Below are 44027 nucleotides of genomic sequence, written 5' to 3' on the forward strand. Positions count from 1 at the left end.
CAACTCGAACGCTTGCGTGAAGCTGATGCAGCCGTGATGCAAGAGGTGCGGCGTGTTAACGATGATATCCAAGTCGAGAAGCAACAGATGCGGCGAATGGCAGTTGAAGCCCAACAATTGGTTGCCGATCTCCGTCCATCGATCGACGAGCAGAAGTCACGCATCGATCGGCTCGAAGAACTTCGTCAGCAGATCGACCTCTTTGCCGAGGTACTGCCCGCCCAAATTAAAGAAATCGGAGCAAAGCTCCCTGACATTACTGCCGAAATCAAACGGATTGAGCGCATTTCAACCGAACGCTTCTTGATGAACCAAGAACGGTTGGAAGAGTTGCGCCAGATGGCCGATGAGCGGATGAGCGCGTTGCAGGAGACTGATGAGCAGTATCTGCGCCAATTGACGGCATGGCTCGAACGGGTTGATGGTTGGTTGCGCGAGCTTGAGCAGCGCTTCACGCGCACAACTGACCGGATGGAGCTTGAACAAAAGGCGCAACTCTTGCGCATTATGGAATTGGAGCGGCGCGAGTTAGAGACACTTAACGTTCAATTTGCGGCGATACGTCAACGCCTTGAGCAAGTGCGGGCAGCACATCTCGAATTGGGCGGCGGCGATCAGCGATCATAAATACAAGGCGCTGGCGGCAGTCGCCTGCTTCAGCGCCTTGGCGTTACCTTTGCGCTACCCGCCGCAACACGAAAATGCGCGGGTAGAGGCCACCAAGATCAACACGCAGGTGTTGCTCAAGTCGCCATTCCGGCAACTCGGCTAAGGTGCGCTCCATGAGTCGCACTTCGTGGCTGATGATCACTGCGCATCCATCTAGCCGCGTGACGCGGGCCGCCTCACGCAGCAAGGCCGGGTAGAGCGTGACATTGCTGGCATGCGAACCGACCAGATGCCCAAACGGTAAATCGGCCAATACCACATCGATGCTTGCCGGCGGCAATGGCATGTGTTGCGCATCCCAATCGTGCAATGAAACCTTGTGGCTCAAGCCGGCGGCGGCAAGGTTACGATAGGCGCATGCCAACGCTGCAGGGTCAATATCACACCCGATCGCCTGCGCCGCCGGCCCGATCAACAACCGCTCGATCAACAGCGTACCCGAACCGCATCCCACATTTAGCACTCGATCGCTGGCGCGCGGCTTGCTTAGCAGCGCCATTGCGTGCGCTACCGGCCCATTGAGTGCTCCCTCACGATTACACACCCGCCATGAGCGAGTCGCTAATGGCCGCGGCGTCAAGCGTACCAGCACGTCCCAACCAGCCCGCTCGCGGCTGGGGCGCAAGCGCAGCACAAGATCGCCATCGTCTTCACCGATCGAGAGACCGAGCCGCTCGCTCAGCTCGTGCTTGAAACGTCGCAGCACACTACTCTCGGCGCCAGCAGCGCTGAGCAAAAGGGTTTGAAACGTGTTGGCAGGATGCAAACGACGCACCGTGTCGATCATCACCGTGACTTCGCGAAAGTTCTCATCGCCGAGCAAAGCCCGTGGCCGCGGAATGGCAAAGCTGCGCACTAAGAAGACTGAAGTAGCGCAGCGTAAATCGAACAGCGCCGGCAACGGGCCGCGCATCGTTGCCCTGATCACCCCGCTCTCTCCCGGCGGGTCGAGCCGGATACCGGCGATCCGCTGCGCTTCCGCGCGCGCCAATGCTTCGATCCCAGTAGGGACAATGATTTCAATTCGGTGCGACATTGTTATACTATGATAATGAAGAGGCGAGGTTAGCGCTATATCGCCTTGTTAGTATACACGCAAAACGCCTATGGACATCGGAACAACTATTTGGCCGCCTATGCCAGCGCGACCGCAGGCACTGGCCGCAAGCTGGTCGCGCTACGACCACGGCGCGCTGCGTGAATACTTGCAACGCGCGCGTGAGATCGGTTTGCAGCAAGTACGCTTTGATCTGCGCTGGGCAGAGGTGCAGCCAAGCGCACAGCGGATTGCGGTCGCTGCGCTCGATGGCTTCCACCGTGGCCTTGATCTTGCCCAAGCCAACGGTCTGCACGTGGTTGTCTCGCTAATGAGCGCCACCCTTGGCCCGGCGCTCCATCTGCCCGATTGGGCGCTGGGGGTGCCGGCGCAAGCGTTGACCAACCAAGCGGTAAGCGAGATCTTCGCAACACCGGCGTTGACGATTCTTGACAATACCTTCTACCGGCGCGAACCGGTGCGCGATCTCTACGCCGATCCCGACATGCGGGCCGCGCAACGTTACTTGCTCCGCGAAGTGATCGGTAACTTCGCCGCCCATCCAGCTATCCATGGTTGGCTGTTAGCCGCCGGGGTTGAGCGAGTCCTGCCACCAACTGACCATCGCGATGTGGCAGCATGGTGGGCCGATCTCGCCGAGCGTGCTCGCGCCCACGGTGCCAACCGGCTGTTTGGTCAGATTGATGCTGCTGCGCTGAGTGACCCCGCCAGTTTGCGCCCCTATGACATCGCAATGGCCGGTGGCGAAGTCGTGATGAGTGTGGGGCCATGGCCGCCGATCGGCGATGGACCGCCAGCGCGCGGCGAGGCCGTCTGCTTTTTGCACACTGTGGTCGCTGGTTTGCTGGCCGAAGAAGTGAACGATACCGCCGCCACGCAGGTGGTGGTTAGCGATCTCGGCTGGCCCACTGCCCCTCGCCCACAATGGCGCGGCTGGCAGCACGATGAGGTCTTTGCCCGGCCCGCTCAAACGTTTTTGGCTGATGAAGAAGAGGTGGCCACGGCCCTACAAGCAGCACTGCCGACATTGGCCCGCTCTGGGGCCGCCGCGGTCTGGCTGGCCGGGATGGTCGATCCGGCAGAGGAACAGTGGAAGATCCCACCGTTCGACCGCAGTTGGCCGGCGCGCACATGGGGTTTGTGGACGGCAGATGGCCGCCCGAAAGCGAGTTGGGAGGCGCTGCGCGAGACGATTGGCAGTCTGCCAGCGAAGGGTACATTGCCAACCCTGCCGGTTGAACCCGACCGTTTCTGGCGCGATCCGGCCACCGAACTGCGCCGGCTTTGGCGTGAATACCAGACCGAGATAGTATGAACACGGATTGACACGGATTGGCACGGGTCGGGCCATCCGTGTCAATCCGTGTTCTATTCCTCGTCTATGGTTGGCGGTTGCCATCCCCATTCAGCCAACAACGCCAGATCGGCCTTAGTCAACACACCGGCTGCTGCGGCCCGATCCAGCAGATCGGGCCGGCGGGCCAAGGTGCGGCGCAACCGCTCGGCTCGCCGCCAACGGGCAATCTCGCCATGGTTTCCAGAGAGCAATACCGGCGGCACACTCAACCCCTCCCAAACCGCTGGACGGGTGTAGTGCGGGTATTCGAGCAAAAAATCGCTGTGACTCTCTTCGATAATCGATTCACTATCGATCACCCCCGGCACCAACCGCGCCACCGCATCAACCACCACCATCGCCGCCAACTCACCGCCGGTCAACACATAATCGCCGATGCTGATCTCGCGGTCAATCAGTGTCGCGCGCACTCGCTCATCGATCCCCTCATAGTGACCACAGACGAGGATCAGGCGCGGCAAGGCCGCTAATTCATGCGCTATGCTCTGCGTAAACAACTCACCGTCAGGCGTAAGTAGAATGGTTGGCCCGGCTTGCTCATCAGCGGCGCGCACCGCCCGAATCGCCGCCGCCAACGGCTCAGCTTTCATCACCATCCCGGCGCCGCCGCCATAAGGCGTATCATCGGCGGTGCGATGGCGATCAGTCGCCCACTGTCGAATATCGTGCAAGTGAATGGCAATTTTGCCAGCCTGCTGCGCCCGCTTGAGAATACTCTCGGTCAGCGGCCCCTGAAACATAGCTGGAAAGAGGGTGAGGATATCAAACCGCATGCCGGCTATGCCTCAACGCTACGCAGATACTGGTCAAAAAACTCGACAACCCGCCGGCAATACGTCACCCGATCGACAAAATACCCGCCACAATGCTCGGCGCCGGGCACCTCCCACAAGATGCGCGGCTCGCGAGCAGCGTCATACAATTGGCGCGCGTGGCTCACCGGAATCAGCGAGTCATCAATGCCATGAATGATAAAGACCGGGCGTGGCGCAATCTGGCCGATGGCGTCAATCGGGCGGGCTTGGCTAAAGCGGTAGCCGTGGCGACGAGCGACGATCGCGTCGGCCAAGCGTACCAACGGCTTGGGCGGGATGCGCAGCACTTGGGTGATGCTATGGGCCACCACATCATCACCAGCGGTAAACGAGCTATCGGCCACGAGCGCCCGAACCGACTGATCGCGGGCCGTTGCCAAAATCCCCACTGCCGCTCCCATCGAATAGCCAACCACACCAATCGCCGCAGCGGACATCCGCTGGCGCACAAACTCGAGCGCCGCTAGCAAATCGTCAACCTCGCGGCTCACCAGCGTCTGCGGCCATGGATCCGATTCGCCGCGACCACGATAATCAAACAGCAGGACATTATAGCCGGCTCGCCAGCAATAGCTGCCAATGCCAAGCAATTCATCTTTGCTGCCGGCATGGCCATGGCTGCCCACGATCACCGCATTCGTTTCGGGGCGCGGCAACCACCAGCCCACCAGCCGCAGACCATCGCTGCTGCGAAACTCAACCGTCTCAAACGGCACTCCTAACTCCCACGGGGTAAAGGTATAGCTGTCGAGATAGGTACGGCGCGGCGGCGGGCTGACCCGCAAACTGACGTAGTATGCCGTGCCAGTAATCCCACCTAACACACCAATGGCGCCGGTCAGCGCCATCGGTAACAAACTCCAGCCAAATCTTTTTGCCATCATCCTATCCTCGTGCAGTTCCGACAAACTCAAACACCGGCGTGGCCTGCGGCTGCAATAGCAGATGGATTTCATACAACCCATCGGCATGCCGGCCATGGAAGGGCAAGCCCAAGCTGGTCGCCAGCCGGATCATAGCGGTATTATCGGCGTGCGTCAAAAAGATCAGCCGTTCGAGGTTTGCCGCCCGCGCCTCGGCCAGCAGCAATTCCAGCATCTTACGCCCAACCCCCGCCCCGTGATAGTCATCCCGCACCAAAATTGAGGCCTCAGCTACCTTAGGGTCATGTGGCAAGCGGGCAAAACGGGCCACGGCAATGGATTCTTCACGCCCATGCTCGTCAGCCAACGCCACCAACGCCACTTCGCGGCGCGGATTAATCGCCGCCAACCGTTGCGCCGATTTATGCACCAGTTCGGGAGAAGCATGTTCAGCCGCAATGAAAAACCGGCGATAGATCGATTCCGGCGACAAGCGATAGAACATCCGCTCGAGCAGTTCAGCATCCGCAGCGGCAAGACTGCGCACGCGCAATGTGCGTCCATCACGGGTGGTAATGGTGAGCGGCATTGACTGGCTAACACGTTGTTCGTTCATACTAACCTCCGGCATCGCTCGTGCTCTGGCAGCAGAGAAAACAGAGCAGATACGGTAGATTGCACACCTTCGAGCATCTGAGCTGATGCATGCCGCCGCTGCGCTGCACATACGGCGCTAAAGGTATTGTAGCATGAGAGTGGTACACTGCTGCACTTTTATAACGCAATGCGTTATGAAAGGAACGACAACCAACTTTCCTGCGCTCAATCCGGCACGCCGGACGGCCCGCAGGCAGATCATGCCATGTACAGCGAGGATCGTTTGTTTGAATTAATTGCGATTGTTGGCCCCACTGCCGTGGGTAAAACCGAATTAGCGGTCGCATGGGCGCAACAGATCAACGGCGAGATTGTCTCCGCCGATTCGCGCCAGATCTACCGTGGCATGGACATCGGCACTGCCAAGCCAACCCCTGCCGAACGCGCCCAAGCGCCGCACCACCTGATCGACATTCGCGATCCTGATCAACCGTTTTCGTTGGCCGAATTTCACGATCTGGCGCTGGCGGCGATCACCGACATTCAAGCGCGCGGGCGCACACCACTGCTAGTTGGCGGCACCGGCCAATATCTGGCAGCAGTCTTGGAAGGCTGGCAGATTCCGCGCGTCGCCCCCCAGCCAGAGCTTCGCGCCGAACTTGAGCAAGTAGCAGCTCAAGAGGGCGCTGCCGTACTCCATGCCCGCCTCGCGGCGGTTGATCCGGTCGCGGCGGCGCGCATCCCGGCCACCAACGTGCGACGGGTCGTGCGCGCGCTCGAAGTCTATCTGGTCAGCGGCGAACCGATCTCGCGTCTGCAAGAGCGGCAGCCGCCTCCCTTCCGCCCGCGCACGATTTGGTTGCACCGGCCACGCGCCGAACTTTACGCCCGCGCCGATGCCCGCATCGAACGCATGATCGCTGCCGGCTTGGTTGAAGAGGTCGCAAACCTGCTAGCCCGCGGCTACAATTGGTCGTTGCCGGCGATGTCGAGCCTTGGCTACGTCCAATTCCAGCCGTACTTTGCTGGAACTGCTGATCTTGCTGCTTGCATCGAACGGCTGCGCTTCGACACCCATGCCTTCATCCGTCGGCAAGAGATGTGGTTTCGCCGTTTGCCCAACCTTGAAATCTGGACGCCTGATCACCCGGCTTGGCGCGCCATCATCGCTTGAAAAACATCGTATTCGCGCACCACATGCTCAAGAAACCGTTCGGGATGGCCATCAGCCGGGGGCAATCCGAGGCGCTGGCGTATCAAGGCCGCGAGCTGACCGGCCAACGAGAGGCGCGCATCAGCGCTGAGCGCATCGCGACAGCGCAAGAAGTCAAACACGAGCGCCATTTCCGCCGTCGATAAGCGCTCTAAGTTCGGCAACAACGGCGTTGGCGGCGCATCGGTTGCGCGCGGCGGCACCTGTATTCTGACCGGACTTAAGATTTGGTCAAGGGTGATGAGATTACCTTCGCGCACCACCACCGTACCAGCGGTAAGATCACCTAGCCGGCGGTTATGGCGGTCGATAAAGATGGTGAGCAGGCCAATGCCGTAACCAAACGGCAAAAAGTCAATCGCCCGCATCAGATTACGCACCACGACCGCTGCGCCATCAACCGGGCGGCCACCCTCGCGCAACACGCGCAACCGCAACCACCGTTTACCCAGCGTCTGGCCATTCCAGATTAACTCGAAGAAGACGTAATAGCCCCAATTCAACACAAAAGCGAACACCGCGAACAATGCCCACAGCACGTCTTCATTGCCAACGCCAATATCGTTGCTGGCAAGCACAACGGTGGCAGCCATCATCAGGAACGTGACCAGAATCGTATAATCAATCACCGCCGCTAGACCCCGGCTGGCCAGCCCGGCGGTGGTGTAGGTTATCATAACGCCTTCCGGCGTTTCGACGTGATACGTATTGGCAATGCGATTGGCGGTAAGCATGTGGGTATACAGCAATCGATGGATTACGTATGGAGTGCGGTAGTTCGCCTGCCGCACTCGGTTATCACGAGCGGAGCAACATATAAGCTGCCATTATGATGCGCTCAACGTCACCTGCCAATCCAACTCGAGCACGTTACTGGCTCGGCAACTCGGCGTCATCAGGCGGAGCCGAGACCAGTTCTGGTTCAGGCTCCGCTTCCAAATGCTTCATATCATTCACCAATTTGACCCGCCAGTGTTTGTAACCGATTTCAAGAATGGTGATCGACGTGTTACCGATATGCGGATAGCGCCCAAAGTTGGTGTCATGAAAGTTCTCGGCGTGGGATAACAGTGCACGAATACAGCCGCCGTGAGTGACAAACGCCAACGTGTGACCACGATGTTGGGCCGCCATCGCCTCGACGGCTGTCACCACCCGCTGCCGCAGCGCAGCCATCGTCTCGCCACCGCCGCGTGGCAGGTCATAACCTTGCATAATCTGCTTCCATTCATCAGGGAACTGTGTCCGCACCTCATCAGTTGTGAGACCACTCCAGTGGCCGGTATCGATCTCGCGCAACGCCGGCAACAGTTGCACCGGCACTTTCAGTACAGCACCAATCTCCCATGCCGTCTGATACGCGCGCGACAAGTCACTGCTGTAGATGGCAGAAAACCTTACCCCATCACGTACCAACCGGTTGGCCAACAATCGCGCCTGCCGGTAGCCAATCTCGTTGAGCGGAACATCAATATGTCCTTGCCAACGTCCCTGCATATTCCAGTCAGTCTCGCCGTGGCGGATCACGTAGATGGTGGTCATGGCATTCTCCGCGAAGAATCCTTTAGTTCTCTTGCTATGGTAACACAGAGTTATGACCGGAATGTTAAAAGAACGAAACGCACACTGTCATTGCGAGGTGCAGGGGTCGCGCCCTACGCGGCCCCCGCGCCGCAGCAACCTCCCCCATTAGCGAAAGCCATTCCCGTTTGTTCTAATCCCTCGCCCAATTCACGAAAGGGAGCTCGTTTTGTACATGGTGAAGATGCGGTATGATGGGCCAAGGTTCGAAGCAGATTCTCGGATAGATTATGTTCACCCACACAAACGAACATTTCACACCGCAAGAGGTCGCGCTGCTCACGCCATTTGTGACCAATGTTGACCGGCCTGTCTTCTGTTTGCGCAACTTGCCGGAAGTGGTGAAGGGGGCGCTGTTTGCACGTTATAGCCGTAGCACGAAGAGCTTGCGCCGCCTCCTGCTCGACGAGTTCATCACTGAACCAGAGTCAGGGTTCGCCGCGATTGTGTCGGCAGTGGGCGATAGTCCGGCGGCGCAGTTAGTCGCTGCACGCCAAGCCGAAGCCTTCTACGAGCGGGTGCTGATTGGATACGGCGATGACTCGGTGGCTGAATTGGGGGGAGCGCATGTGGCCTGCGAAGGCGTGAGTAACATCGCTGCCAAGCTGCTCGAAGACAGTCGGTTGGGTTTGTCGCCGCTGGAAAAATCGACCCGCTATGTCCGGTTTGATCTGCCGGGGCCAGATGGCTATCGCTACCTGCGCGAACCGGTGTTGATGGCATCGCCGTTTGCGGAACGCTATACGGCGACGATGGACAACCTCTTCGCGACGTATAGCGCATTGCTCGGCCCGGTGCAAGCATGGCTGCAAGCGCAATTCCCCCGCGATGAAGCCACTACCCCACGCGCCTATCGCAATGCGATTCAGGCCAAGGCACTCGATCTGTTGCGCGGGTTGTTGCCGATGGCGACCCAAACCAATGTTGGGTTGTTTGGCAATGGCCGCGCGTTTGAGTATCTGATTATCAAACTCGCCGCTGCACCCTTTGCCGAAGCGCGCGCCTTGAGCGAGGCAATTCAAACTGAGTTAGATTATGTCATTCCGGCCTTTGTCAAGCGGGCACGCAGCGAACGCGGCAAGGCGTATGCCGCATATTTGGCCGCTACCCGCGAACAGGCGGCGCAATGCGCCGCACAGCTCGCCATCGCTCCGACCAACGAGCCAGCGATTGCGGTGCGTTTGGTTGATTATGATCCGCAAGCGGAAGAAAAGATGGTCGCCGCCATCCTCTACCCGCATCTCGATCTGCCGCTGGATTCGATCCTCGCTTCCATCAGCGCAATGCCGGCGCAGGAACGGCAGGCAATCATCGCGGCAGCCGTTGGCGAACGGGGCAGTCGCTTCCACCGGCCCGGTCGCGCCTTCGAGGAGCCGTATTACACCTTCGATATCTTGGCCGACATCGGCGCGTACCGCGATCTCCAGCGCCACCGTGTGCTCACCCAAGAACGGCAGCGCTTCACCGTCAGCCACGGCTACGTCACCCCTCCTGAACTCGAACGGATCGGCGTCGCGCCTCAGTATCGCGCTGCGCTTGAGCAGGCTGCCGAATTGGTGACCGACCTGCAACGCGACTTTCCCAATGAAGCGCAGTACGCAGTGCCCTTCGCCTTCCGTGTGCGCTGGCGGATGAAACTCAATCTGCGCGAAGCCTATCATTTGATCGAACTGCGCAGCGCGCGCCAAGGCCATCCCGCCTACCGCCAGATTGCCCAGATGATGTTTCAGGCTATTAGTGCGGTGCATCCAACGCTCACCGCTGGCATGCGGTTTGTTGACCACCACGACTACGATCTCGAACGGCTGGCTGCCGAGCAGCGGATCGATCAGAAGCGGCAGGGGACGTAACGCCGCGCGCTACGAGGTGGCACGCGGGTTGCTGGCCCACCAGAGGAAGCGCTCTCGATGCGTTGTTGCTGGCTCCATTGAGACGCAAAGCGAACAAAGACGCGAAGGATGGAATACAAAGACGCAGAGGACGCAGTGAATTGTTGATCACCCTCACCCCATCCCCTCTCCCACTCGCGCGGGAGAGGGGTGTTGCGGCGTTCCGCGCTCCGACGCCTGTCCCGAAATCCGCACGGCCCTGCCCCCGTCAAGGGGGAGAGGGTGCCGGAGGGGTGAGAGCCATGATCCCGCACAGTGGGCTTCGTAAGCATAACCCGACCCATTGGGGCCGGGTTCCCTGCACAGCAGTTGCGGCTGTTCTAGATTAGATGTTCTGGCTACGCTCAACAGGTTGATCGCGTTAACTCGGGAAATGGTGCCGGAGACGGGACTCGAACCCGTAAGGGGTTTCCCCCAGCGGTTTTTAAGACCGCAGCGTTTGCCATTTCGCCACTCCGGCATAACGCTTGCCGACCTTCATTATAGCAAATTTACGAAAACCGGTGGCGCCGCACGATGCGCACCAGCAACGAACGATAAAATGATCGCGTACTCATTGCGGCTGCAAAAAGTCTCCGGCGCACCAACCTTCGATCCCGGCGCTACGCACCTGCCACCACACCCAGCCATCACGCTCCACCGGGCCGCCGATAATCTCGACCTGCGTACCCGGAGCTAACACCAGCAACACCGGAATATCAGCGCCAAGCCCGGGTTGCACACGCAAATTCAGCGCCGGAATGCCTTCACTTACCACTGCCGTGCGCCCTATCGCTAAGCCATCGGGCAACGGCGATGGCGAAGGCGCAACGGTTGCCGGCGGATTAGCGCTCACGGTTGCGAGCGGCTCTCCGCCCGGCGCTGCTGTGGTCTGCGCTATAGCTGGCAATTCGGTTGGAGCCGGCGACAGATTGACAATCGGGGCAGTGGGAAGTGTCACTGACGCCGGACTTTGCAAGCTGAGCGCAATTGCTAGCCCGATGACAAAGATACTGACAATGATCAACGTTGGCGCAACCCAACCCGGCACTAACGGCCCGCGCGGCGTCTCTTCATCAAGCGCGCGATGGCCCAGAGCACGAATGCGACGCTCTTCATCATAGGCGGTATGGCGGTCGCGCAACCGCACCCGCACCGGCTCGTCATCGGGCAAGGCGGTTTGCGCACGCATCGGTTGGGTTGCGCGCTGGCGAGGTCGTTCCGTTTCAGTTGTAGGCAATGCCTGCACGCCATAACGCGGCAACAGCATGACGGCGAGCCGCTGATAGGCCGCTAGCGTCTCGCCAGTAACAGCTAGATGTTCACCACGGGCAATCCGCCCGCGTAGCCGGTGCAGGCGCTGCACGGCATCGACCTCTTCGGCGCTGAGCGGCAACCGGTCAAGGGCCTGCATCGCGGCCAACACGCCGGCAAACGGGCCGAGCGCAGCCGGCGAATTGACGCGCAACAGGTGGGCACGCAGCGCATCTTCGATAGCGCCGTGAATGCTGAGCAACGCCAATTCCGGCACATCACGCCGCGCCCGCGCCAACGTATACTTCTCGCGCGCCGACTCGAGCAACGTAATCGGATTCAGCGCGGTTGACTCATCCCCTGTCAGCGTCATCCAAGTTCTGCCTCTAACAATTCACGCACCCGTTGCGCGTTCGCCTGCCCCTTCGTGGCCCGCATCACCATCCCGACCAGAAATTGAATGGCGGTCGTTTTGCCCTTGCGATACTCGGCAATCGCTTTGGCCGCCTTCTCATCGGCCAACGCATCCCGCACCGCTGCTAACAACGCGCCATCATCGCTAATTTGGGTCAGGCCCCGCTCAGCTACCAGCGCCGCCGGATCAGCACCGGTTGCGAACACTTCTTCAAACAGTTGCTTGGCCACCGCGCGCGTGATCGTCCCGCTTTGCACCAGATCGATCAGCGTCGCCAGCCGGTTCACCGGCATACGATCGATCAACGCCGTCGCCGGCTCGCCGCGATCGTTCAACAAACGAAAGCCTTCGTTCAACACCCAATTCGCCACCTCTTTCGCCCCATCGGGCCGGTTGACCGTTGCTACCGCCGCTTCGTAATAATCGGCGATCGCCCGCTCTTGAGTGAGCAGATCGGCGTCTTGCCATGACAGGCCGTGGGTAGTCATCAGCCGGGTACGGCGCGCGTCAGGCAATTCGGGTAACTCAGCCTTGCGGGCGGCGATCCATTCCGGCGCCAGCACCAACGGCGGAATGTCAGGTTCAGGGAAGTAGCGGTAGTCGTGGGCATACTCTTTCGAGCGTTGACCCTCAGTACGGCCCAGATCCTCGCGCCAGCCGCGCGTCTCTTGCTCAACTACGCCGCCGGATTCGAGCACACGGATCTGCCGCTCGATCTCATACGCTAGCGCTCGTTCGACAAAGCGGAACGAGTTGATGTTCTTGATCTCGACCTTGGCGCCGAACCGATCTGAGCCTGCCGGGCGCACACTGACATTCGCGTCGCAGCGCAGCGCCCCCTCTTCGAGATTGCCGCTATTGGCCCCGATCCAGACTAAAATCTGGCGGATCTTCTCAAAGGTCAAGCGAGCCTCTTCTGGCGTGCGAATATCAGGCCGAGTGACAATTTCCATTAATGGCATGCCACTGCGGTTGTAGTCAATCAACGATGCGCCGTCAGGGCTGTGAATCAAGCGACCAGTATCTTCTTCGATATGCAACCGCTCAATCCCGATTCGGCGCACCTCGCCGGCAGCGGTACGAATCTCGATCGCGCCATCGCTGCACAGCGGCTCATCGTATTGGGTAATCTGAAAGCCCTTGGGCAAGTCAGGATAGGGGTACGACTTGCGGGCAAAGATCGAGCGTTCGTTAACCCGACAACCTAACGCCAACCCGCAAAGCGCAGCCAATTCAACAGCGCGGGCGTTAAGTACGGGCAGCGCGCCGGGCAGACCAAGGCTCACCACCGAAACGCGGGTATTGGGTGGCGCGCCAGCGTAATCGGTGCTGCAACCGTCGAACATCTTGGAGGCGGTCAGCACATGGGCATGGATCTCAAGGCCGATCGTGGCGATATATTCAGGCATAGGCTTCCTCACGCAACGTCACCTTGCCCTTTATTGTACTCGGTTTTCGGTGATGGTGCGCGGAACGCTCTCCGATAGCGGCTCACACGGATGTACGGAGGGCGACTCACACGGAGCCACGGCAGCAGAAACTCACACAAACCCACCCAGCACCGCGACGGTGACCGCCTACGCGCTCGCCGCACCTACCCAGCACCGCGACGGTGACCGCCTACGCGCTCGCCGCACCTACATCTTCCCTCTGCGTCTTTGCGCCTGTACGTTTCCCCCTCTGCGCCCTTACACTCACGCTTCTTGTTCTGGATCAACCCCTAGCTCGCGCAGACGCGCCGCCAGCCGCTCGGCCCGTTGTCGCTCTTGCTCGGCCCGTTGTCGCTCTTGCTCAGCCAATGCCTGCAACTCGACAAAACTCAGAAATGGCCGACCATCAGGCCAATACATCTGTATGCCATCAACTGCTCGGCCAAACTTCACCCCTAACCGTGGACTTACCCAACCATCGAGTTCAGGAATGACCCGCAACCGGCCATCAATGCGTTGCCAACCGCTCATATCACCAGTGTCAGGATCGTACAGATAGTACTCCTCGACCCCGTACATATCGTAGAACTCTAACTTGGCGGCCATTTCAGTCAACGTATTACTTGGCGATAACACCTCAAACACGACGTGCGGCGCAGTATTGCCCTCTTCCCATTGCCGATACGACCCGCGATCCCCTTTGGGCCGACCAAACACCACCATCACATCCGGCGCACGCCGAATGTCAGGCCGGCCTTCGACCGGATACCAAAGCAAATCGCCGGCAACAAAGACATCAGCCCGCTCGCGAAAGAGTGCGTCGAGGTTCCCCTGAATGGTGACGATAGCGCGAAACTGCTTGGTGTTATCGGCCATAGGCATGCCGTCACTATCGGGGTAGACGATTGGCGTGGCAACCACCGGCTGACGAGTCATCATCCACCTCCTGTTGCGAACATTTGTTCCAATATACTCCGTTTAAGCAGGTATTGCAAGCAAGATAGACAACAATCCTTCTGAAACATGCGCCTTGTTTGGCAAGCGTTAAGCTTGCCGTACACGTCGCAGGCAAAGACCCTTGCATACTTCACGACAGTATCGTCAGTAGGCTCCCCGCCGAGAGGCAACTCGGTGAACCATGCTCACATCACCTAACCGAGACAGATCACAATCCGCGAGAAGAGGAAAGCGAGTAAGTCGCCTCTCTGTCCGTTTTGGTCTTCGATTCCCCCTTTTCTGTCCATTGACATCACACTAACGCTTTTCTGGTATAATAGTACACGGAAATTGTTTCCGCATCATGAAAGGAGGGTTGCATGACCGCCCCCCAACTCCCTGCCGGAGTGACGATCACTGCACCGATCACACCCGAATATGCCGAGATTCTGACCCCGGAAGCACTGGAATTTCTCGCGACCCTGCATCGCCGCTTTAACGCGCGCCGACTTGAGCTGCTGGCCCGTCGCGCCGAACGCCAGCGCGCGATCGATGCCGGTGAGCGGCCTGATTTTCTGCCCGAAACCGCCCACATCCGCGCGAGCGACTGGACAATCGCACCCTTCCCGCCCCAACTCAATGACCGCCGGGTCGAGATTACCGGCCCGGTTGACCGCAAAATGGTCATTAATGCGCTCAATTCGGGCGCGAAGGTTTTTATGGCCGACTTCGAGGATGCTAATACCCCCACGTGGCAAAATCAGATCGAAGGCCAGATCAACTTGCGCGATGCATTGCGCCGCACAATCACGTACACTAGCCCCGAAGGCAAATATTACGCCCTCAATGCCAATCCCGCCATCTTGTTCGTGCGACCGCGTGGTTGGCATCTCAACGAGAAGCATGTGCTGATCGACGGCGAGCCGATGTCGGGAGCGATCTTCGATTTTGGCCTCTATTTCTTCCACAATGCCCAAACCGCGATCGACGTGCAAGGCGGCCCTTACTTCTACTTGCCGAAGATGGAGAGCCACCTTGAGGCGCGGTTGTGGAATGACATCTTTGTACTGGCGCAGGAGCTGCGCGGTATTCCACGCGGTACGATCAAAGCTACCGTGCTGATCGAGACGATACTCGCCGCATTTGAGATGGATGAAATTCTCTACGAACTGCGCGAGCACTCAGCCGGCCTCAACTGCGGACGGTGGGACTATATCTTCTCGTGCATTAAGAAGTTCCGCAACGACCCCAACTTCTGCCTTGCTGACCGGGCGCTCGTGACGATGACCACTCACTTTATGCGGTCGTACTCGTTGTTGGCGATCAAGACCTGCCACCGCCGCGGCGCCCATGCGATGGGTGGTATGGCGGCCCAGATTCCGATCAAGAATGATCCGGTGGCGAATGAAGCGGCGCTGGCCAAGGTGCGCGCCGACAAGGAGCGGGAGGCGAACGACGGTCACGACGGCACATGGGTCGCTCACCCCGGTCTGGTGCCGGTGGCGATGGAGGTCTTCGACCGTCTGATGCCTACCCCCAATCAGATTAGTCGCCAACGTGACGATGTGCAAGTCACCGCTGCCGACCTGCTCGCATTCGGCCCCAGCGAACCGATCACCGAGCAGGGGATGCGGTTGAATATCAACGTCGGCATCCAGTATCTCGGCGCCTGGCTGGCCGGTAATGGCTGCGTGCCGGTGTTTAATCTCATGGAAGATGCCGCTACCGCCGAGATTTCCCGTGCCCAGATCTGGCAGTGGATCCGCAGTCCGAAGGGTGTGCTCGAAGATGGCCGTAAGGTAACGGTGGAACTCTTCCGCCAGATGCTGCCCGAAGAGCTGACCAAAGTGCGCGAGATTCTGGGACCGGCCTACGATGATGGCCGTTACGAAGAGGCCGCCGAATTGTTTGACGAGATTACCACCGATCCTAATTTCGTTGAATTTTTGACCTTGCCGGCCTACGAGCGTATCCCGTAACCGGTCACACACATAGGGGCGACATCGGCGTCGCCCCTGCAATCTTCACTCACCTCTATCCACAATTTGCCCATCTTTTGTCAGGGAAATTTCCGCTGGCAACAATCCCAACAGAGTGTTACAATTAGCAGTAACCTGCTGCACCTACACAGACAAGCACCGCTTTTGCCGATGTGCAGCCTGCTCTATAAGTCGGGCGGTGTCAGAGTAGTCACCCGCCCCTACACGACGAGGTGACCTATGGCGAATTATCTGATTGCCGGCGCAGCGGGATACATCGGCTCGCGACTGGCCGCACGGCTCCTCGCTGCTGGCCACCGTGTGCGCGGTCTTGTCTACAGCGCCGAAGATCCGGTGGTTGAACGCCTCGCTGCCCGCGGTATGGCGGTCTGGATCGGAGACCTTACCCGCCCCGAAACCATTGATGGCGTCACCGATGAGATTGAGGTGGTCTATAACCTCACCAACCGTATGCCCATCGATGGTTCAGCGCTGCTCCGTTCCCTCTATGTTGATGGCAACCAGCATTTGATCGCGATGTCAGTGCGCGCACGCACAGTGCGTACCTACATTTGGGCCTCCAGCGTCGCCCCCTATGGCGATCACGGCGAGCACTGGGTAGATGAAGACAGCCCAATCGCGCCCTCGTATCCCCTCGGCACGATCCTTGCCGCCGCCGAGCAGATCATCTTGCAAGCAGTGCGCGCTCACCGCTTCCCGGCAATGATTTTACGCATGGCAACAGTGTATGGCCCTGACCGCGATCCGCTCGAGGCGATTGCCAGTGGCCAGCTTACGATTTATGGCAGCGGGCGTAACTTTGTGCCGCATATTCATATCGATGATGCGCTAGAGGTGCTGATCCGCGCCCCCGAAGTTGGCCAGATCGGTGCAATTTACAACGTTGGCGATGATGAACCGCTCCGCCTGATCGAGATCGTCAGCGAGGTACGCCGCCGGCTCGGTATGTTACCACCGCGCACGTTCGATCCAAACGTCGGCCTGCGCGCCGGTCTTGATCGTTCGGTGATCGGAGCACTCACCTCGTCGGTTCGGCTAAGTAATGCCCGTATGCACCACGATCTCGGCATCGAGCTGCGCTATCCTAGCCTACGCTACTGGATCGATGAGCGGCTACCGCTTGAGTTAGCTGTCAGCGCCTGAAACGATAATCCGAAGGTGCGAAGGGTATGAGGTTTCGTATCCTTCGCGCCTTTGCCACTATACCTGTTGCCGCGTCTGCCACCAACTGTACGCACCACGCCAGATGAGCAACAGGGCAGCAACCGTCAAAAACGTTACTACTGCAAAGCTCAGCGGGCTAGAACGACCCAGTTGCCACCAGCGCAGACCTAGCCCAACCGGTAATGCAATCAGCCATGCGCCGAGCGTTAACCCCAGCATCCGTAGTGGTGGCTGCTGGCGGAAGACACCCATCCATGGGGCGACGATCAACCAGCCAATAAAGAAAGGCCAAGCAACCCGTCCCGCTGCTAAGAGGGGATTCTCATCCACCAATCCATGCGAGCTGCGCCCTAACAAAGCAAAGATAACAAAGACGAGCGTATCACCACCAAGCAGGATGACAAGCCGCGACCACGATCCTGTAGCGACCTGACGATTGGTTGTTGCCATAGTTGATCATTCCTTATCTTAAAGTTGGCGACTCTCGAATCATTATTCGTACCGAAGAGTCTTAGCGGATGTAGACCACATCCATTCCTCAAACTTTAGCATCTTCGCGTTTGAAACCATTACCGCTTGAGCGCTTGCAATTCGCGCGCCAAGCCCTGCTGCTGCCAATTCGCCAAGCGCAACCGCAACGCGAGCGCGCTCGCGATATTCCACAACACTGCGTTTCCCAAGGCCGGATCATTCTCGGACAGCGCGCGCAACCGCTCGCGGCGCAACGCCAAGATTGTGACTCCGTCTTCACCGGCACGCAAATCCGCACTCCGCCGACCACCGTCGAGCAATGACATCTCGCCGGTAATTTGGCCCACCACCACCGTTGTGAGCAGGCGCTGGCTATCCGGATCATCATCGATTGGCGGGCTCCAAACCTCTAAGGAGCCATCCTGCACGAGGTAGAGATCGGTCGATTCTTGATTCGTGCGGTCAACCAACGCGCCGGGCGGGTAGCGCCGCCGTTCGAGGTGCGCCGCCAGCCGGGTACGTTGGGCAAGGTTAAGGCCGTTCCCGATCTGGGAATTAGCCAAAAATTCAGCCACCTGCGCTGTCACTTCCGCCGGCTGCACCAAGACATCCGGTTGGCTGACCAGCGAGGGCAAGCCAAGGTAACTGGCGATATAGCGCATCGTTACCTCTGGCGTCTCGAAATGTGGCCAGTGCCCAGCTTTCGGCACAATCCGCAGATCGGCGTTGCGCCATTCATCGGCGACGACGCCAGCATCGCGGAGTGGTACGGTGTTATCTTCCGCCCCCCAAATCACCAACGCCGGGGTCTCAAGCTCGCGCAAACGACCACTGAGATCTTGATTGCGCATCGCAACAAAACATTCCGCCCGTACTCGCCCTTGCCCCGGCCGCCGTGCATCAGCGCGCAACCGTAGATAATCGGCCTCGCTGATCGCCGACCGTTCGGCGAATGAGGCCGGTTTCATCAGGCTATCGGTCACGTACAGCATCGATGGTTCGAGCACTGAGAGCAACCGGCTAAAGAACGGGAAGCGCTCGATCATCGTGATTGGTGAGACGAACGTATTAATCCAGAACGATAGCCGACCCGAAATAGTCGGGCAGAGCAACACCATGCAATCAATTAATTGCGGGATTTGCAGCGCCAGCGTTGCGCTGATCATGCCTCCCATCGAGTGGCCGACCAGTACGGCTGGATGTTCGCTCAGACCGGTGATCAGGCGGCCAACAATCTGCGCATAGCGCCCAATCGTCGCTCGTTCGCGCAGCGGCGGCGACTCGCCGTAGCCGGGCAGATCGATCGCGACGCAGCGAAAGCGCCGGCTGAGCAGAGGAATGAGCGGCGACATCGCAAACGACGAACTCGACCAACCGTGGATGAGAACCGCGAGTTGGGCGTGGCGCGGCCCTGCATCAAGCGCATAAATCTTCGCACCATCAATAGAAAAGATTTCCATCGAACTACCCGTGGTGTGCCACCGGTCTTGTATGGTATCATATCAGTATACGACTAATCGCGTCTATAGCACATTGTGCCTGATTGCAGGCAAATTGCGCATTACAGAACGTTTGCGAATGAACGAAGTACCTCATTCCTATCCTGCCCCGCCCCTCTACATCGTCTCCGGTGGCGCCGGCACGGTCGGTGAACAGGTGGCGCGCTTGACGCTCTCGCAGTTTGAGGGGGCGGAAGTGCCGTTAATCATTGTGCCAAATGTGCGTGAACCGGAACAGATTGCCGAAGTCGTCGTCCAAGCCGCACAGCAGAACGGCACCATCTTGCACACGTTGATGGAACCAACCCTGCGCCGTGAATTAATGCGACTAGCACGCGAGATGGGAGTCGCCGAGATTGATCTGGTCGGGAGCGTTTTGTCGCGCTTGGCCACAGTATTGCAAAAAGAGCCGCTCGGCAAGCCGGGATTGTATCAAGCCCGCCGTTCGACCTATTTCGAACGGCTGGAAGCGATTGAGTACACCGTTGCCCATGACGATGGCAACAAACCGCGCGAGCTGAGCCACGCCGATATTGTGCTGGTTGGTGTTTCTCGGGTTGGCAAGACGCCGCTGAGTATGTACCTCGCGGTCTTGGGCTGGAAGGTAGCCAATGTGCCGCTCGTGCGGGAAGTTCCCTTACCCAATGATCTGTTTCGGGTTGATCCCCGGCGCGTCATCGGTCTGATTGTCGATGCCGAACAGATCGCCGCTCGCCGGCGTTGGCGCCAGCGGCGGATGGGCATTAATCTGGGTGGCAGCTATACTAACCTTGACGCCGCGATCGATGAGGTGGAATGGGCGCGCCGGATCTTCCGCCAACACGGTTGGACGGCGCTCAATGTGACCGATAAGTCGATCGAAGAAAGCGCCGATGAGATTATTGCCCTGATTTCGCGCCGGTTTAGTACGCCGGGGTAGGGTTAACAGCAGATGTGTGAAGCAGGTCAATTGCTTTTGACAGTTGCGAGACGGCGCAGTATAGTTGCGTTATCTATCATTGTTTGCGGTCATGTTAGCTTCATACAATGATGTGCGATGGGGCCAATGAATTGCAAGTTTATGCCTATGCGCTCAGTGCCGGCAGCGACCGGTCGGTTCACCGTGTCCAATCGTGATCATTCTCGCCGTTAGCGCATTCTCTCGCGCTAAGGTGCATAACAGCATTGTCTCAAGCCACCTTGTTCAAGGAGGAAACGGGTTATGTCCAAGAAGTGGGTTTACCTCTTCCGCGAAGGAAATGCCTCGATGCGTGATCTCCTTGGCGGAAAGGGAGCGGGTGTGGCCGAGATGACACGCACCGGCGTACCGGTGCCACCCGGGTTTACGATCACCACTGAAGCCTGTAACGCCTATTACGAAAGTGGTCAGCAATTCCCAGCAGGGATGTGGGAGCAAGTGCTGGCAGGGCTGAAGGATATCGAAGCCCAAACCGGCAAGACCTTCGGCGATCCGAATAATCCGCTGCTCGTGTCGGTACGTTCGGGTGCAAAGTTCTCGATGCCCGGCATGATGGATACGGTGCTCAACCTTGGCCTCAACAAGCAGACGCTTGAAGGGTTGGCCCGCCTGACCGATAATCCCCGGTTCGCCGCTGACGCTTACCGCCGTTTTGTGCAACTGTTCGGCAAGATTGTACTTGGTGTTGATGGCGATCGCTTCGAGCACGAGATGGACGAAGCGAAGGGCCATGGCCAACGCCAAGACACTGACTTGACCACCGAGGAATTGCTCGCGCTGGCCGAGAAGTTCAAGGCAATTATTAAGGAAGATGTAGGGGTTGAGTTTCCCGAAGACCCCTTCGATCAGTTGCGCGAGGCGATTGCCGCCGTCTTCCGTTCGTGGAATGGGAAGCGCGCAGTTGATTATCGCCGTGTGAACAAGATTCCCGATAATCTCGGCACTGCCGTCAACGTGCAGGCGATGGTCTTCGGCAATATGGGCAACGACTCGGCCACCGGCGTGGCCTTTACCCGCAACCCAAGCACCGGCGATCCCGAAATTTTCGGCGAATATCTGGTCAATGCCCAAGGTGAAGATGTGGTGGCCGGCATTCGCACACCCCAACCGATCAGTAAACTTGCCGAAGAGATGCCCGAAGTCTACGCCCAATTCCACGAGATTGCCAAGCAGCTCGAACGGCACTACAAAGACATGCAAGATGTCGAGTTCACCATCGAGCGCGGCAAGTTGTGGATGTTGCAGACCCGCACTGGCAAGCGCACCGGCGCGGCAGCAGTTAAGATCGCGGTTGACATGGTGCGCGAAGGTCTGATCGATAAGGCGACGGCGGTGCAACGGGTTGACCCGCACGCGCTTGACCAGTTGCTTCACCCGATGATCGACCCCGAAGCGCGCAAGCAAGCCCAACCTCTCACCACTGGCCTGCCCGCTTCGCCCGGCGCTGCCTCTGGCAAGGCGGTCTTTGACCCCGACGAGGCCGAAGAGCTAGCCAAAACCGGCGAGAAGGTGATTCTGGTGCGGGTCGAGACCGCTCCCGAAGACTTCCACGGTATGGTGGCGGCGCAGGCAATTTTGACCGCCCGTGGCGGGATGACGTGCGTTGCGCCTGAGACGCGCATCTTGACCGATCGTGGTTTGTTAACGGCTGAAGCAGCGTTTGCCTTGATCGAGCAGGGTGCCGCGCCGCGCATTCTCACCTTCGACAGCCGCACTCTGCGCCCGGTGTGGCGGCGGATCATCGCCGCCGGACGCCGCCCGGCTGAGGTCATTCCGATCACACTCTCGCAAACGGGCCGCGCTGACGATAACCAACTGCGCTTGACCGCCGATCACAAGATGTATGTGATCCACAATCGCCAGTTGATGAAGAAGCGCCTTGACGCCGTGTTGGCCGATGAGGATTTCGTGACCGTTGTCGATCAGATCCCGGCGCTCAGCGAGACAGCCACAAGCCCGGCATTGGCCTATGTCGCCGGTGCAATCCTCTCGGATGGTTCGATCAATTTACGCGACACCAAAGGCTTGGTTACGTTCGTGCAGAAGGCGACGCCGGAAAAAGCCGATTTCATCGCTGCGGTTGAGCGCCGCTTCGAGGAAGCGTTTGGCGTGCCGTTTACCTATCTGCACGAGCGTACCTCGCATAGTGAGATGGATGGCCGCGTCATTCGCGGCACGGTCGAAGATCGCATCAGCTTCCGCCGTGAACCGGCTGCCCGCCTTGCTGAGATCCGCGATCATCTGGTTGAGTGGGTACTGAGCCTCGACCGCACCGCTTTGCTCCACTTCCTTGCCGGCTTTGTCGATGGCGACGGTACCTATGCTGAGGAGTCGAGTCCGGTGCGCTTGCAGATTAGCGTATCGAGCAGCAAGCGCGATCTGCTTGACGGATTGGCGCTGGCCTGTCTGCGGTTGGGCATCGTGCCACAAATTGTCAACAACCGCGAGCATTATCTCCTCCAGATCACCGAGCAGGTAGAGGAGATTCTGGCCTTCACCGAACGGGTGCATGCCGAGCTGCCGCCACGCCGTTACGAGAATAAGTGCTTGAGCATGCGGGCCATGTTCGCCGATGTGCAAGACTCGGTGAATTATATGGGCCGGGTGCGTGAGGCGGTGAAGCGCAACATTATGTTTGGGGTTGAGAAGATCCGGCGCGATCTGTTGCCGCTCTGCACCGGTGCTGTTGCCCGCGAAGTGGCGGCGCTGCTCGACGCACCGCTGCGCTCGTTCCGCGCGCGTGCAGTTGGCGCTGCCGAATCAACGCTGGTCTACAACTTCGAGGTTGATGCCGCCGATGAGCTCGATAAGAACTATATCGTCTTCTCAAGCCGGATGACGCCGGTGCTGATCTCGAACTCTCATGCCGCCGTCGTTGCGCGCGGTATGGGCAAGCCCTGCGTGGCCGGCGCTGGCGATCTGCGCATTAGCTATGCTGACCAACTGATGACGGTCAATGGCACGACGATCCGCAAGGGTGATTGGATCACGCTTGATGGCGGCAGCGGCGAGGTCTTCGCCGGTCAAATGCCGACGGTTGAACCGGAATTGTCTGGTGATTTCGCCACGCTGATGGAATGGGCTGATGAGTTCCGCAAGCTTGGCGTGCGCGCAAACGCCGACATTCCCCGCGACGCCCGGGTAGCCCGCCAGTTTGGCGCGGAAGGCATCGGTCTCTGCCGCACCGAGCACATGTTCTTTGAAGGTGACCGAATCGATGCCATGCGCGAGATGATCCTCGCCGATACCGTCGAAGAGCGGCGCGCCGCGCTGGCCAAGATCGAGCCGCTCCAGCAGGGTGACTTTGAGGGCTTGTTCCGCGAGATGGCCGGACTGCCGGTGACGATCCGTACTCTCGATCCACCACTGCATGAGTTCTTGCCCCACGACGACCACGAGATCGAGGCGCTCGCCGCCAAGCTCGGCGTCGATCCGCACAAGGTCAAGGCGCGGGTCGAGAGCTTGCGCGAAGCGAACCCGATGCTCGGCTTCCGCGGTTGCCGGTTGGGCATCCTCTACCCCGAAATCACCGAGATGCAGGCTCGCGCTATCTTCAAGGCCGCGGTCAAGGTGAAGTCTGAGGGCATCGATGTCCATCCTGAAGTGATGATCCCGCTGGTCGGCTTTATCAGTGAGCTGAAGCTGCAAGAAGAGATCGTCCGGCGGGTAGCCGCCGAGGTCTTCGCCGAAAGCGGTATCGAAGTGCCGTATCTCGTCGGCACGATGATCGAGCTACCGCGCGCGGCGCTCGTCGCCGATGAGATTGCACAGGTGGCCGAGTTCTTCAGCTTCGGCACCAATGACCTCACCCAAACCACGCTAGGTCTCTCACGCGACGACTCGGGGCGCTTCTTGCCGGCCTACGTCGAGAAGAAGCTCATTCCCGACGATCCGTTCCAAACCATCGACCAGCGTGGTGTCGGCCAGTTGGTGCAGATTGGCACCGAGCGCGGGCGCTCAACCCGCTCGAACCTGAAGGTCGGCATTTGCGGCGAGCACGGCGGCGATCCGGCCAGTATCGAGTTCTTCCATCGCGTCGGTCTCAACTACGTCAGTTGTTCGCCGTATCGCGTGCCGATCGCGCGCCTCGCCGCAGCACAAGCGGCGCTCGGCGAAGCTAAGCGCGATAAGTAACCGCTAGCCGTTCGTCGCGATCTTGTAACCAACAGTGGAGACGGTGCGATGCACCGTCTCTCTTTGTCTCGGTATAATGCAAGGCAATAACGAGACCTATGAACGACGTTGACTTGCAACGTCGCTCATAAAGCCAGTGAAATCACCAGTAACGGTCTGAAATCACACGTACTGCATACGTTCCGGCTCCGGTGGATGCGGGTCTGCGACCCGCATTATCGTAGGTGTGACCCTGATTGCGGCGCGTCACTATCCTGCTTACCGGTACAATCTTGATAGAGATGATGAGGTCGCTGATGCCGCCATTGCCAATCGTTGCCACTCTCCTCCACCGCGCTGCTACTGAACCTGAGCATCCGTGCCTGATCGCTGCCGGGCAAACGTTCACATACACAGCGCTGGCCAGCGCAACTGCCGGCTGGGCAACGCGATTGCAGGCACTCGGTCTGGCCCGTGGCGATCGGGTGGCGCTCGCACTCCCCAATACCCCGGCATTCATTGCCGCCTACTTCGGCGCCCAATTGGCCGGCGCAGCAGTGGTGCTAGTCAACCCACAGTACCGCCATGCCGAACTGAGCCATTTGTTGGCCGACTCTGAACCGGCGATTGTGGTGGCGACCGACGAGAATGAGGCCTTGTTGCGCGAGGCGATGCCAGCAACGCCAGCCCGCCTAATCAAACCCGACACCACCGTCTTCGGCGCACCGCCAGCCGATTTCACCGCCTGCCTGCCACCTGACCCCGCTGAGATGGCATTGATCGCCTATACCTCAGGTACCACCGGGCGCGCGAAGGGGGCCGTGCATACCCACGCCAGTCTTGCCGCTAACTGCGACGCGATTATCACTGCATGGCACTGGACTGCCGCCGATCGCTTGCTGTTAATGCTACCGCTTTTTCATGTGCATGGGTTAGGCGTCGGCGTGCATGGTACGATCCGCAGCGGGGCCAGTCTCGAATTGCATCCCCGATTTGATGCTGAAGTGGCATTGCAACGACTGGCCGATCCGGCAATTACGCTCTTTTTTGGCGTGCCGACGATGTATGTGCGATTGGTCGAAGCGGCGCGCCAGCATGGTGTGCCACCGCATCACGTGCGGCTCTTTGTATCGGGGTCAGCCCCGCTCAGCCCACAAACCTTTGCCGATTTTGCTGCGCTCTTCGGCCAGTCTATCCTCGAACGGTACGGTATGACCGAGACCGGCATGAACCTGACTAATCCCTACAACGGCGAACGACGGCCCGGTAGCGTTGGTATGCCATTCCCCGGCCAAGAGGCGCGCATTGTCGATCGCGACACCCGCCAGCCGTTACCGGTTGGGCAGATTGGCGAGATTCAAGTACGTGGGCCGCACCTCTTCCAAGGCTACTGGCGCAACCCGGTAGCAACGGCGGCAGCCTTTACTGCTGACGGTTGGTTCAACACCGGTGATCTCGGTTTCGTTGATGCCGATGGCTACTTCCACATCACCGGACGCAGCCGCGACTTGATTATCAGCGGCGGCTACAACATCTATCCCCGCGAAGTCGAGGAGGTGTTAGCGCAGCATCCCGCCGTGGCCGAATGCGCGGTGTATGGTCAACCCGATCCCGATCTCGGCGAAGTGCCGGTTGCTGCGGTCGTCATCCGTCCATACCCACCGGTAACCGCTACCGAGTTGATCGACCATTGCCGCGCCAATCTCGCCGCCTACAAACGCCCGCGCGCGATTCGCTTTGTTTCGGCATTGCCTCGCAATGCGCTCGGCAAAGTGCAACGCCACTTGCTGGCAACTGATCCACCCGTCGCCGGGGAAGGGCTATGAGCGATCTCGACGACTACGAAGGCGATCCGGAACTTGACCGTGAACGCCTAAGCGAATTAGTGACCGATCAGCTCGAAGAGCTGGCGCGCGCTATCCACTCGCGTGACCAACTCGTGCGGGCGCGCGCTGCCAGCCGGTTGGTGAGACTGGACGTTGATCCGGAACTAGCATTGCCGGCGCTTAACCATCGCCGGGCGATAGTGCGCGAAGTCGCAGCAGAAGCAATTGGCTACAGCAGTAAACCGCTGAATGCAACGGTCATCGATGCGCTACTGGCCACTATTGATGATCCCAAACCATTTGTGGCCGCTGCTGCAATTCGCACGTTAGGCCGGCGTCAGATTAGTGTGGCCCGCGCTCAGATCTCGGCCTGTCTCGATGACCCCGAACCGCCAATTGTGGCGGCGGCGATCGTTGCACTCGCCCGTCTTGGCGACACCACGCTCGCGGTGGCGCTGCCCAACTTTCTCAACAGCCCGCATCTCACCATCCGCATCGCCGCCGCCGAAGCCGCCGGCATCCTCCACGCCCCGGCAGCAGTACCCGGCTTGCTCTGTTTGTTGGAAGATTGCATTACCGCGTGGCACGACGCCCAACCGCGCATTCCCAGCCGGGCTGCCAGCGTGGCAATGCAAGCGCTGGCCCGCTTGCGCGCGCGCACCGCCGTGCCGCTGCTGGTCGAGATCGCCCGTTATATCGTTGGCCTGCGCACGTTAGCAGTGCGCACCCTCATCCAACTCCAAGCGGTGGAAGCAGCGCCAGCCATTGCCCCGCTGCTCAATGAAGATGGTAGCCACCTCTTACACGAGGTCATTCGCCTCTTACACATGGCAAACTACCGCGCTGCACTCCCCGAATTGCGGGCATTGCTGCAACGCTCGGCGTCCAACCGCCGGTCATTACTCATGAAAGTGATGCAGGTTTTGACGGAATGGCATGATCGGGAAAGTCTGCCGCTGATTGCGCAGATTGCCGAGAGCGATCCGAGCGCCGAGCTGCGCAGCTACGCTGCCCACTGTGCAGCAACCCTCGCCGTATGCACCCCTCCATCGCCGGCGCACGATACCGAATTGCCACAAGAACTCACTTTGCCGCCATCGTGCCACGAACGCTTGCAACAACGCCGACAACGCATGGCGAGTTTTACCGCCACCAGCGTAGTAGAAGGCGTCGTCTTGCGCGTGCTCAGCTACGGCGCAGTCATTGATCTCGGCGGGGTCGAGGGGTTTGTTCATGTGCGCGATATCGACTGGGGCTGGATTAGCGATGCGCGTACTGCCCTTCACCCCGGCCAAACGGTGCGGGCTGCCGTCACCGGCATCGATGAGACGCGGATGCGCGTCAACCTGAGTATCCGGCGGCTCACGCCCGATCCGTGGTCTCATATCACTCAACAGCTTGCCGTGGGGATGCACATCAACGGCACAGTCTCCGGAATCACCGGTTTTGGTGTCTTTATTGAGGTCTTCCCCGGTGTGCAGGGGTTGGCCCATACCAGCCAGATTCCACCCGATCCGCGACCGTTGCGCGAACGATTTCCGCTTGGCTGCCGTGTCAGCGCCACGATTCTGAACATTGATCCCGATCGGCGACGGATCGCGCTGCGATTGCACGAAGGATTGCAACAAAAAGCCGCACATCAGTGATGTGCGGTAGTAGTGGTGGGGACGATGGGAGTTGAACCCACACGCCTTGCGGCACATGATCCTAAGTCATGCGCGTCTGCCATTCCGCCACGTCCCCGCTGGCGAGTATAGCACGAGATGGCGCTGCCGGCAAGTGGTTGCCGGGCAGGCTCGTGACATGATATACTAAAGCAGTTAATGTGGAATAACCTTGAATGACGCCCCCTCCGCCGCGTAGCACCGTCGTCGCGGTATCGACAGCCAGCAGGAGCCGCCATGAAAGCCGTTGTGATGGCCGGCGGCGAGGGCACTCGCCTGCGACCGCTCACGATTAATCGCCCGAAGCCGATGGTATCGCTGGTCGATCGACCGGTGATGCAACATATTATTGAGTTGCTCAAACTGCACGGGATTACTGACATTATCATTACGGTGCAGTATCTCGCCAACGTGATCCAAGATTATTACGGCGACGGCAGCGCCTACGGCGTGAATATTACCTACTCACTCGAAGAGGTGCCGCTTGGTACTGCCGGCAGCGTCAAGAATGCCGAACATCTGCTGACCGAGCCGTTCCTCGTCATTTCAGGTGATGCGCTGACCGATTTCAACCTGACTCAAATCATTGAGCATCATATTGCCTCTGGCGCCACCGCAACCGTCACTCTGACTCGCGTCGCCAACCCGCTTGACTACGGTGTCATCATTACTGACGAGCAAGGGCGTATTCGCCAATTGCTTGAAAAGCCGAGCTGGGGCGAGGTCTTTTCTGATACGGTCAACACCGGTATCTACGTCTTCAACCCCGACATCTTTAGTTACATCGAACGCGGTCGCGTCACCGACTGGTCGAAAGATGTCTTTCCGCGCATGCTCCACCGCGGCGACCGGCTGTACGGCTATATCGCCAATGGCTACTGGACGGATGTGGGTACGATTGAAGCGTATATGCGCGCCTGCGGCGATTATCTGTCGGGCAAGGTTAATCTGCCGCGGATCGGCCACAACATCGGCGGTGATGTCTGGGTTGACCGCGACGCCGAAATTGCGCCTGACGCTCAATTGCACGGGCCGATCTATCTTGGCCATGGAGCCAAGATTAAGGGTGGCGTGATCATTCACGGGCCATCGGTGATTCGTGATTATACGATCGTCGACTCGCGGGCAAACATCGATCGCTCGATCATTTGGCGCAATTCGTACATCGGCGAACGGGCAGAACTGCGCGGCGCCATCGTGTTGCGCCAGTGCAATATTCGCTCGCGCGCGATGATCTTCGAGGGAGCCGTGATTGGCGATGGAGTGCAGATCGGCGCCGGCGCGGTCGTGCAGCCCAATGTCAAGATTTGGCCTTCCAAAGAGGTTGATGAAGGGGCAACCGTCACCTCAAGCATCATCTGGGGCAGTCAAGGCCGGCGCGTACTGTTTGGCCGTTATGGCATCACTGGGTTGGTCAATATCGAGATCACCCCTGAGATGTGCGCCCGGCTTGGGGCAGCCTACGGCGCAACCTTGCCCCGCGGCGCAACCGTCACGATCAACCGCGATGCGCACTTTACGCCCCGCATGCTCAAACGGGCAATCATCGCCGGTTTGCCTTCGGCTGGGGTCAATGTCTGCGATCTGCGCAATGTGCCTATCCCGCTCGCCCGCTACTACACCCATGCCAGCGGCGCTGCCGGCGGCGTGCATGTGCGGATCTCACCGTTTGATAATCGCGTCGCCGAGATTAAGTTTTTCAACCATCTTGGACTGGATATCAACAGCGCCACCGAACGCAAGATCGAGAGCACCTTCTTCCGCGAAGATTACCGGCGCGCCTACCTCGATGAGATTGGCCGTATCTTCTACGGCGAAGATGTTGAAGAGCGCTACCGCACCGCCTTTATGCGCGCGCTCGGCCAAGAGGCTGCATTTGGCAAAGGCTTTCCGATCGTCATCGATTACGCGAACACCAGCACCAGCACGGTGATGACTGAGATTTTACGTCGCATGCGGGCTGACGCGGTTGAGCTGAACGTGAATCTCGATGAGCGGATGGTGTTTCAGACGAGCGCCGATTTTGAAGCGGCTATGACCCGGCTTACCAAGATTACACCGGTCGTCGGCGCGCAATTCGGCGTGCGCCTTGACCCCGGCGGCGAGAAGATTTTTCTGATCGATGATCGCGGCCAGCGGCTGCATGGGTTGCGCGCACTGGCTGCTATGACTGCGCTGGCGATGCGCGCCCACGGCGGCGGCATTGTGGCGGTACCGGTCACCGCGCCGCGCGCTTTCGAGCAGATTGCCGCTCGTTATGGCGGCAGCATCATTCGCACCCGCGCGAACCTCGGCGCGCTCATGAATTTGGCCGCTGAACGACCCGATCTGTTGTTGCTCGGTGATGGCACCGGCAACTATATTTTCCCCCACTTCTACCCCGTTGCTGATGGAATGTTCGCTATTGCCCACCTGATGGAACTACTCACGCTAAATCAAACCACCCTCAGCGAAGTGCTGGCCGATTTGCCGCCTTATTACCTCTGGCAGACGCGCGTCCCCTGCCGCTGGGAGAGCAAAGGCAAGGTGATGCGCATTCTCAACCAGCAGTACCACGAACGCCACGGCGAGCAGATCGATGGCATCAAGATTGAGTTGGGGCAGGAATGGGTGCTGATTTTACCCGATCCCGACGGGCCATTCTTCCATGTCATCGCCGAAGGCAGCAGCGAAGAGCATGCCCGGGTCTTGACTGATAAGTACGCTGGTTTGGTGACGAGTTTACAGTAATGCCGATCGATTGACCGCTGGCTTGGCCGTATGCGAGGAGGGTGCGATGTCTATCCGCTCAAGGAACAATGATCCGCTTTACGATGCGATCGAGACAACTACGATTCGGATTGGCCGGTTTGGGTACGGTCTCTTGCGGCTGCCGCTTGGCTTGCTGCCATCACAAAGCCGCACCCACATGGAACGCGCGCTCTATGAGCTGAGTCACGGCTTTGCTAGCCTGCCCGGTGATTTCGCCCGTATCGCCGAACACGAGATTAAGCGCTGGATTGATGAGACGCCGCCGGCTCGCCGCCGCCAACCGGAACCGGAACAGCATCTGACGGTGATAATCACGCCGGAAGAGGCGGTGGTTGAACCGGCTCCCTCCCAGCACCTTGCAGTGACGATTGCGCCAGTAGAAGCTAGAACTGAAACTGCTGCGCCAGCCGCCGAACAGTCGCAGCCAACGACTGACGAAGAACCCATCGAAGAAGATGTGGCTGAATTGTTGACCGATGAAGTGTCAGAGTCGATTATTGATATTGAACGGCTGGTGGCCGAACCGCCCAATGTAAGCATTACCTACATTGAGTATGATCCGCCCGGCAGCGATCTTGAGGGTGAATTTGTGGTGATTTCCAACGCTTCCCACGAACCAGTTGATCTTACGGGTTGGACGTTAATTGACGAAGGCGCGAAACACAGCTATACCTTCCCAGCCTTTGTCCTAGCCGGCGGTGCGGAAGTAACATTGTGGACGAAAGCTGGCGTCAACGATGCCAATAACCTCTATTGGGGATCGCACCGGCCAATTTGGAATAATACCGGCGATACTGCTATCTTGCGAGATGCAAATGGCAACTTGATTAGTCGTTATACCTATGCAGCCGGTGCATAATGTGGTTGTAGAGACGAAGGCGGGCGGTTCCCTTCACTCCTCTAGCGAGCGATACTTATGAGCGACGTGTCACTGGTTGGTCAGACCATCGGCCGGTTTGAGATTCTTTCGGAGTTGGGACGCGGCGGCATGGCGGTCGTCTATAAAGCGCGCCAGACTGATCTCGATCGGATTGTGGCGCTGAAGATTTTGCCGCCAAGCCTAACCAGCGATCAGAGCTATATCGCTCGCTTTCGCCAAGAGGCGCGCAGCGCGGCTCGGCTCGAGCATCCTCACATTATGCCGATTTATGAGGTCGGCGAGGTGGCCGGCTATCATTACATCGCGATGAAGTTTATTCAGGGGCGGACGCTCAAGCAGTTGCTTGAGCAAGAGGGCGCGTTGCCTATCACCCGCGCGGCGCAGATTTTAGCGCAGGTGGGCGAGGCGCTCGATTACGCTCATCGGCAAGGGATTATTCACCGCGATATTAAGCCCTCGAACGTGATGATTACCGATGACGGCTGGATCTACCTCACCGACTTCGGTTTAGCGCGTGGTACCGGCAGCAGCGCCGGCGGTTTGACGATGGCCGGAACGGTCATGGGCACGCCCGAATATATGTCGCCCGAACAGGCGCAGGGGTTGCCGAATGTGGGGCCGGCCACCGATATTTACGCGCTAGGGGTGATGCTTTACGAACTATTGACCGGGGCTTTTCCCTTCAAAGCTGAAACACCGATGGCGATGCTGGCCGCGCGCCTTGTGCATGCGCCGATTCCGCCCCGCGACGTGCGCGGCGATTTGCCGCCCGCAGTCGAAGATGTGATTATGCGCGCGCTGGCCCGTAAGCCGGAAGCGCGGTTTGCTTCGGCAGCCGAAATGGTTGCGGCGCTACGGCAAGCGGTTGGGATGAGTGAGAATGAACTGAGCCGCCCGCTGACGCCGCAGCGGGGAATGCCGGCAGCAGCGAGCGACGCGCCCAATTGGCTTAGCCCTGCGCAAGCAGGTCCCCCCCCGCCCGCCTACGGCACACCGCCTACCCCCTCGCCGGTGTATGTGCAGGCGCCGGTCGCGCAACCGTACAGCGTGGCCCCCACCGTTCCAGCCAACCCGCTGAATGCGCCAACGGTACCTGCCCCAGCAACCCGCAAAGGCGCGCCGGTTGGGATCATCGCGGGTGTCATTATCGTGCTGCTGCTCATCGGCGGTGGTATCGCCGCGTTTGTCTTTTCTCGCCCTGCCGAACCGGAACCAGTTGCCAGCAAAGCCGAACCACTGATTGCCGATGGCGACGTGGCACTGGCCCGTACCGGCGGCTTAACCGATGCCATCAGCGCGTATCGCTCGGCGATTGCCGCTGACACCAACAATATGACCGCCCATGCCCGGCTGGCCGGCGCTTTATTGGCGCAGGGCAGATGGGAAGATGCGATAGCTGCTACCGAGCCATTGTTGGCTGCACGCAACCCCCAAGCGCAGGCGCTTGGGTATAGCATCAGCGGCTATGCTTACTTCCAGCTCGGTGATATAGTGAACGCGCGCATCTCCGGAGCAGAAGCGATTGCCACCGACGATTCGGTCGCGCTTGGCTATGCGTTATACGCAGCGGCGCTGGCTTCCAATGCTGAAAACAGCCGCGATAATAGCCTCATGAACGACGCATTTACTGCGATCGGCAATGCGGAAGACCGGCTCAACGCCGCCGATCCGCTCAACCGCGCATTTGCCCGAGCTTTGATCGGCTGGGCCTTCGGACAGGATTTTCGTTTGCGTAACGACCCGAATGTGCTTGAGCAAGCGATTACGAGCCTTGAAGCGGCGATTGATAGCTATCCGACCTTGGCCTTCTTTCACTACGAACTCGGTGCCATCTATCTGGCCGCCAACGACGATACCGAATCCGCGCGCGCTGAATTCAACAGCGCCCTTGAACTCGACCCCAACTTCAGCCCAGCCCAAGCTGGCCTTGGCTGGGTTGCCTATCTTGATGGCCGCACTCGCGAGGCGCGCCAAGCCTTCAATGAGGCCCTCCAACTTAATCCTAACGAAAGCCTTGCCCTGCTTGGTCTAGGACGGCTGGCTTTGGACGATAACCAGTGGGATGAAGCGATTAACTACTTCCAACAAGCGATTGACAGCAATCCCCGTTCGGCGACGGCTTACGGGTATCTGGGTGAGGCCAAGTTGTTCACCGGCTTTAACAGCACTGATCAAGTCACCCAAGACACTTTCTATCAAGAGGCGGAAGAGGCGTACCGCCAATCAATCAGGCTCGATGACTATTTCGTATTGGCACATAACGGGTTGGGGTGGGTTTTGCAGTACCAAGAGCGGTACAGTGAGTCGATCGAGGCGTTTGAACGTGCCCGCCAAATCGACAATCAGGAAGAAGAGATCTTCAATGGTCTCGGCTGGAGTCTCTTTCTCAGCAATCGCTATGTAGAAGCGGAACCCATGTTTAAGCGAGCGGTTGAGCTTGATCCAACTTACGCCAGCGCCTATTTTGGGTTAGGGCGTTCGTATGAAGAGCAAGGCCGGCGCGCAGAGGCGTTAGCGGCATTCCAAGCGACCAAACGCCTCAACCCGAACTATCGTGGCATTGATGAAGCGATTGCACGCGTATCAAATTAACGGATAAACGTGACAGCACTAACAATTCTCTTGATCGGCCCGCCCGGTGCAGGCAAAACGACCATCGCCACCCAATTGGCACGCGAGACCGGGATGGCAATGATTGCCACCGGCCAGCAATTGCGCGCCGAGATCCGGGCGCAGACTCCCATCGGCCAACAGATTGGGGCGCTGCTCGAACAAGGGCAATTGGTACCTGACTCGCTGATGGCCGAGCTGATGCGCTCGTGGCTGCACGCGATTCCGCCCTCGCAACCCTGTCTGCTTGATGGGTATCCGCGCAGTGTGGCCCAAGCGCAGATGCTCGAAGTGCTGCTGGCCGAACAGGGCCGGCAAGTCGATGCCGTGATGGTGCTCGATCTCAGCGAAGCGACGATCATTCATCGCCTCAGTGGTCGCCGCGTCTGCCGCAGTCCCGATGGAGGCGATGTGACGTTGCATATCGATGATGCCGAGACCGTTGCTCAATGTGTGGCCCGCGGCGGTGTATTGCTACAACGTGACGACGATCAACCTGAAGTCATTCGCGCCCGCCTCCAGCTCTACGAGCAAGCGACTGCTCCTGTGCTTGATTTCTACATTGCGCGCGGGTTAGTGCATCACATCAATGCCGAACAGCCGCTGCCAGCAATCGTAGCGGCAATCCGCGCGGCCTTGCAACTTTGAGCTTCCCCAACCCAGCGACGCAGCATCACCTCGCGCTATGCTACAATAGCGGCAACAGGCGTGCATAGGAGGAGGTTCAACGATGAACGGGCATGTGGCGCTGATTACCGGTGCAGCGAGCGGGATTGGCTTGGCCTGCGCGGAACGGTTTGTCGCCGATGGCTATCGGGTCGTAATCGTTGATTTGCCCGGCCCAGCCGGTGAGGCTGTCGCCGAACGGCTCGGCGGTATCTTTGTGGGGGTCGATCTCGCAACGCAGGCCGGCTGCCGGCAAGCGGTTGACGCGGCGCTCAATACGTATGGCCGAGTGGATGCGCTGATCAACAATGCCGGCTTCCAACACATTGATCCGATCGAAGACTTCCCTGAAGATCGGTGGGAGACGATGATCGCGGTGATGTTAACCGCCCCCTTCCGTCTCACGAAATATGTCTGGCCGAGCATGAAGGCCAATGGACGCGGGCGGATTGTGAATATCGGTTCGGTGCATAGCCTGCGCGCCTCGCCCTTCAAAAGTGCGTATATCTCGGCGAAGCATGGTTTACTCGGTTTCACCCGCACCGCGGCGCTGGAAGGCGGCCCCTACGGAATTACCGTTAATCTGATCGCGCCAGCCTACGTGCGCACGCCGCTGGTTGAGAAGCAGATCGCCGATCAAGCTCGTACCCGCGGCATTCCCGAAGATCAGGTCATCGAGAAGGTGATGCTCGAACCGGCAGCGATTAAGCGCCTCATCGAGCCATCTGAAGTTGCTGGCTTGGCGGCGTTCCTCTGCTCTGATGCTGCCGGTGCGATCACTGGGTCGGTGTACGAGATCGCTTTGGGTTGGACGGCACGGTAGGGGCGCGGTCGTAGGCGTTGCGCGGCAACGCCCCTACGACCGCACGGGTAGGCCTAACACGGCCCGTGCTTCGGCCACGTCATGGCGGATTTGGGTGACTAACTCATCAATACTGTTGAATTTACGTTCGTTGCGCAGCCGCATCAACAACTCAAGGCGCAGCCGTTGGTCGTAGAGGTCACCCTCCCAATCGAGCAAATACGCCTCAACCACCCGCCGCGTGCCATCAAACGTAGGGCGGACGCCGATGTTCGTTACTGCCGGCACAACCGCACCGGTGGCGAGATTGGCCCGGCAGGCGTAGACGCCATTGGCCGGCAGGGCAACATCAGGGCTGACCTGAACATTGGCGGTGGGGAAGCCGATCTGGCGTCCGCGCCCGTCGCCGCGAGTCACAATTCCGTGTAGCGCGAACGGGCGCCCCAACAAAGCGCCTGCGCCAGCGACATTGCCGGCCAGCACCAGCTCACGGATGCGCGACGAGCTAACCGGAATACCAGCGACGGTATATTTGCTGAGCGCGCCAACCGCAAATCCCATCTGACGACCGATCTCCATTAAGCGTGGAATATCACCCTCGCGCCCGCGCCCCATAGCAAAATCTTCGCCTACCCAGATCTCGCGTACCGGGAGCGCAGCGCAGATCTGCGCCATATATTCGGCGGCAGACAACCGGCGAATCTCTTCGGTAAAGGGGGCAATAATGAGCAGATCCGGTTCGAGCCGCCGAATCTGCTCGATCTTTTCATCGAGATCGCTCAGCAGTTGCAACGGCTGGCCGGGTTGCAATACCGCGCGCGGATGCGGTTCCCACGTCAGCACCGCACTGAGCATATCGAGCGCACACGCCCGTTCTACCGTGGTACGAATCAATTGTTGATGGCCGAGATGGACGCCATCGAAACGGCCAATGGTTAACACTGTCGCCCGGTTGGCCAAGCCGGGAATGAGGTCGCGGGCGATCTGCACAGGCTTTCTGCTCCGTTTCTATCCCTGATTGGCCAGCCGTTGCAATTCGGCCAGCCGGTTCAACGCTTCTAGCGGAGTCAATTCTTCAATCCGCAGCCTCCGTATGTACTCTACCACCGGATGCGGCGCGAGATCAAAGAACGAGAGCTGCATACTCGTCGCTGGCGGGCGGGCCGGCGCTTCAGGGGCCGGTTCAGGCTGGTGCAGCGCTGGCGGTTCAGTCACGCCGTCTGGCTCTACATGGCTACGCGCCGCTGCCACCTCAACCGCCCGCCCTTCCAGCTCGGCCAGCAATTGGTTAGCGCGCCGGATCACACTCGCCGGAATACCAGCCAGCTCGGCGACATGGATACCATACGAGCGATCGGCGCCGCCACGGCGCAGTTCATGCAAAAAGACTACCCGCCCATCACGCTCGATCGCCGCCATGTGGTAGTTGCGGACGCGCGCCAACTCACCTTCGAGCGCCGTCAGCTCGTGGTAGTGGGTAGCGAACAACGTCCGGCAACCGAGCTGCGGGTCGTCGTGGATGTATTCCACCACGGCCCGCGCAATCGCCATGCCGTCGTAGGTGCTGGTGCCGCGACCGACTTCGTCGAGAATGATCAGCGAGCGTGGAGTGCTCTGCATAAGCAACGCGGCGGTTTCGGTCATCTCAACCATAAAGGTGCTTTGGCCGGTGGCGATGTCATCTTGCGCGCCAATGCGGGTGAAGATACGATCGACTAGTCCAATTTCAGCTTCATCAGCCGGAACAAACGAGCCGATCTGCGCCATGAGCGTGATTAAGGCCACTTGGCGCAAGAAGGTGCTCTTGCCGGCCATGTTGGGGCCGGTGATGATCAGAATCTGCACATTGTCGCCGTCAAGTTCGATGTCATTGCCGATAAACGGCTCGCTAAGGGTGCGCTCGACCACCGGATGGCGACCTTGCTTGATGCGCAACACCCGATCGGTACGCAGCGCCGGCTGCACATAGCGCCCACGCACCGCCGCTTCGGCCAGCGCTGCCAACGCATCGAGCCGCGCCACTGCCGCTGCCGTCGCTCGCAGCCGGTCAAGGTGTTGCTGGATCTCGTCGCACAGGCGCTGGAAGATATCTCGTTCGAGATCGACCAGTTTCAGGCGCGCATCGCTGAGCAGTCCCTCATAATATTTCAGCTCTTCGGTGACATATCGCTCGGCGTTGACCAGCGTCTGTTTGCGTTCGTAGTGCGACGGGATGAGCTTGGGATCAACCGCGCGCGAAATCTCGATATAGTAGCCAAAGACTTGGTTGTAGCTCACCTTGAGCGAACGAATACCGGTGCGCTCGCGCTCTTTGCTTTCTAAGCGGTCAATAAACTCTTGGGCATGGCGGCTCGCTTTGATCAACGCATCGAGGCGCTGGTCAAAACCGGGCCGGATCACCCGGCGCGGACGCTCACCACCTTCTTCGGCGGCGCGTAGATAGTTTGACGCGCCGAGCAGAGCCGGCGGGTCTTCATCAAGCGCCCGTTCAAGCAGATCGAGCACATCGCGACACAGATCGAACTCCGGCGCCGGTTCGCCGGCCATCTCTGGGGCAAGCAGATCGGGCAAGAGTGGTGCAACCGCTTGAGCCACAGCAGGCAGTTTACGCAACGCCACCCGCAACTGCACCATATCGCGCGGCGTTGCCACCGCAATCCCTTGCGCGATCCGGTTCAGCGCCCGCTCCATATCAGGCAGCTCGGTCAGCGCCGAACGCAGCTCAAGGCGAGCCATCGTCTCGAACACCAGCCGAGCCACGGCGTGTTGGCGCACCTGCAACGGTTCGAGCACGATCAACGGCTGGGTAATCCAACGCCGCAACAGCCGCCCCCCCATCGCAGTGCAAGTCCGGTCGAGCACACCAATCAGCGAGGCTTTATTCCCCTGCCGCCCGCTGCTTTCGAGCAACTCAAGGTTGCGCCGTGTCTGCGGATCGAGCAACATATAGGCACCAGTATGGTAGAGCCGCAGATGGCGCAGTTGACTCACCCGCTGGCGCTGGGTCATCTGGGCGTACTGGATCAACGCGCCGGCGGCGCGCGTCGCCAAGGGCCGGTCATCAAGGCCGCATACCGCCAGCGAAGCCACCGCCAACTGCTCGAGCAACGCCTCAGCGGCGGTCGCCAACTCCCAGCGCCACGCTGGCCACTCGGTCACTTCGCCCTGCGTCCAACTCGCCGCGCTGGTACCGTCGAGCCGGCGTGCCACCCGCTCGTGAGGCAACAGCGCCTCGCGCTCTTCCTTGGTCAACGGGGCCAGATCTTGGCTGAGACGGGCTTGCACCGGGGTCAAATGCGGCAACCGCAACGTCTCGTCGTCCGGCACCAACACCTCGGCAGGCCGGAGACGGGCTAATTCGGCTTGCAACTGAATGAGCGCGCGGGCATCGGTAAACTCAGCCGCGGCAAACTCACCGGTTGAGAGATCGGCATACGCCAACCCCACCTTGTCCGCTTCGACAATCACCGCAGCCAGATAGTTGTTGGTGCGATCCGGCAACATCGCCGGATCGATCACCGTGCCCGGCGTAATAATCCGCACAATCGCCCGCTGCACCATCTTGCCGTTGCTTTCGAGCGGGGTCAACCCGGCAGCGTAGACGGAACGGGGCCGGGTATCGTTGCGCATCGCCTCGGTCTCACTCAACTGCTCGGCGATCGCCACTCGGTAGCCGCGCGCCACCAACTCGCTGACATAGCGATCGACGGCGTGGTAGGGCATCCCTGCCATCGGCGCATAGAGCTTCTGCTGATCTTTAGGGGCGCGCTTATCAACCGCGTACTCTTTGCGCGTCAACGTTACGTCAAGCAATTCCGCAATCAGCTTGGCGTCATCATCGAACGTCTCATAGAAATCGCCGAAGCGGAAAAGCAGGATGGCGTCAGCAGCCTCTTCTTTGAGTTTGCGATATTGGCGGTACCATGCATGCAGTTCGATTGCGGCCATGGGTTTCTTATCGTATTGCGGGAGCTTGCGCGTCATAGGGTGACGATCATTATCATCCGCGCTATGATAGCATATTCCGTGAGAATGCGAAGATCCTAGCTACGATGGTATCCGCTGTCCCATCTATATCTTCTTAGTATCATTGCGAGCCGCCGTCAGGCGGCGAAGCAATCCCCCACGAGCGCGGAAGCTATAATGTCAGCCGTGATGGCGAATGAAGACACATCAGCAATCCCCCGCGAGCGCGGGAGCTATGCCTGCACGCACTTCGCTCGGCTGAGCAGGAGATTGCAGCGGGGGATACGCGCCCTCGCAATGACCAATCACAGAGAGTTGGCATTGCGGCAGTAGAACTGCCGCACTCCACAAACCCTAATACGCCAACAACTCGCGGGCGGCGGCAAGGATTTTGGCTGCGTTGGGCCGGTAAGCGTCTTCGAGCGGCGGACTGTAGGGCACCGGTGTGTCAGGGGCGGCTAGCCGGGTGATCGGCCCATCGAGATACTCGAAGGCCTGCTCGGCAATGATCGCGGCCACTTCAGCGCCGACGCCGCAGGTGCGATTAGCTTCATGCACGATCAGCACCTTGCCGGTCTTGCGCGCGGTAGCCAAAATTGCCGCTTCATCGATCGGCTTGAGCGTGCGCAAATCAAGCACCTCAATACTATGTCCCGCGCGTTCGAGTTCGTTTGCCGCGCTGAGCGCCTCTTGCACCATCGCGCCATAGGCGATGATGCTCAACTCTTCGCCGCTGCGCCGCACCGCCGCTTGTCCAATCGGTACCAACGCCTCACCTTCCGGCACCATCCCCTTCAGCGAGCGATAGAGATACTTGGTCTCGTAGTAGATGACCGGGTTGGGGTCGCGGATGGCGCTAAGCAGCAGGCCATAAGCGTCGGCAGGAGTAGCCGGCGCGACGACCTTGAGGCCGGGGGTATGGACAAACCACGCTTCGTTGGATTGGGAATGGAACGGGCCGGCCCGCAGACCGCCGCCGCCGGGGGCGCGGATGGTGATCGGCACCGGCTGCCGCCAGCGAAAATGGTTAGTGGCGGCGAATTGCACAATTGCGTCGAAGCCGGTCGAGATAAAGTCAGCGAATTGCATCTCGACCACCGGCAAAAAGCCCTCGAACGACATGCCAATCGCAGCGTAAATCATCGCCAGCTCGGTCATCGGGGTATCGATCACCCGATCCTCGCCAAATTCCTCGATCAAGCCTTGCGTCACCTTAAACGCGCCGCCATAGACGCCGATATCTTCACCCATCACCAACACACGCCGGTCGCGCTGCATCTCGTAGCGCAAGGCAGCCCGGATCGCCTCCAGATAGGTTAGCTCGCGCGTCCCCTGCTCGCCGGCCAATACAGTTGTCGCTTTATGCAATCCTTGATCCCACGTCATGACTTCCTCCTGCCAGCGGGTTAGGCATAGACGCCATCGGTTACAGTTGCCGGGTCGGGGTACGGCGACGACTCGGCAAAGGCTTGCGCTTCATCAAGTTCAGCTTCAATCCGGGCCAGCAATGCGGCCAGCTTGGCGTCATCAAGCAAACCGCGCGCACGCAACTCAGACTCGATGCGGGCAATCGGATCACGCGCCTCCCACTCGGCCAGCAGCTCTTTGGGCACATAGGCCATATTATCGTGAATGGCATGGCCGCGCATGCGCATCGTCTTGCATTCAATAAAGGTTGGCCCGCCACCAGATCGCGCCCGCTCAACTGCCTCTTTCGTGACGTGGTACACTGCGGCAAAGTCGTTGCCATCCACAATCACCCCCGGCATATTGTAGCCAGCAGCGCGTTGCGCGATATGCTCAATCGCCATCTGGCGGCTGAGCGGGGTCGAATAGGCGTACTGGTTATTTTCGCAGATAATGACCATCGGCAATTTAAACACACTCGCCCAATTCATTGCCTCGTGGGCCAGCCCTTGTGAAGCGCTGCCATCGCCAAAAAAGCACATCGCCACCCGCGGCTCGCCTTTCAGCTTGATACCGTGGGCCACACCGGCAATCACGCCGGTCGAGGCGGGCAAATGGCTAATGAAGCCGATAATCCCCAAGCTCAGATCACCCATCCCGTGCAGATTGGCATCGCGCCCGCGGGTTACTCCCGTCTCACGGCCCAGCCACTGGGCCAAAATCCGGCGCGGGGTGAGGCCGCGCACGAGGTATGCGCCCAGATCACGGTGCATCGGTGCGATGATATCCTTGGGGCCGAGGCTCAACGCCGCCGCCACACTGAGGGCTTCGTGGCCGATCTGCGAAAAGTAACCGCCGACAATCTTGCTCTGTTTGTGAAGGAACGTGCCGCGATCATCAAGCGCGCGGGTCAAGCGCATCCAATAGTGGGCTTGTTGCAGTAATTCATCATCAATCTCGTTCATGCCGTCTCCTTGCCGGTGAAGGCATCGCTCAGCCGGCGTCCTTGCCGTGATTCCGCCAACAAGTGGGGTATAGAGGTATTGTACTCGATGAAGAACCGTGTGTGTGCAAAAAAAACCGTAGGGACACTGCTTGGCAATGTCCCTACGTCCAAACCGGTGATGCTTGGCGCGACGACTATTGAGCGACGTTCACCGCAATCTTGCGCGGCTTGATCTCTTCGGCCTTCGGCACGGTCACCATCAGCACGCCATTCTCAAGCCGAGCCTCAATCCGATCCGGATGGATCTGATTGGGCAGACGGATGCTGCGGCTGAAGCGGCCATAGCGGCGCTCGGTGACGTGATATTGGCGATCCTTGCGATCGTTGCTCTGCGTAATCTCACCGCTGATCGTCAGCACATTGTTCTCGAAGGTGATGTTGAGTTGATCAGCGGTCATACCGGGCACCGCCATCTCGACGTGATACGCATCAGCGGTCTCGCTCAGGTCGAGCGCCGGCACCAAGCTGCCGCTGCGCGGCATAACACCCGTGAAGCCGGTGAAGAAGGTATCGTCGAGCAATTGGGTCATCTCGCGGAAGGGATCCCAGCGGGTCAGGTTCGTCATAGCCGTCCTCCTTGTATCATCGTGTTATTTCTTTTCATCAGTCGTGCTCTCATTTGAGCCTGCCTATACGATAGCAAGACATTGTTAGAATGGCGTTGGCAAAGTATTAAAGCAGTGTCTACATTTGCAGCAACGATTTCGTAATGCCAAGAGGTCTAACCGGAAATTGACCAGCTATCGCGGGCAATCATGGCAGCACAAACACAACTATGGCCGCTGTTTATATGCACAATAATGAACAAAGACAGTATAAATCTGATCTATACAGCTTGTATACAACGTGATACAATGCAATTACACTATCACCGGCGCTAATCTAAAGGAGTGCAACCATGGCACGGTCTATTAATATCGACTTGCAGGGAGGTGTAGTACCAATCTCGCAGGCTGCGGCCAGCCTTGCGGCGCTCATTCGACGAGCTAAGGTGAGTGGGCAACCGGTGGTGATCACGCAGAAAGGGTATCCATCGGCGGTACTACTCAATATCGAGCTCTTTGAACAACTGCGGGCAATGGCGATGCAGGCCGAGCAGGCCCGTGAGCAGCATGGGTGATGAATGGAACGACAACGCTACTCGCATAACAAGGATGACGCGGGGTATGGCATCGCCCCCGCGTCATCGTTTAGCACTAGCCGCGACGCAGCACCCCTACTAGCGCCCGTCTTGCGCAGCCATCAACGCTGGTATGATCCGGTTATCGGTCTGTGCCGGCATGAGTATCACCCGTGCCTTGCTCTCGGCCAGATTTTGTAGCTCGAGAATAGTAAAGAGCGCATCACGCACTTCAGGATCAGTGCTAATCTTCGCCAACGCTCGGCCCAGAATTTGCGGACGCACAGCTTTTGCACGCGCAAACTCAATCGCTGCCTGCCGCTCAGCAGTGCTGGTAATAATATCAACTCGATTGGCACCGTCTTGCAAAATCGCCGACGTCACTTGGCGCAACCGGTTGACCACCTTGGCCTCAATCTGCCGGATCATATTGATGTCGCGGAAGTGAACTTTGCGAATGTAGACTGACCCCAGCCGGTAGCCCCACTCTGCCGCTTTCGGCGACACCTCGGCCCGCACCGCTTGGCTCATGGCGTGCCGGTTTTCCAGCATCTGCGCCAACGGCATATTGCTGAGCGTGCGCACCACCGCATTGCTCACATTCGCCGCCAGCGAGCCTTGCGGATCAGCATTCTTAAACAAGAACGCAACCGGATCGCTGATCGACATCTCGTACCAAACGCCAATCCCCATTGGCGCACCTTCTTCCGAATTAACCGGCAGACTCCGCAAGTACCGCTGATCGAGCCGCATATCGATCACGTACCGCCGGCCAAATAAGCCGATCAGAAAAGCGTTAATCCCCAGATGGAACGGCAAAATCACCAGCCCCGGCTCGCGCAAGACGCCGACCACGCTGCCGAACAGGGTATAGACGTGGCAGGTGCCTTCTTGAACAACAGTGTAAATGCCGAGGAAGCGGAAAATAACAAAAATTATTGGTATGAGAATATAGACGATGCCAAACGCAATGGCAATATCTGGTATCGTAGAAATCAAGAAATTCATCGTTCCACCTCCATAATCACTCGCTCGGCTTGTTGGTAGAGACCAAGCCGGACACTGCGCA

The 44027-nt window shown here is 59.1% G+C and carries 33 protein-coding genes and 2 tRNA genes (1 of these 35 only partly in view); 16 read left to right on the forward strand and 19 right to left on the reverse strand.

What is annotated here, in order from left to right:
* A protein-coding gene (locus tag Q1A59_RS08370; protein WP_299644790.1) for a hypothetical protein crosses the window boundary here: on the forward strand, positions 1-627 show its 3' portion. 474 nt of this gene lie to the left of the window's left edge; 627 of the gene's 1101 nt are visible here — the last part of the coding sequence; its start codon lies beyond the left edge, outside the window; it ends in the stop codon at positions 625-627.
* A gap of 43 nt (positions 628-670) precedes the next feature.
* On the opposite strand, the gene Q1A59_RS08375 is transcribed toward Q1A59_RS08370, so the two are convergent.
* Complete coding sequence (locus Q1A59_RS08375) at positions 671-1705, reverse strand: methyltransferase domain-containing protein (protein ID WP_298406115.1); 1035 nt, start codon at positions 1703-1705, stop codon at positions 671-673.
* A 70-nt stretch (positions 1706-1775) separates the two neighbouring features.
* Here Q1A59_RS08375 and Q1A59_RS08380 point away from each other — a divergent pair, with 70 nt between their 5' ends.
* Positions 1776-3041: a hypothetical protein gene (locus Q1A59_RS08380; protein WP_299644791.1), complete on the forward strand. Its 1266-nt coding sequence runs from the start codon at positions 1776-1778 to the stop codon at positions 3039-3041.
* A 53-nt stretch (positions 3042-3094) separates the two neighbouring features.
* On the opposite strand, the gene trmD is transcribed toward Q1A59_RS08380, so the two are convergent.
* Genes trmD through Q1A59_RS08395 form a run of 3 tightly spaced genes read right to left on the reverse strand, consistent with a single transcriptional unit; the run spans position 3095 to position 5377 of the window.
* Positions 3095-3856 (reverse strand): tRNA (guanosine(37)-N1)-methyltransferase TrmD, encoded by a 762-nt coding sequence (gene trmD, locus Q1A59_RS08385; protein ID WP_298406119.1) that lies wholly within the window; start codon positions 3854-3856, stop codon positions 3095-3097.
* Between the two features lie 5 nt (positions 3857-3861).
* Positions 3862-4782, reverse strand: a complete 921-nt coding sequence (locus tag Q1A59_RS08390; RefSeq protein WP_299644792.1) for an alpha/beta hydrolase — start codon at positions 4780-4782, stop codon at positions 3862-3864.
* Between the two features lies 1 nt (position 4783).
* Positions 4784-5377, reverse strand: coding sequence for a GNAT family N-acetyltransferase (locus Q1A59_RS08395; protein WP_298406123.1), 594 nt, complete (start codon positions 5375-5377; stop codon positions 4784-4786).
* A gap of 264 nt (positions 5378-5641) precedes the next feature.
* Between Q1A59_RS08395 and miaA the strand changes: the two genes are divergently transcribed.
* A complete protein-coding gene (gene miaA / locus Q1A59_RS08400; RefSeq protein ID WP_298406125.1) occupies positions 5642-6532 on the forward strand; it encodes a tRNA (adenosine(37)-N6)-dimethylallyltransferase MiaA in 891 nt (296 codons plus the stop codon).
* Here the strand turns inward: miaA and Q1A59_RS08405 are convergent.
* Both Q1A59_RS08405 and Q1A59_RS08410 read right to left on the reverse strand, forming a co-directional pair.
* Positions 6502-7305 (reverse strand): RDD family protein, encoded by an 804-nt coding sequence (locus tag Q1A59_RS08405; protein WP_298406127.1) that lies wholly within the window; start codon positions 7303-7305, stop codon positions 6502-6504. The genes miaA and Q1A59_RS08405 overlap by 31 nt on opposite strands.
* Positions 7306-7441: 136 nt before the next feature.
* Complete coding sequence (locus Q1A59_RS08410; protein ID WP_298406129.1) at positions 7442-8113, reverse strand: histidine phosphatase family protein; 672 nt, start codon at positions 8111-8113, stop codon at positions 7442-7444.
* 269 nt (positions 8114-8382) lie between these two features.
* Here Q1A59_RS08410 and Q1A59_RS08415 point away from each other — a divergent pair, with 269 nt between their 5' ends.
* A complete protein-coding gene (locus Q1A59_RS08415) occupies positions 8383-10002 on the forward strand; it encodes an FAD-dependent thymidylate synthase (protein ID WP_298406130.1) in 1620 nt (539 codons plus the stop codon).
* Positions 10003-10415: 413 nt separating this feature from the next.
* Here Q1A59_RS08415 and Q1A59_RS08420 read toward each other — a convergent pair.
* The 4 genes from Q1A59_RS08420 to Q1A59_RS08435 all read right to left on the reverse strand — a co-directional run bounded on the left by Q1A59_RS08420 (position 10416) and on the right by Q1A59_RS08435 (position 14055).
* Positions 10416-10501, reverse strand: a tRNA-Leu gene (locus Q1A59_RS08420).
* A gap of 93 nt (positions 10502-10594) precedes the next feature.
* Positions 10595-11647, reverse strand: a complete 1053-nt coding sequence (locus Q1A59_RS08425; protein ID WP_298406131.1) for an SH3 domain-containing protein — start codon at positions 11645-11647, stop codon at positions 10595-10597.
* Positions 11644-13098, reverse strand: a complete 1455-nt coding sequence (gene gatB / locus Q1A59_RS08430) for an Asp-tRNA(Asn)/Glu-tRNA(Gln) amidotransferase subunit GatB (protein WP_299644793.1) — start codon at positions 13096-13098, stop codon at positions 11644-11646. The genes Q1A59_RS08425 and gatB overlap by 4 nt, the downstream gene beginning before the upstream one ends.
* Before the next feature lie 285 nt (positions 13099-13383).
* Positions 13384-14055 (reverse strand): Uma2 family endonuclease, encoded by a 672-nt coding sequence (locus tag Q1A59_RS08435; protein WP_298406150.1) that lies wholly within the window; start codon positions 14053-14055, stop codon positions 13384-13386.
* Between the two features lie 380 nt (positions 14056-14435).
* Between Q1A59_RS08435 and aceB the strand changes: the two genes are divergently transcribed.
* Together aceB and Q1A59_RS08445 are read left to right on the forward strand one after the other, a co-directional pair.
* Positions 14436-16034, forward strand: a complete 1599-nt coding sequence (gene aceB, locus Q1A59_RS08440) for a malate synthase A (RefSeq protein ID WP_298406135.1) — start codon at positions 14436-14438, stop codon at positions 16032-16034.
* 240 nt (positions 16035-16274) lie between these two features.
* Positions 16275-17198, forward strand: a complete 924-nt coding sequence (locus tag Q1A59_RS08445; RefSeq protein ID WP_298406136.1) for an NAD(P)-dependent oxidoreductase — start codon at positions 16275-16277, stop codon at positions 17196-17198.
* A gap of 57 nt (positions 17199-17255) precedes the next feature.
* On the opposite strand, the gene Q1A59_RS08450 is transcribed toward Q1A59_RS08445, so the two are convergent.
* Together Q1A59_RS08450 and Q1A59_RS08455 are read right to left on the reverse strand one after the other, a co-directional pair.
* Positions 17256-17669, reverse strand: a complete 414-nt coding sequence (locus Q1A59_RS08450) for a DUF3054 domain-containing protein (RefSeq protein WP_298406139.1) — start codon at positions 17667-17669, stop codon at positions 17256-17258.
* 119 nt (positions 17670-17788) lie between these two features.
* Positions 17789-19150, reverse strand: a complete 1362-nt coding sequence (locus tag Q1A59_RS08455; protein ID WP_299644794.1) for an alpha/beta fold hydrolase — start codon at positions 19148-19150, stop codon at positions 17789-17791.
* A gap of 118 nt (positions 19151-19268) precedes the next feature.
* Between Q1A59_RS08455 and Q1A59_RS08460 the strand changes: the two genes are divergently transcribed.
* From Q1A59_RS08460 to Q1A59_RS08475, 4 genes are all read left to right on the forward strand, one after another.
* Positions 19269-20108, forward strand: a complete 840-nt coding sequence (locus tag Q1A59_RS08460) for a pyruvate, water dikinase regulatory protein (protein WP_299644795.1) — start codon at positions 19269-19271, stop codon at positions 20106-20108.
* 282 nt (positions 20109-20390) lie between these two features.
* Complete coding sequence (locus tag Q1A59_RS08465; RefSeq protein ID WP_298406145.1) at positions 20391-24281, forward strand: pyruvate, phosphate dikinase; 3891 nt, start codon at positions 20391-20393, stop codon at positions 24279-24281.
* A gap of 296 nt (positions 24282-24577) precedes the next feature.
* The gene (locus tag Q1A59_RS08470) at positions 24578-26086 is read left to right on the forward strand and encodes an acyl-CoA synthetase (protein ID WP_298483210.1); all 1509 of its coding nucleotides are present in this window, start codon (positions 24578-24580) and stop codon (positions 26084-26086) included.
* The gene (locus Q1A59_RS08475; RefSeq protein WP_299644796.1) at positions 26083-27732 is read left to right on the forward strand and encodes a S1 RNA-binding domain-containing protein; all 1650 of its coding nucleotides are present in this window, start codon (positions 26083-26085) and stop codon (positions 27730-27732) included. Before Q1A59_RS08470 ends, Q1A59_RS08475 begins: the two co-directional genes overlap by 4 nt.
* Positions 27733-27745: 13 nt before the next feature.
* On the opposite strand, the gene Q1A59_RS08480 is transcribed toward Q1A59_RS08475, so the two are convergent.
* Positions 27746-27829, reverse strand: a tRNA-Leu gene (locus tag Q1A59_RS08480).
* A 158-nt stretch (positions 27830-27987) separates the two neighbouring features.
* Between Q1A59_RS08480 and Q1A59_RS08485 the strand changes: the two genes are divergently transcribed.
* The 5 genes from Q1A59_RS08485 to Q1A59_RS08505 all read left to right on the forward strand — a co-directional run bounded on the left by Q1A59_RS08485 (position 27988) and on the right by Q1A59_RS08505 (position 35480).
* On the forward strand, positions 27988-30480 hold the full coding sequence (locus Q1A59_RS08485; RefSeq protein WP_298483206.1) for a mannose-1-phosphate guanyltransferase: 2493 nt from the start codon (positions 27988-27990) through the stop codon (positions 30478-30480).
* Between the two features lie 46 nt (positions 30481-30526).
* Entirely contained in the window at positions 30527-31360 is an 834-nt protein-coding gene (locus Q1A59_RS08490; RefSeq protein WP_299644797.1) for a lamin tail domain-containing protein, read from the forward strand.
* A 57-nt stretch (positions 31361-31417) separates the two neighbouring features.
* Complete coding sequence (locus Q1A59_RS08495) at positions 31418-33973, forward strand: protein kinase domain-containing protein (protein WP_298483202.1); 2556 nt, start codon at positions 31418-31420, stop codon at positions 33971-33973.
* A gap of 9 nt (positions 33974-33982) precedes the next feature.
* Positions 33983-34639 (forward strand): nucleoside monophosphate kinase, encoded by a 657-nt coding sequence (locus tag Q1A59_RS08500; protein ID WP_298483201.1) that lies wholly within the window; start codon positions 33983-33985, stop codon positions 34637-34639.
* 82 nt (positions 34640-34721) lie between these two features.
* On the forward strand, positions 34722-35480 hold the full coding sequence (locus Q1A59_RS08505; protein ID WP_298483199.1) for a 3-hydroxybutyrate dehydrogenase: 759 nt from the start codon (positions 34722-34724) through the stop codon (positions 35478-35480).
* Positions 35481-35513: 33 nt separating this feature from the next.
* Here the strand turns inward: Q1A59_RS08505 and Q1A59_RS08510 are convergent, their stop codons facing one another.
* The 5 genes from Q1A59_RS08510 to Q1A59_RS08530 all read right to left on the reverse strand — a co-directional run bounded on the left by Q1A59_RS08510 (position 35514) and on the right by Q1A59_RS08530 (position 42404).
* Positions 35514-36449 carry a bifunctional riboflavin kinase/FAD synthetase gene (locus tag Q1A59_RS08510; RefSeq protein ID WP_298483197.1) on the reverse strand — a complete coding sequence of 312 codons (936 nt, stop codon included), beginning with the start codon at positions 36447-36449 and terminating at the stop codon, positions 35514-35516.
* Between the two features lie 18 nt (positions 36450-36467).
* Positions 36468-39407, reverse strand: a complete 2940-nt coding sequence (gene mutS, locus Q1A59_RS08515; protein WP_298483218.1) for a DNA mismatch repair protein MutS — start codon at positions 39405-39407, stop codon at positions 36468-36470.
* Positions 39408-39779: 372 nt separating this feature from the next.
* Positions 39780-40811, reverse strand: coding sequence for an alpha-ketoacid dehydrogenase subunit beta (locus tag Q1A59_RS08520; RefSeq protein ID WP_298483195.1), 1032 nt, complete (start codon positions 40809-40811; stop codon positions 39780-39782).
* Positions 40812-40831: 20 nt separating this feature from the next.
* Positions 40832-41797 carry a thiamine pyrophosphate-dependent dehydrogenase E1 component subunit alpha gene (locus tag Q1A59_RS08525; protein ID WP_298483193.1) on the reverse strand — a complete coding sequence of 322 codons (966 nt, stop codon included), beginning with the start codon at positions 41795-41797 and terminating at the stop codon, positions 40832-40834.
* A gap of 175 nt (positions 41798-41972) precedes the next feature.
* The gene (locus Q1A59_RS08530) at positions 41973-42404 is read right to left on the reverse strand and encodes an Hsp20/alpha crystallin family protein (protein WP_299644799.1); all 432 of its coding nucleotides are present in this window, start codon (positions 42402-42404) and stop codon (positions 41973-41975) included.
* A 332-nt stretch (positions 42405-42736) separates the two neighbouring features.
* On the opposite strand from Q1A59_RS08530, the gene Q1A59_RS08535 reads away from it, so the two are divergent.
* The gene (locus tag Q1A59_RS08535) at positions 42737-42958 is read left to right on the forward strand and encodes a type II toxin-antitoxin system prevent-host-death family antitoxin (protein WP_298483188.1); all 222 of its coding nucleotides are present in this window, start codon (positions 42737-42739) and stop codon (positions 42956-42958) included.
* A 99-nt stretch (positions 42959-43057) separates the two neighbouring features.
* On the opposite strand, the gene Q1A59_RS08540 is transcribed toward Q1A59_RS08535, so the two are convergent.
* Positions 43058-43966, reverse strand: coding sequence for an SPFH domain-containing protein (locus Q1A59_RS08540; protein WP_298402263.1), 909 nt, complete (start codon positions 43964-43966; stop codon positions 43058-43060).
* Positions 43967-44027: the final 61 nt, after the last annotated feature.

It is taken from the genome of uncultured Chloroflexus sp. (assembly GCF_937951745.1).
Taxonomy (GTDB): domain Bacteria; phylum Chloroflexota; class Chloroflexia; order Chloroflexales; family Chloroflexaceae; genus Chloroflexus.

Bases quoted from the DNA above. Each gene is read 5' to 3' on its own strand.
- Q1A59_RS08375 (WP_298406115.1), bottom strand. From the start codon at position 1,705: ATGTCGCACCGAATTGAAATCATTGTCCCTACTGGGATCGAAGCATTG.
- Q1A59_RS08380 (WP_299644791.1), top strand. From the start codon at position 1,776: ATGGACATCGGAACAACTATTTGGCCGCCTATGCCAGCGCGACCGCAG.
- trmD (WP_298406119.1), bottom strand. From the start codon at position 3,856: ATGCGGTTTGATATCCTCACCCTCTTTCCAGCTATGTTTCAGGGGCCG.
- Q1A59_RS08390 (WP_299644792.1), bottom strand. From the start codon at position 4,782: ATGATGGCAAAAAGATTTGGCTGGAGTTTGTTACCGATGGCGCTGACC.
- Q1A59_RS08395 (WP_298406123.1), bottom strand. From the start codon at position 5,377: ATGAACGAACAACGTGTTAGCCAGTCAATGCCGCTCACCATTACCACC.
- Q1A59_RS08405 (WP_298406127.1), bottom strand. From the start codon at position 7,305: ATGCTTACCGCCAATCGCATTGCCAATACGTATCACGTCGAAACGCCG.
- Q1A59_RS08410 (WP_298406129.1), bottom strand. From the start codon at position 8,113: ATGACCACCATCTACGTGATCCGCCACGGCGAGACTGACTGGAATATG.
- Q1A59_RS08415 (WP_298406130.1), top strand. From the start codon at position 8,383: ATGTTCACCCACACAAACGAACATTTCACACCGCAAGAGGTCGCGCTG.
- Q1A59_RS08425 (WP_298406131.1), bottom strand. From the start codon at position 11,647: ATGACGCTGACAGGGGATGAGTCAACCGCGCTGAATCCGATTACGTTG.
- gatB (WP_299644793.1), bottom strand. From the start codon at position 13,098: ATGCCTGAATATATCGCCACGATCGGCCTTGAGATCCATGCCCATGTG.
- Q1A59_RS08435 (WP_298406150.1), bottom strand. From the start codon at position 14,055: ATGACTCGTCAGCCGGTGGTTGCCACGCCAATCGTCTACCCCGATAGT.
- aceB (WP_298406135.1), top strand. From the start codon at position 14,436: ATGACCGCCCCCCAACTCCCTGCCGGAGTGACGATCACTGCACCGATC.
- Q1A59_RS08445 (WP_298406136.1), top strand. From the start codon at position 16,275: ATGGCGAATTATCTGATTGCCGGCGCAGCGGGATACATCGGCTCGCGA.
- Q1A59_RS08450 (WP_298406139.1), bottom strand. From the start codon at position 17,669: ATGGCAACAACCAATCGTCAGGTCGCTACAGGATCGTGGTCGCGGCTT.
- Q1A59_RS08455 (WP_299644794.1), bottom strand. From the start codon at position 19,150: ATGGAAATCTTTTCTATTGATGGTGCGAAGATTTATGCGCTTGATGCA.
- Q1A59_RS08460 (WP_299644795.1), top strand. From the start codon at position 19,269: ATGAACGAAGTACCTCATTCCTATCCTGCCCCGCCCCTCTACATCGTC.
- Q1A59_RS08465 (WP_298406145.1), top strand. From the start codon at position 20,391: ATGTCCAAGAAGTGGGTTTACCTCTTCCGCGAAGGAAATGCCTCGATG.
- Q1A59_RS08470 (WP_298483210.1), top strand. From the start codon at position 24,578: ATGCCGCCATTGCCAATCGTTGCCACTCTCCTCCACCGCGCTGCTACT.
- Q1A59_RS08475 (WP_299644796.1), top strand. From the start codon at position 26,083: ATGAGCGATCTCGACGACTACGAAGGCGATCCGGAACTTGACCGTGAA.
- Q1A59_RS08485 (WP_298483206.1), top strand. From the start codon at position 27,988: ATGAAAGCCGTTGTGATGGCCGGCGGCGAGGGCACTCGCCTGCGACCG.
- Q1A59_RS08490 (WP_299644797.1), top strand. From the start codon at position 30,527: ATGTCTATCCGCTCAAGGAACAATGATCCGCTTTACGATGCGATCGAG.
- Q1A59_RS08495 (WP_298483202.1), top strand. From the start codon at position 31,418: ATGAGCGACGTGTCACTGGTTGGTCAGACCATCGGCCGGTTTGAGATT.
- Q1A59_RS08505 (WP_298483199.1), top strand. From the start codon at position 34,722: ATGAACGGGCATGTGGCGCTGATTACCGGTGCAGCGAGCGGGATTGGC.
- mutS (WP_298483218.1), bottom strand. From the start codon at position 39,407: ATGGCCGCAATCGAACTGCATGCATGGTACCGCCAATATCGCAAACTC.
- Q1A59_RS08520 (WP_298483195.1), bottom strand. From the start codon at position 40,811: ATGACGTGGGATCAAGGATTGCATAAAGCGACAACTGTATTGGCCGGC.
- Q1A59_RS08525 (WP_298483193.1), bottom strand. From the start codon at position 41,797: ATGAACGAGATTGATGATGAATTACTGCAACAAGCCCACTATTGGATG.
- Q1A59_RS08530 (WP_299644799.1), bottom strand. From the start codon at position 42,404: ATGACGAACCTGACCCGCTGGGATCCCTTCCGCGAGATGACCCAATTG.
- Q1A59_RS08535 (WP_298483188.1), top strand. From the start codon at position 42,737: ATGGCACGGTCTATTAATATCGACTTGCAGGGAGGTGTAGTACCAATC.
- Q1A59_RS08540 (WP_298402263.1), bottom strand. From the start codon at position 43,966: ATGAATTTCTTGATTTCTACGATACCAGATATTGCCATTGCGTTTGGC.